This window comes from Streptomyces sp. MNU76 (assembly GCF_020982545.1).
GTDB lineage: Bacteria > Actinomycetota > Actinomycetes > Streptomycetales > Streptomycetaceae > Streptomyces.
Window position 1 is genome coordinate 1 of sequence record NZ_JAJKLK010000014.1, and the last position, 57671, is coordinate 57671.

At 72.1% G+C, this 57671-nt stretch carries 49 protein-coding genes and 5 pseudogenes (1 of these 54 running past the window's edge); 33 read left to right on the forward strand and 21 right to left on the reverse strand.

Features of this window, described 5'->3' with window-relative positions:
- A pseudogene (locus E4N62_RS25515) lies at nt 1-106 on the reverse strand (SAM-dependent methyltransferase); the annotation flags it as partial.
- A 202-nt stretch (nt 107-308) separates the two neighbouring features.
- Nucleotides 309-1322, reverse strand: a complete 1014-nt coding sequence (locus E4N62_RS25520; protein WP_230218237.1) for a hypothetical protein — start codon at nt 1320-1322, stop codon at nt 309-311.
- 370 nt (nt 1323-1692) lie between these two features.
- On the opposite strand from E4N62_RS25520, the pseudogene E4N62_RS25525 reads away from it, so the two are divergent.
- Together E4N62_RS25525 and E4N62_RS25530 are read left to right on the forward strand one after the other, a co-directional pair.
- Nucleotides 1693-3234: pseudogene (locus E4N62_RS25525) on the forward strand (AMP-binding protein).
- Nucleotides 3235-3408: 174 nt separating this feature from the next.
- Nucleotides 3409-3549, forward strand: a pseudogene (locus tag E4N62_RS25530) (SDR family oxidoreductase); the annotation flags it as partial.
- 160 nt (nt 3550-3709) lie between these two features.
- On the opposite strand, the gene E4N62_RS25535 reads toward E4N62_RS25530, so the two are convergent.
- The 7 genes from E4N62_RS25535 to E4N62_RS25565 all read right to left on the reverse strand — a co-directional run bounded on the left by E4N62_RS25535 (nt 3710) and on the right by E4N62_RS25565 (nt 13852).
- Complete coding sequence (locus E4N62_RS25535; protein ID WP_230218239.1) at nt 3710-4567, reverse strand: family 3 encapsulin nanocompartment shell protein; 858 nt, start codon at nt 4565-4567, stop codon at nt 3710-3712.
- A gap of 61 nt (nt 4568-4628) precedes the next feature.
- Nucleotides 4629-5333 carry a sulfotransferase family protein gene (locus tag E4N62_RS25540; protein ID WP_230218241.1) on the reverse strand — a complete coding sequence of 235 codons (705 nt, stop codon included), beginning with the start codon at nt 5331-5333 and terminating at the stop codon, nt 4629-4631.
- Nucleotides 5334-5392: 59 nt separating this feature from the next.
- The gene (locus E4N62_RS25545; RefSeq protein ID WP_230218243.1) at nt 5393-6394 is read right to left on the reverse strand and encodes an aldo/keto reductase; all 1002 of its coding nucleotides are present in this window, start codon (nt 6392-6394) and stop codon (nt 5393-5395) included.
- Nucleotides 6391-9480 carry a thioester reductase domain-containing protein gene (locus tag E4N62_RS25550; RefSeq protein ID WP_230218245.1) on the reverse strand — a complete coding sequence of 1030 codons (3090 nt, stop codon included), beginning with the start codon at nt 9478-9480 and terminating at the stop codon, nt 6391-6393. The genes E4N62_RS25545 and E4N62_RS25550 overlap by 4 nt, the downstream gene beginning before the upstream one ends.
- Before the next feature lie 57 nt (nt 9481-9537).
- On the reverse strand, nt 9538-10863 hold the full coding sequence (locus E4N62_RS25555; RefSeq protein WP_230218247.1) for an FAD-binding oxidoreductase: 1326 nt from the start codon (nt 10861-10863) through the stop codon (nt 9538-9540).
- Complete coding sequence (locus E4N62_RS25560) at nt 10860-12299, reverse strand: MFS transporter (protein WP_230218249.1); 1440 nt, start codon at nt 12297-12299, stop codon at nt 10860-10862. The genes E4N62_RS25555 and E4N62_RS25560 overlap by 4 nt, the downstream gene beginning before the upstream one ends.
- Complete coding sequence (locus E4N62_RS25565) at nt 12296-13852, reverse strand: AMP-binding protein (protein ID WP_230218258.1); 1557 nt, start codon at nt 13850-13852, stop codon at nt 12296-12298. Before E4N62_RS25565 ends, E4N62_RS25560 begins: the two co-directional genes overlap by 4 nt.
- A gap of 477 nt (nt 13853-14329) precedes the next feature.
- Here E4N62_RS25565 and E4N62_RS25570 point away from each other — a divergent pair, with 477 nt between their 5' ends.
- Nucleotides 14330-15127 (forward strand): RimK family alpha-L-glutamate ligase, encoded by a 798-nt coding sequence (locus tag E4N62_RS25570; RefSeq protein ID WP_230218260.1) that lies wholly within the window; start codon nt 14330-14332, stop codon nt 15125-15127.
- Between the two features lie 89 nt (nt 15128-15216).
- Nucleotides 15217-16314: an aldo/keto reductase gene (locus E4N62_RS25575; protein WP_230218271.1), complete on the forward strand. Its 1098-nt coding sequence runs from the start codon at nt 15217-15219 to the stop codon at nt 16312-16314.
- A 46-nt stretch (nt 16315-16360) separates the two neighbouring features.
- On the opposite strand, the gene E4N62_RS25580 is transcribed toward E4N62_RS25575, so the two are convergent.
- The 7 genes and pseudogenes from E4N62_RS25580 to E4N62_RS25610 all read right to left on the reverse strand — a co-directional run bounded on the left by E4N62_RS25580 (nt 16361) and on the right by E4N62_RS25610 (nt 25451).
- Nucleotides 16361-17287 carry a GNAT family N-acetyltransferase gene (locus E4N62_RS25580; RefSeq protein ID WP_230218273.1) on the reverse strand — a complete coding sequence of 309 codons (927 nt, stop codon included), beginning with the start codon at nt 17285-17287 and terminating at the stop codon, nt 16361-16363.
- Between the two features lie 12 nt (nt 17288-17299).
- Nucleotides 17300-18172, reverse strand: coding sequence for a DUF6202 family protein (locus E4N62_RS25585; protein ID WP_230218289.1), 873 nt, complete (start codon nt 18170-18172; stop codon nt 17300-17302).
- A gap of 62 nt (nt 18173-18234) precedes the next feature.
- The gene (locus E4N62_RS25590; RefSeq protein WP_230218299.1) at nt 18235-19353 is read right to left on the reverse strand and encodes a DUF6421 family protein; all 1119 of its coding nucleotides are present in this window, start codon (nt 19351-19353) and stop codon (nt 18235-18237) included.
- A gap of 93 nt (nt 19354-19446) precedes the next feature.
- Nucleotides 19447-20130 carry a thioesterase II family protein gene (locus tag E4N62_RS25595; protein WP_230218482.1) on the reverse strand — a complete coding sequence of 228 codons (684 nt, stop codon included), beginning with the start codon at nt 20128-20130 and terminating at the stop codon, nt 19447-19449.
- Nucleotides 20131-20183: 53 nt separating this feature from the next.
- Nucleotides 20184-20657: an acyl carrier protein gene (locus E4N62_RS48855; protein ID WP_308185626.1), complete on the reverse strand. Its 474-nt coding sequence runs from the start codon at nt 20655-20657 to the stop codon at nt 20184-20186.
- Between the two features lie 13 nt (nt 20658-20670).
- Nucleotides 20671-22038 (reverse strand): annotated as a pseudogene (locus E4N62_RS25605) (amino acid adenylation domain-containing protein); the annotation flags it as partial.
- A gap of 176 nt (nt 22039-22214) precedes the next feature.
- Nucleotides 22215-25451, reverse strand: a complete 3237-nt coding sequence (locus E4N62_RS25610; RefSeq protein WP_230218301.1) for a type I polyketide synthase — start codon at nt 25449-25451, stop codon at nt 22215-22217.
- A 183-nt stretch (nt 25452-25634) separates the two neighbouring features.
- On the opposite strand from E4N62_RS25610, the gene E4N62_RS25615 reads away from it, so the two are divergent.
- Together E4N62_RS25615 and E4N62_RS25620 are read left to right on the forward strand one after the other, a co-directional pair.
- Nucleotides 25635-28799: a non-ribosomal peptide synthetase gene (locus E4N62_RS25615; RefSeq protein ID WP_230218310.1), complete on the forward strand. Its 3165-nt coding sequence runs from the start codon at nt 25635-25637 to the stop codon at nt 28797-28799.
- Entirely contained in the window at nt 28799-29986 is a 1188-nt protein-coding gene (locus E4N62_RS25620; protein ID WP_230218327.1) for a cytochrome P450, read from the forward strand. The genes E4N62_RS25615 and E4N62_RS25620 overlap by 1 nt, the downstream gene beginning before the upstream one ends.
- 2 nt (nt 29987-29988) lie before the next feature.
- Here E4N62_RS25620 and E4N62_RS25625 read toward each other — a convergent pair whose 3' ends face one another.
- Nucleotides 29989-31233 (reverse strand): MFS transporter, encoded by a 1245-nt coding sequence (locus E4N62_RS25625; protein ID WP_230218329.1) that lies wholly within the window; start codon nt 31231-31233, stop codon nt 29989-29991.
- Nucleotides 31234-31524: 291 nt separating this feature from the next.
- Here E4N62_RS25625 and E4N62_RS49660 point away from each other — a divergent pair, with 291 nt between their 5' ends.
- Both E4N62_RS49660 and E4N62_RS25630 read left to right on the forward strand, forming a co-directional pair.
- On the forward strand, nt 31525-31656 hold the full coding sequence (locus E4N62_RS49660; RefSeq protein ID WP_374117062.1) for a hypothetical protein: 132 nt from the start codon (nt 31525-31527) through the stop codon (nt 31654-31656).
- Nucleotides 31657-31662: 6 nt separating this feature from the next.
- A complete protein-coding gene (locus E4N62_RS25630; protein ID WP_374117065.1) occupies nt 31663-32463 on the forward strand; it encodes an ADP-ribosylglycohydrolase family protein in 801 nt (266 codons plus the stop codon).
- Nucleotides 32464-32488: 25 nt separating this feature from the next.
- Here the strand turns inward: E4N62_RS25630 and E4N62_RS25635 are convergent, their stop codons facing one another.
- Complete coding sequence (locus E4N62_RS25635; RefSeq protein ID WP_230218331.1) at nt 32489-32950, reverse strand: pyridoxamine 5'-phosphate oxidase family protein; 462 nt, start codon at nt 32948-32950, stop codon at nt 32489-32491.
- Nucleotides 32951-33196: 246 nt separating this feature from the next.
- Here E4N62_RS25635 and E4N62_RS25640 point away from each other — a divergent pair, with 246 nt between their 5' ends.
- The gene (locus E4N62_RS25640) at nt 33197-34864 is read left to right on the forward strand and encodes a serine/threonine-protein kinase (protein ID WP_230218333.1); all 1668 of its coding nucleotides are present in this window, start codon (nt 33197-33199) and stop codon (nt 34862-34864) included.
- Entirely contained in the window at nt 34861-35865 is a 1005-nt protein-coding gene (locus E4N62_RS25645; protein WP_230218335.1) for a hypothetical protein, read from the forward strand. Before E4N62_RS25640 ends, E4N62_RS25645 begins: the two co-directional genes overlap by 4 nt.
- 27 nt (nt 35866-35892) lie before the next feature.
- On the opposite strand, the gene E4N62_RS25650 is transcribed toward E4N62_RS25645, so the two are convergent.
- Nucleotides 35893-36162: a hypothetical protein gene (locus E4N62_RS25650; RefSeq protein ID WP_230218337.1), complete on the reverse strand. Its 270-nt coding sequence runs from the start codon at nt 36160-36162 to the stop codon at nt 35893-35895.
- Nucleotides 36163-36195: 33 nt separating this feature from the next.
- On the opposite strand from E4N62_RS25650, the gene E4N62_RS25655 reads away from it, so the two are divergent.
- From E4N62_RS25655 to hypE, 23 genes and pseudogenes are all read left to right on the forward strand, one after another.
- Nucleotides 36196-36375, forward strand: a complete 180-nt coding sequence (locus tag E4N62_RS25655; protein ID WP_374117063.1) for a hypothetical protein — start codon at nt 36196-36198, stop codon at nt 36373-36375.
- A 225-nt stretch (nt 36376-36600) separates the two neighbouring features.
- Nucleotides 36601-37566 (forward strand): D-2-hydroxyacid dehydrogenase family protein, encoded by a 966-nt coding sequence (locus E4N62_RS25660; RefSeq protein WP_230218339.1) that lies wholly within the window; start codon nt 36601-36603, stop codon nt 37564-37566.
- Between the two features lie 168 nt (nt 37567-37734).
- A complete protein-coding gene (locus tag E4N62_RS25665) occupies nt 37735-38424 on the forward strand; it encodes a M24 family metallopeptidase (protein ID WP_230218341.1) in 690 nt (229 codons plus the stop codon).
- 114 nt (nt 38425-38538) lie between these two features.
- Complete coding sequence (locus E4N62_RS25670) at nt 38539-38988, forward strand: spore-associated protein (protein ID WP_230218343.1); 450 nt, start codon at nt 38539-38541, stop codon at nt 38986-38988.
- Nucleotides 38989-39158: 170 nt separating this feature from the next.
- Nucleotides 39159-40127, forward strand: a complete 969-nt coding sequence (locus tag E4N62_RS25675; protein ID WP_230218345.1) for a TIGR01777 family oxidoreductase — start codon at nt 39159-39161, stop codon at nt 40125-40127.
- A gap of 142 nt (nt 40128-40269) precedes the next feature.
- The gene (locus E4N62_RS25680; RefSeq protein WP_230218347.1) at nt 40270-40887 is read left to right on the forward strand and encodes a TOPRIM nucleotidyl transferase/hydrolase domain-containing protein; all 618 of its coding nucleotides are present in this window, start codon (nt 40270-40272) and stop codon (nt 40885-40887) included.
- A gap of 117 nt (nt 40888-41004) precedes the next feature.
- On the forward strand, nt 41005-41331 hold the full coding sequence (locus tag E4N62_RS25685) for a DUF6400 family protein (RefSeq protein ID WP_230218349.1): 327 nt from the start codon (nt 41005-41007) through the stop codon (nt 41329-41331).
- Entirely contained in the window at nt 41318-41575 is a 258-nt protein-coding gene (locus E4N62_RS25690; protein ID WP_230218358.1) for a hypothetical protein, read from the forward strand. Before E4N62_RS25685 ends, E4N62_RS25690 begins: the two co-directional genes overlap by 14 nt.
- A gap of 174 nt (nt 41576-41749) precedes the next feature.
- Complete coding sequence (locus E4N62_RS25695; RefSeq protein ID WP_230218484.1) at nt 41750-43567, forward strand: enoyl-CoA hydratase-related protein; 1818 nt, start codon at nt 41750-41752, stop codon at nt 43565-43567.
- A gap of 64 nt (nt 43568-43631) precedes the next feature.
- Complete coding sequence (locus tag E4N62_RS25700) at nt 43632-44720, forward strand: hydrogenase expression protein HypE (RefSeq protein WP_230218360.1); 1089 nt, start codon at nt 43632-43634, stop codon at nt 44718-44720.
- 83 nt (nt 44721-44803) lie between these two features.
- Complete coding sequence (locus tag E4N62_RS25705) at nt 44804-46588, forward strand: nickel-dependent hydrogenase large subunit (RefSeq protein WP_230218369.1); 1785 nt, start codon at nt 44804-44806, stop codon at nt 46586-46588.
- Nucleotides 46585-47112, forward strand: a complete 528-nt coding sequence (locus E4N62_RS25710; protein WP_230218371.1) for a hypothetical protein — start codon at nt 46585-46587, stop codon at nt 47110-47112. The genes E4N62_RS25705 and E4N62_RS25710 overlap by 4 nt, the downstream gene beginning before the upstream one ends.
- Nucleotides 47109-47765, forward strand: coding sequence for a DUF5947 family protein (locus E4N62_RS25715; RefSeq protein WP_230218373.1), 657 nt, complete (start codon nt 47109-47111; stop codon nt 47763-47765). Before E4N62_RS25710 ends, E4N62_RS25715 begins: the two co-directional genes overlap by 4 nt.
- A complete protein-coding gene (locus tag E4N62_RS25720) occupies nt 47762-48454 on the forward strand; it encodes a DUF6084 family protein (RefSeq protein WP_230218375.1) in 693 nt (230 codons plus the stop codon). Before E4N62_RS25715 ends, E4N62_RS25720 begins: the two co-directional genes overlap by 4 nt.
- Nucleotides 48451-49923, forward strand: a complete 1473-nt coding sequence (locus E4N62_RS25725; RefSeq protein WP_230218377.1) for a hypothetical protein — start codon at nt 48451-48453, stop codon at nt 49921-49923. Before E4N62_RS25720 ends, E4N62_RS25725 begins: the two co-directional genes overlap by 4 nt.
- Nucleotides 49920-50465 (forward strand): hydrogenase maturation protease, encoded by a 546-nt coding sequence (locus E4N62_RS25730; RefSeq protein WP_230218379.1) that lies wholly within the window; start codon nt 49920-49922, stop codon nt 50463-50465. The genes E4N62_RS25725 and E4N62_RS25730 overlap by 4 nt, the downstream gene beginning before the upstream one ends.
- Before the next feature lie 10 nt (nt 50466-50475).
- Nucleotides 50476-50580 (forward strand): hypothetical protein, encoded by a 105-nt coding sequence (locus E4N62_RS49665; protein WP_371271399.1) that lies wholly within the window; start codon nt 50476-50478, stop codon nt 50578-50580.
- A gap of 145 nt (nt 50581-50725) precedes the next feature.
- The gene (locus E4N62_RS25735; RefSeq protein ID WP_230218381.1) at nt 50726-51124 is read left to right on the forward strand and encodes a hydrogenase maturation nickel metallochaperone HypA; all 399 of its coding nucleotides are present in this window, start codon (nt 50726-50728) and stop codon (nt 51122-51124) included.
- A gap of 4 nt (nt 51125-51128) precedes the next feature.
- Nucleotides 51129-51743 (forward strand): annotated as a pseudogene (hypB, locus tag E4N62_RS25740) (hydrogenase nickel incorporation protein HypB); the annotation flags it as partial.
- A gap of 219 nt (nt 51744-51962) precedes the next feature.
- Nucleotides 51963-54380, forward strand: a complete 2418-nt coding sequence (gene hypF, locus E4N62_RS25745) for a carbamoyltransferase HypF (protein ID WP_230218485.1) — start codon at nt 51963-51965, stop codon at nt 54378-54380.
- Between the two features lie 31 nt (nt 54381-54411).
- Nucleotides 54412-54762: a HypC/HybG/HupF family hydrogenase formation chaperone gene (locus E4N62_RS25750; protein WP_230218383.1), complete on the forward strand. Its 351-nt coding sequence runs from the start codon at nt 54412-54414 to the stop codon at nt 54760-54762.
- Nucleotides 54759-55886: a hydrogenase formation protein HypD gene (gene hypD, locus E4N62_RS25755; protein WP_230218385.1), complete on the forward strand. Its 1128-nt coding sequence runs from the start codon at nt 54759-54761 to the stop codon at nt 55884-55886. The genes E4N62_RS25750 and hypD overlap by 4 nt, the downstream gene beginning before the upstream one ends.
- On the forward strand, nt 55879-56961 hold the full coding sequence (gene hypE / locus E4N62_RS25760; RefSeq protein WP_268269845.1) for a hydrogenase expression/formation protein HypE: 1083 nt from the start codon (nt 55879-55881) through the stop codon (nt 56959-56961). The genes hypD and hypE overlap by 8 nt, the downstream gene beginning before the upstream one ends.
- Nucleotides 56962-57025: 64 nt before the next feature.
- On the opposite strand, the gene E4N62_RS25765 is transcribed toward hypE, so the two are convergent.
- Nucleotides 57026-57391, reverse strand: coding sequence for a hypothetical protein (locus E4N62_RS25765; RefSeq protein ID WP_230218387.1), 366 nt, complete (start codon nt 57389-57391; stop codon nt 57026-57028).
- A gap of 113 nt (nt 57392-57504) precedes the next feature.
- Nucleotides 57505-57671 carry the 3' end of a hypothetical protein gene (locus E4N62_RS25770; RefSeq protein WP_230218390.1) on the reverse strand. It continues 169 nt past the right edge of the window, so 167 of the gene's 336 nt are visible here — the last part of the coding sequence; its start codon lies off the right edge, out of view — the gene reads right to left on this strand; its stop codon occupies nt 57505-57507.

Here is a 57671-nt window from a genome sequence, read left to right on the forward strand (position 1 = left end):
AGGCGAGGGCGCCGTAGTCGATCCGCTCGCTCTCGCCCGCCTGGTCCGGGCGGAAGACGGCCTCGCCGTAGCGTCCGCCGTCGGGCGAGTCGTCGAACGCGGTCATGAGCGAACCCCTTCGCACGAGGGACAGGTGCCGGGCGGCTCCCACGAGGTCGCCGCCCACCCGATCGTCCCCGGCGCGCGCCCCACCGGCCCGAGGCGCGCCGCACCACCGGACCTTCCTACCCGGTCGCCGACCGCCGGTCCCTCCTACCCCGTCGCCAACCTCCGGCGCGCCGCGTCGGCGTGGTCCGATCCCGCGTCGCTCAGCCCTCGAGGCGTTCGCTGTACGCCTCGGTCGGCGGATACGGGGCGGACCGTGTCATGCCGACCGACCAGAACGACCTGGTGCCCGGAACGGACGTCACGTCATTGAGGTACGGCGCCGGTGCCGGGCCCGCCGGGCCCCGGGCGAGGGACCAGGTGTCCCCGTCCCGCCGCAGATACGTACTGCGGCTCTGGTCCGAGAAGTTCCAGCCCGATATCCACGCGGGGCGCCCCCGGACGTCGCCGGCGATCCCGGTGAGCGACCCGAGGGTGAAGCCGGCCTCCAGCCGGGTCCAGGCCGTGCCGTCCCAGTGGCTCAGGGCGGGGTTGCCGGGGCGGCCGATGGGGCCGCCGACACCGGCCTCGGTGCCCACGGCCCACACGTCGTCCGGAGCGGCGCAGTGCACGTCGGCGATGCCGAGCCGGAGGCCCGCGATCGGGGGGAGAACCGTCCACTCCCCGTTCCAGCGGGCCACGAGCCCCGACCAGCCACCTCCGTTCGACCGGTCTCCGCAGACCCACACCTCGCCCGGCCGACGGACGACGACCCGGTAGAGGTTCACGCCGGCGACGGGCAGCGGGTCCAGCCAGCGCCACCTCCGTCCCTCGCCGAGCAGCAGACGGGCGGCGCCGTCCCGTACGCCGCAGACCCACACGCGCCGGTCGCGGCCGACCGCCACCGCGCTGATCCTGACGTCCGGTTCACCCCTGCCGGGGAAGTCGGCCTCGCGCCACGTGGTCCTGTCCCAGCGCAGCAGGGGGCTGCCGTCACCGGTGGGATGGGCCACGGCCCACGCCGCGGACGGGCGGACACCGGCGACGTCGACAATCCTCGTGTGCGAGAGGTGCGACAGGTCGGCCTTCGACCAGGCACCGCCCTTCCACACCATGGTCAGGGCCCGTTGCTGGGCCTGCGGGGCCAGGTTCTCCTCGCCCACGGCCCAGGCCAGTCGCGGTCCCGCGGCGGCGATCCGCCGCAGCTGCGCGGCGGGCACGCTGCCGGGTGCGGGCACCGCCTGCCACTCCCGCGGACGGAGTGCCGGCGCATCGGCCCGGGACGAGGCCCCGCCGAGTGCCGTCCCCGAGAGGACACCGATGCTTCCTGCCACAAATCGCCTACGTCTCACTGCGGGGTCCCTCCGGGCGGATCGGTCGGACAGGAGGAACCACCGTGAACCAGCGCACCCCAGAGTTCTAGCCACCCACATGACAATTCGCGCGGACCCGCCTTACCCGATCGGGTGACCGACCAGTGGCGTACGTGCTCGGTGGGGGAGTAACAACTCCTACGAGGCACCAGACATGAGGCACCAGACATGAGGCACGACGCACGGCATGAGGCGTGGCGTGCGTGGCGTGCGGACCGGGCGAGCGGGGAGACAGATGCGTGTTCCGATGACGGTGGCCGACTTCCTGGAGCGGGCGGAGGCGGGGTTCGCCGACAGTCCCGGGGTGATCGACGAGCCGAGTCAGCCCGCGGTGCCGGTGGCGCCGTCGACGTACGGACGACTGGGTGAGCGGGTGCGGGCCTGGCGGGCGGGACTGGACGCGCTCGGCGTGGGGGAGGGCGAGCGGGTGGCGGTGGTCAGTCACAACTCGGCCCGTCTGCTGGAGCTGCTGTTCGCGGTGCCGATGAGCGGACGGATCTGTGTGCCGGTCAACTTCCGTCTGAAGGCGGAGGAGATCGAGTACGTGGTTCGCCAGAGCGGTGCCTCGGTGCTGCTGGTCGATCCCGAGGTGCGGGACACGGTCGCCGACGTCAAGGTGGCGCACCGGTTCACGCTGGGGGAGCAGACGGACACCGAGCTGATGCGGTTCGGGGTGGAGCCGAGGCCCTGGTCGAACCCTGACGAGGACGCCACCGCGACGATCAACTACACCTCCGGAACGACCGCGCGTCCCAAGGGAGTTCAGCTCACGCACCGCAACATCTGGGTCAACGGACTGACCTTCGGGCTGCACACACGGGCCTGGGAGCGGGACGTGTATCTGCACACGCTGCCGATGTTCCACTGCAACGGGTGGGGAATGCCGTTCGTGATGGCCGGGCTCGGCGCCCAGCAGGTGGTGCTGCGCAAGGTCGACGGCGCCGAGATCCTGCGCCGGGTGGACGAGCACGGGGTGACGCTGATGTGCGGCGCGCCGGCGGTGTGGAACGCGGTCCTCGACGCGGCGACCGGCTGGGAAGGGCCGGTGCCGGGGCGCGACCGGGTGCGGATCGTGTGTGCGGGAGCGCCGCCGCCGAGCCGGATGATCCAGCGGGTGGAGGAGGAACTGGGTTGGGAGTTCACCCAGATCTACGGCCTGACGGAGACCTCACCCCTGCTGACGTTCAACCGAACGCGGCCCGAGGACGATGCCCTGGGAGGTGAGCAGCGGGCGCGCAAGCTGTCGCGGGCGGGTCTTCCGGCGCTCGGTGTGAAGCTCGACGTGGCGGACTCCGGTGAGGTGTTGGCGCGCTCGAACGTGGTCCTCGACGGGTACTGGGAGAAACCGGAGGAGACCGCCGCCGTGCTGGAGGGCGGCTGGTTCCACACGGGCGACGGCGGGACCCTGGACCCCGCCGACGGACATCTGACGATCTCGGACCGGAAGAAGGACGTCATCATCACCGGCGGCGAGAACGTGTCGTCGATCGAGGTGGAGGACACGATCTTCAGCCACCCGGGGGTCGCCGAGGTCGCCGTCATCGGGGTGCCGGACACGAAGTGGGGCGAGACGGTCTAGGCGCTGGTCGTACGGGCCCAGGGAGCGGCCGTGACCGAGGCCGAGATCATCGCGTACTGCAAGGAGCGGCTCGCCGGGTACAAAGCCCCGACGAGTGTGGAGTTCCGCGAGGCCATCCCGCGCACGGCGACCGGCAAGGTCCAGAAGTTCAAGCTGCGGGAGCCGTACTGGGCCGGGCGGGCCCGAGAGGTCAACTGACCTGCCGGCAGCTGCCGGCTGCGACACGGCGACGGTGTACGGCGACGACAAAGGACCGTCTCGCCGTACACCACGGGTGCGTCAGAGGGACGCCGCGGCGCACTGGACGAGCTGCCGGCCGGTGATCGCGCCGCCCTCCGGACCGAGGAGGAAGGCGGCCAGGGACGGGGCCGCGTGGTCCTCGTCGGCAGCCGCACCGCGACCGGAGTTCCCGGCAAGAGCCAGTACGCGGCGACCAAGGCCGCGCTGCCCGCGCTGGCGCGTTCCTGTGCCGCCGAGCTGGCCCACCGCGCGATCACCGTCAACGTGATCACGCCCGGTCCGACCGACACGCCGATGGGCAGGGCCACGGACGACGCTGCGGCCAAGGCGACCGCCGTGCCGGGCGAGGCGACCGGTCAGGGCAAGATCACGGTCGAGGCGGCAGCCCCCTCGTCGGTGCCCCGCGCGCCCAGGCACGGCCCGGTGAGCTCGCTCAGGCCCGCACCGCGTGGAAGAAGTGGGTCGGCTGCTGTACGGCCACACTCTCGTGAACCTCGGCGCAGACGGCCGTGCCCGGTCGCTCGAAGAGGCCGGGCGGCGGCTCCGCGACCTTGATCACCGAGCGGCCGGACTCCAGCAGACGCGCGGCCATCGCGAAGTCACCGACCAGCGCGGAGCCGGGAGCGACATGGCGGTGGCGGCAGATCATCACCTTCTCGCGGGCGAGGTCGGCCAGCAGGCTGCCGGAGCCCACCCACTCCCTGTAGTAGTCCTGGGGGTTGATCATCAGGGCGTGGCCGGTGCCGCCCTGCTGCTCTATCTCGTTGAAGGCGGCGAGGACCCCGGCGGTGTAGGAGCCGGTGTACGGCAGGGTGGCGACATCCGGGTGCTCTACGACGTCCAGGGTCAGGGCGCGGTTCTCCGCGGTGCCGAGCCGGACCATGAGCCGGTGGTCGACGAACTGGGCCAGCGCGTCGGGCTGTTCGCCGAGGGCTTCGGGGATCTGCACCCACGCCGTGATCGGCCGCACTCCGTAGGTGGCCGCCTCGAACCGGTACGCGCTCTCCCGCAACCCGCCGGACGCGTGCGGCGCGTCCGGCCGGGTCTCGAACCACGACCGGACCGTCTCGCTCGTGACGCGCTGCTTCTTGAACAGGTTGCGGGCGGTCAGCCGCGGTCGGTCCTTCCCGGGCTGGAAGGAGTCGGTGATGGTGTACTCGAACCGGACCTCGGCCTTCTCCGGGTCCTCGGCGAAGGCCCGCGCGAACCGCTCGCCCGGGGAGGCGGTTGCCGTCGCACCGGCGGGGGGCGTCGTAGCAGTGGGGGTCGTCGTATCAGCGGTCGTCGTCATCCGGGTGTTCGTCCTCGGGGTCGGTGGAGCCGATGTCGGTGGGCGGTGTCCGGTGGGCACGTCAGAGCGCGTGCTCGACCAGGCGCTCGTAGTACGGGAGATGGTGCTCGTAGTAGCCGCGCAGCCGTGCGTCGTTCTCGACCGTGGCGGCGTACTCCTTCTCCGGAGCCCGGAACCCCGCACTGGCGATGGCGTCGAGGTGCCAGCGACGGTTCTGGTGCCACTCGGAGCGTTCACCGGGCCGCCAGTTCAGCGCCTCGGGCAGGAACGGCAGACCCACCCGGTCGCAGTACGCCGAGACGACCCGCGCCGGGTCGGCGAGGAGTTGTTCGGCGGTGATGACCACCGGGCGCCGGCCGGTGATCTTCCACGCCAGTTCGAACAGGGCGTACTGGTGCTCGTAACCGATCTCCCGGCAGGCCAGCTCGGGCTTGATCGCGTGGTGCGAGGCGATCGTGCGGGCCGGATGGCGGACGATGAAGGTGTGCTCGAAGTCGGCGATCCGCTCCGGACGGTCGAAGAGATGCTGGTGGTGGTACTCCAGGGTGTCCTTGAAGAACACCGGTCGGCGGGCGCCGAGTCGGGCGAGGTGGGCCAGCAGCTCACCGGGGTCGCGCAGGGTCGCCGTACCGCCGTCCGGGTCGGGGACGGACACTTCGCCGTGGTCGGTGAGCAGGACCAGCGGCTCGTGCACGACGGTCACGTCACCGCGCTCGATCATCATGCGGAGGAACGCCGTGGAGACCGCTCTCGGGTGCGCCCACATCGCGATGACCGTGGGGCGCGACGCGGGGCGAGGGGCCTGGCTCGGGGGTGGGGCCCCGGTCACATCGACCACTCCGTCGGCTGCCGGTCCCAGCGGTGTGCGCGCAGCTCCGCCAGCAGAGCCGGGTCGAGCGGCGGAGCGCCGGAGACGGCGAGGTTGGCGCGCGCGTGCTCGGGTGTGCGCATGCCGGGGATGACCGTGCTCACGGCGGGGTGGTGCAGGATGAAGCGGAGCGCGAGTTCGGGCAGGGTGACGCCCTCGGGCAGGATCTTCTTGAGGAGTTCGGCGCGTTCCACGGTCGGGCCGAGGTTCTCCGGGCCGAAGTAGACGGCGCGCCAGTCCTCTTCGGGGAACGTCGTGTCCCGGGTGAGCCGGCCGGTGAGACCGCCCTCGTCGAAGGGGACACGGGCGATGATGCCGATGTCGTCGCGCAGCGCCCGTTCGAACAGTTCGTCCTCCGGGGCCTGGTCGAAGATGTTGTAGATGACCTGGACGACGTCGACGAGCCCGGTGTCGATCGCGCGCAGGCAGTTGGCCGGCTCCCAGCGGTTGACGCTGAGGCCGAAGCCCTCGATGACACCCTCCGCCTTGAGGTCGGAGATCACCCGCTGCCAGCGTTCGTCGTCGCTCCAGCGGTCCTCCCAGACGTGGAACTGGAGCAGGTCGATGCGGTCGGTGCCGAGGTTCTCCAGACTGCGGTGGACGTACTCCCGAATGTGGTCGGACGGGAAGACGTCGTCGAGGGTGTCCTGCGGGCGGGGCGGCCATTCACGGTTGAGCGGCGGGACCTTGGTGGCGACGCGGAGGCGACGGTCGGGGTGCCGGCGCAGCAGGGCGCCGAGCATCCGCTCGCTCACGCCCCGGCCGTAGACCCAGGCGGTGTCGAAGAAGGTGCAGCCCTCCTCCACCGCCAGGTCCAGACAGTGGGGTGCCGTGTCGTAGTCCCAGCCGGTGAAACCGCCGGGGCCGCCGCCGATGCCCCACATGCCGTAGCCGATCTCGCTGATCCGCCAGCCGAGCCGGCCCATGGTGCGCTGGTGCATGTCGTCCTCTCGTGTCACTGGGTGAGGGTGGTGCGATAGGCCGCGAGGGCCGCCTCCAGCGGACGTTCCCGCAGGCCGTGGCGGGCGTCGAGCGCCGTGCAGGACGCACGGGTGAACAGGCCGGGGTTGTCGGTCAGCAGCCGCCGGAAGTCCGGTGTGCCGTCGGGCCCTGATGCCGGCAGCAGGGTCAGCACGGCGTCCAGCACGGCCGCCGGGGAACCCGCGTCCTCGGCTGCGGCGGCCCGCAGTGCCGCCATGAACTCCCGTACGGGAACGGTCCGTTCGCCCTCCGTGAGTGCGATCGCGGCGAAGTCCGCACCGTCGTCGCGGAACACATGGTGGACCGCGCCCCCGGCCGGCTCGGCGAGCCCGGCGACCAGCCGCGCGGCCGTCTCGTCGACGGGTGTGTAGTCCGAGCGCATCGGCACGTCGGGCCGCAGGCCCAGCCGACGGAACGCCGACAGCAGCAGATGGGTGAGCGCCTTGGGGTTCGGTACGCCGTTGTCGGCGGCCGGCATGATCTCGCCGAGCCGGTAGAGGGTGACCGGCGCGCCGAGTCGCCGTGCCGCGAGGACCAGGCGCTCCGCGACCCACTTCGAACGGCTGTAGCCGCTCGTGGGCGTCGCCGCTCGCGCGGGATCGAAGTCCTCGCCGAGACGGCCCCGCGCACGCTCCCGCGCACGGGCCGCCTCCCGGTCGAGCACACCGAGGGTCGACACGTGATGCAACGCCTTGACCCGTCCGGACAGCGCGAACCGCAGCACCTCGGCCGTGCCGGTCACGTTGGCGGGGCGATGGGCCCGGTAGTCCAGCAGGAAGTTGACGAGCGCGCCGATGTGCAGGACCGCGTCGCACCGGACGGCGTACGCCTCCCAGGTCTCGTGCGTCCAGCCGAACCGGTGCCGGGCGAGGTCGCCGCGCCGGGCGTCGAGCCGCCCGGCCAGGGACTCCTCCCACAGCCCCTGCGCACGCAGGGCTCCGACGAGCCGGTGCCGGGCGTGCGCGTCGTCACGGGCCCGCACCACGCACACCACCCGGGCCCCTGTGGTCGTCAGCAGCCGGTGCACGGCCCTGGCCCCCACGAAGCCCGTGGCCCCAGTAACCAGCACGGTGCGCGGCGGCGCGGCCGGGCGGGCGCCGCCGGCCCGGCGGGCCAGAGCGGCCAGTTCCTCCGGCAGCGCGGCGTCGCGCTCCATCAGCGTGGCCTCGTCCCCGGCGGAGGGGGCGGTGGTGGTGGCACCGTCGCCGAGCACCGCCGCGGCGAGCGCCGCCGGGGTGCGGTGCGCGTAGAGGTCGGAGATGCCGACGCGCACACCGAGCGTGTGCCGGATGCGCAGGGCCGTGGTCAGCGCGGTGAGGGAGTCCCCGCCGTGGTCGAGGAAATCGTCACGGACGCCGAAGCCGGGCCGGTCGAGCACCGCCCCCATGACCTCGGCGACGCGTTCGGCACGGGTGAGCCCGGCGCCGTCGCCGACACCCGTCGTCGTGGCCGGGTCCGTCTCCGCGCCGGTGCCGCTTCCCGTGCCTGTCGTCCCCATGCCTGTCGTCCCCGTGCCGGAGCCGAGTTTCTCCTCGACGATCGTCCGCAGCGCCCGCAGGTCGACCTTGCCGTTGTCGGTGAGCGGCAGCGCCTGGAGGACGAAGCAGTGCCGGGGCACCTGGACGCGCGGCAACACGGAGGCCAGGTGTCGGCGCAGGGCGGTCGGGGTCGTGCCGTCCTCGGCCGCCACGGCGACCACCAGCCGGGTGCGGCCGGACCGCCGCAGGGTCAGCGCCTTGGCCTGGATGACACCGGGACAGGACTCGGCGGTCGTCTCGATCTCCCGGAGCTCGATCCGTACACCGTCGACCTGGGCCTGCCGGTCCCGGCGGCCGACGAACCGCAGCAGCCCCGAGTCGTCGAACCGGCCGAGGTCGCCGGTGCGGTACAGCCGCTCGCCGGGAACGCCGGGGCAGGGGTTGGGCACGAACGCCCTCGCGGTGAGCTCCGGGGCGCCGAGGTACCCGGCACCCAGACACGCGCCCCCGATGAGGATCTCCCCGACGCCCTCGGCGTCCGCGCCGTCGATGAGGGCGTAGCAGTTGTCGATGGGCCGCCCGAGCGGGATGTGGTCGCCCTCCGTGCCGTCGACACGGTGGAAGACCATCCCGATGCTCGCCTCGGACGGCCCGTACCCGTTGGTGATTCCGAGCCCCGGCACCAGGTCCCTGAGCCGGTGCACGGCGTGCGGGATGATCTCCTCGCCGCCGACCACGAGATGGCGCAGCGAGCCGACCCGGGCGACATGCGTCGGCTCGGCCTCCAGCAGGGCGACCAGCATGCCGAGGATCGCCGGGACGAAGTCGGTGACGGTCACCCCGTACCGGGCGATGGTGTCCACGGTCCGTTCCAGATCGAGGAACTCGCCCTGCTCGGGGATGATCGTGCGGCCGCCCGTCGTCAGCGGCCACAGCAGCTGCCAGATCGCGGAGTCGAAGGTGTGCCGACTGTTCTGCAGCACCACCTCGTCGCCGGTGGCGGCGAAGTAGCGGGACATGAAGCGGAACCGGTTGGTCAGTCCGCCGTGCAGATTGACGGCGCACTTCGGGACGCCGGTGGTGCCGGAGGTGAAGACGCCGTACACCGGACGACCGGGACCGGGCCGTACTCCGGGGCGCTCGGTGCTCGGGACGACGGTCCGGTGGGAGACGACTCGGGACCTTCCGTCCGTGGGGACGAGCGACCCCGTGGTCAGGGACAGCGGAGGGTCGAGCACCTTCAGGACGGCGCGCAGCCGCTCCTCCGGCCAGGCCGGGTCACAGAGGACGAACACCGCGCCCAGTTTCATCAGGGCGACCATGCACAGCGGGAGTTCGACACTGTTGCCGATCATCAGCGGGACGAGATCGCCCTCGCGCACACCCGCCCGGGTCAGCTCCGCGGCCAGCCCGTTGGCGAGCGCGTCGAACTCCGCGTACGTCAGGGCCGTCTCGGTCTCGCCCCGGTGGACGAGGGCGGTACGGCCCGGGGTGCGGTCGGCCTGTTCCTCGATGAGGGTCGCCACCGGACGGTACGGTCCGTGGTCGACCTCCGCGCCGGCGACCTGCCAGTTCGTTTCCGACATATCCTCCGAGCTCTCTGCTGATGCTGATGTGGGTGGGGGCGCCAGAGAGATGGCTGTTCACGACCGGCCGGCGCGGGCGGGGGTGGTGCCCGCGACGGCCCCGGTGAGCCCGGGTGGCGGCTCGGTCCCGGCGATGAGCGCGGCGAGCAGGGCGCCCGCCGCGGGGGCTGTCTGGATCCCGTAGCCGCCGAGTCCGGCGAGCCAGCAGAAGCCGGGCACCTGCGGATCGGGGCCGATCACGGGGGTGTCGTCGGGCGCCGAGCTGCGCAGTCCGGCCCAGGCGCGGCGGACGTGACGGACCGGCAGGTCCACCACCGCTCGGAACCGGTCGATCGCCAGCGCCACGTCACGCTCGTCGGGCCGTACGTCACCGGGCGGGACGGGCGTGGCATCGGCGGGCGAGACCAGGAGCCCGCCGGACTCGGGGCGGGCGTAGAACGTGTCCGCCACGTCGGCGATCATCGGCCAGCGGGCGATGTCGGCCGCCGCCGTGCCCGCAGGGCCTCCGTTCCTGGGCGCCCCGTCCGCCGGAACCTGATCCGTCGGGACCCGAACCGCCGGAGCCCGATCCGTCGGGACCCGATCCGTCGGGACCCGATCCGCCCAGACCCGATCTGCTGAGACCCGATCCGCCAGGCCCCGATCCGCAGGGCCCCGTTTCGCCAGGATCCGATCCGTCGGGAGGGAGACGAGCGCCGCTGTACGGCGGTACGCCACCAGACCCTGGGTGGGGACACCGGCCGACTGCGCCACCTGGTCGGCCCAGGCGCCCGCCGCGTCCACCACCACCGGCGCGGAGAACTCCCCGGCCGACGTCGCCGCGTGCCACCGCCCCCCGCGCCGGGTCAGGACGTGCACCCGCGCGCCGGTCACGACGGTCCCGCCGGTGGCCTTGAGACCCCGCAGAAAGCCCTGGAGGACGGCGTCCGTGTCGATGTCGCGGGCACCCGGCTTGTACAGCGCGCGGTCGAAGGCGCTCGGCCGCAGCGCCGGGCACAGGGCGAGCGCCTGCTCGCGGTCCACCTCGACGACCGGCTGCGGGGCGCCCGCGCCGGAGGCCTTCGCGGCCTCGAACTCCCGGCCGGTGCCCGGGGCCCCGAGGGCCAGGACACCGCGCGGTCGCAGCAGCTCGGCGACGGGCGAGAAGCCCGCCGGGGGAGTCTCGTAGAAGGCGCGGGAGGCCCGGGTCAACTCCCTTACGACGGCGTTCCCGTAGTACTCGGAGAAGAGCGCCGCCGACCGGCCGGTGGCATGCGTGCCCGGAGCGTTCTCCGCCTCCAGCAGCGTCACCCGGACGCCGGACCGGCCCAGGAAGTAGCCGGCCGAGGCACCCGCGACCCCTCCGCCCACGACCAGGACGTCCGGCTCCCGCACGGCGCTCACCGGCCCTTCCGGGGCAGGGTGAGGGCCGCCACGCACAGCGCCAACAGGGTGAGGCCACCCGCCACGGCGAACCCCCGGGCGACCCCCGTGGACAGGCCCGCCGCCGTCCCGTCGGACGCGGCGGCACCGGACGACCATGCCACCGCGCCCAGCACGGCGAGACCGGTCGCACCGCCGATCTGGCGGGCCATGTTGACCAGTCCGGACGCCGCGCCCGAGTCCTCGTCGGCGACCTTCGCGAGCGCGGTCAGGGTCAGCGGCACCCCGGTCACGCCCAGCCCCGCGTAGGTCAGCACGGTCGGCACGAGCATTCCGGTGGTGTAGCCGCCGGAGTCGCCGATCCTCGCCAGCCACAAAATCCCCGCGGTGGCCACCAGCAGACCGCCGCAGACCACCGCACGGGTGCCGAAGAGCGCCAGGAGCGGGGAACCGGCCTTGGCCCCCAGGATCAACAGACAGGTCAGCGGGAGGTAGACCAGCGCGGTGCGCAGCGGGCTGTAGTCCCAGACCTGTTGGAGGAAGAGGGTCAGGAAGAAGAAGATGCCGAACACGGCTGTGCTGATGAGCGCCGTCACGGCGTAGCTGCCCAGCCGGGTGCGGTCGGCGAACAGCCGCAGCGGGACGAGGGGTTGGGCGCTGCGCCGCTCGACGAGAACGAACACGGGCAGCAGGACGGCCGCCGCGCCGAGCGCCGCCAGCACCGCCGGCGAGGACCAGTTGCCGCCGCCGGAGGCGCCGTCGATCAGTCCGAAGCACAGCAGCAGCGCGGCCAGGGTGCCGGTGACCGCCCCGAGGACGTCGAAGGCGCCGCGGGTGCGCGGGGTTTCGCGCAGCACCCCGGCGCCGACGGCGAGGATCGCCACGCCGAGCGGGACGTTCACGAACATCACCCAGCGCCAGGACAGGTGGACGGTGATGAGCCCGCCCGCCAGCAGTCCCACACCGCCGCCCGCCGTGGCCACCGCCGTGTACCAGCCGACGGCCCGGTTGCGCCCCGGGCCCTCGGGAAAGGTCACCGCGATCAGCGACAGGGCGGCGGGCGAGGCCGCGGCGGCGCCCACCCCCTGCGCGGTGCGGCAGACGGTCAGCAGCCATGCCTCGGTGGCGAATCCGCCGAGCAGCGAGGCGACGGTGAAGACCGCCACGCCGGTCATGAACACGCGCCGCCTGCCGAGGATGTCCCCCGCCCGGCCGCCCAGCATCAGCAGGCCGCCGAAGGCGATCGAGTACGAGGCCACGACCCACTCCAGGTCCGAGCCCTCCAGCCGCAACGACCTCTGGATGTCGGGCAGCGCCACGTTGACGATGGTCGCGTCCAGCAGGAACATCAGCTGCGCCGAGGAGATCACCGCGAGCGCGACCGACCGCCGCCTGCCGACGTGGCCCTCCGCGGGGAACTTCGAGGCGTCGGCGGCGGTCCGCGCGGACGCCGTCATCGGCGGGCGGCGTATTCGATCTCGAGACGTTCGCGCAGCGGGTGCCGCAGCACCTTGCCCAGTGAGTTCTTGGGCAGTTCCCAGACGAACTGCACCCGGTCGGGCCAGAGCACCTGCGCCATCCGCTCCTGCGCGAGATGGCCGTGCAGGGTCGCCAGGGTGGGCGGTTCGCCCTCCGGCACGACGACGGCGCAGACCAACTCGCCGCCGGGGATCCGCGGATCGGGACAGCCGACGAGCGCGACCTCCTTGACGGCCGGGTGCCGGGTCAGCACGGCCTCGACCTCCAGGGTGGAGACCTTCTGGCCACTGCCCCGGGTGATCTGGTCGACGCTGCGGCCGACGATACGGATGCCGCCGCGGCCGTCGTCACGGGCCAGGTCGCTGGTGTCGAACCAGCCGTCCTCGTCGAGGCACGCCTCGTAGACCTCGCGCCGGCCCAGGTAGCCGAGGCACTGGGAGGCCCCGCGCACCAGGAGTCGGCCGGAGTCGCCGCCGTCCTGGACGGCGATCCGCAGTTCCATCCACGGCTCGGCGCGGCCGTCGCTGTGGCCCGCCCAGCCCTCCGGGTCGTCGTCCCGGGTCACGGTGACGGCCCCGTTCTCGGTCATGCCCCACAGGGCGCGCACCGGGATGTCGAAGACCTCGCGGACCTGGGCGATCAACCCCGGGTCGATGGGGGCGGAGCCGGACACGATCTGTACGACGCTGGAGGTGTCGCGGGGCTCCTTGCGCTGGGCCTCCAACAGGTCCACGAGGTACGCCGGGGAGGCGTAGGCCCAGGTGACACGGTGGGCGGCGACGATGTCGAGCAGCAGTTCCATGTCCCGGTTGGCCTCCTGCATCACACAGGTGCCGTGCAGGAGCAGCGGCATGTAGCAGGCGTAGGTCAGCCCGGCCATGTGTGTGGCGAAGTTGGGGATGGAGATGACGTCGTCCCGGGTGAGCCGGTGCGGCTCGGACACCGCGAGCACCGCCGCGTGCAGGGTGTTCTGGCTGTGCACGACACCCTTCATGCGGCCGGTGGTGCCGGAGGTGTAGAGCAGCAGAGCCGGATCGTCGGGGCCAGAACTGCGCGTCGTGTCGACGTGGTGCCGTTCCTCCCAGGGTGTGCGGACGAAGAACTCGTCGAAGTCGACCGCGCCGGTGGCGGCGGCGTCGCCCACCACGACCCGGTGGGCGACGGTCGGGGGAGCGGCCTCGGCGAGCCGGGCGCCGTAGTCGATGTCGTTGAAGCGGTCGACGGTGACACAGATCCGTGCGGCACTCTCCTGGAGCACCTGGGCCAGTTCCCGCACGTCCAGCGCGGGGATCACCGGGCAGGCGACGGCCCCCACCCGGTGGCAGGCCAGGTACAGGGGGGTGAGGACCCAGCGGTTCGGGAGGTAGAGCGCGACCACGTCGCCCGTGCCGACGCCGAGTTCGGTGAGCGCGGCGGCGAACCGCTCCACCAGCTCGGCCAGTTCGGCGTAGCTCACCTCCCGGGTGAGGTACCGGCCCTCGTAGGCGATGACGGCGGGATGCTCCGGTCTGGTACGAACAGCTTCGGCCAAGTCGGCCAGAAACGTTTCCTCTCGCCACCAGCCGGCCGCCCGATATTTCGCGGCCGTCTCCGGTCCGGGAATTACCAGCGTGTCCCATTTTCCCACTGAAGCGCCCCCGCTCTTCGTACTTCGAGATTGATACCTGCAGCACGAATCCGATGGCAGAGCCTAGAGGATGAGGGAAGGCTGCGGTAGGCGGAACGGGGAAATCCGATTCTGTTTATCAAACACACGGCGTCATCACCGTTCGCGCAAAAGCGCGCAGTGTCCAGGATTGCGGCGATCCGTGTTCAACGCGGCCCGGAGATAAAGCACTTGACAGACGGCGGCGGCGAGGGTGAGGCTGCGACGGCGTCCGCTCTGTCCACGGCAATGCGCGAGAGCACTGGAGGCACGGTGAAGATAGGCCTGCTCGGCTGGGACTATTCGGGAATCGATCCCGATGGCATAAGCCTGGTGGAGTACGGTCGGGAGCGCGGGCATGAAATGTCGTTCTTCACGCTCGAGGAGCTCGCCTATCGCCCCGGCCCGTCCGGCGTGACGCTCACCCTGGGAGGAGAGCCCGCGGAGGCCTTCGACGCCGTCATCAACCGCTCCAAGCTGTACGGGGACGACTGGCAGGACCGTGTCGAGCGGCTGACCATGCTCAGCAACGTCCCCGGGCTGCGGCTTTTCGACCCGGCGGACGTGTGGGTGACGGGATACAGCAAGTTCCTGATGGCCCAACGGCTGGCCGCGGCCGGCCTGCCCGTACCGCCCACCCGCTCGGCGACCTCCCTCGCGGACGTCGAGGCGGCCTGTGAGGAGTGGGGCGCGGTCATCCTCAAGCCCTCCTTCGGCTACCGCGGCACCGACGTGGAGCGCGTCGCCGACTTCGCGGCCGACAAGGCCGTCGCCGAGGAACTGCTCTCCCGCTACCCGACCCTGGTCTGCCAGCGCTTCTACCCGACGTCCGGCGGCGAGTACCGGATCACGGTCGCGGGGGAGGCCACCCCGATCAACATGCTCAAGCTGCCGGCACCGGGCTCCTGGCGCTGCAAGACCATGGAAGGCGCCTCCTTCGAGCGGTTCGAGGCCCCCGACGACCTCGTCGACCTGTCGCTGCGCGCCACCCGGGCCATGGGCATCACCCTTGCCGGCCTGGACATCCTGCCCGCCCCGGACGGCTATGTCGTCCTGGAGGTCAATCCGGTCCCGGGCTACCTCTCCATGCTGGGCAGGGAACAGCACCGCCAGGTGCTCGGCGGTGTCTTCGACTGGGTCGAGACGAAGACCTCCACCTGAATCCGGGCCCGCACCGCTCCCAAGGCCGCCCCTTCCGCCCCGCCACCTGCCGCCCGTCGGCTCCGTACCCGCCAGCACTCAGGAGAGCCATGCGCTACACCACCTTCGGCCGCAACACCGGGCTGCGCGTGTCGGAGTTCGCCCTCGGCACGGCCAACTTCGGTACGGGCGTCGGCGCGCACCCCGAGGCCGCCGGGCTGATGTGGGCCCGTCGGGGCGACGGCGCCGGACGGGAGGACGCGCGCAAGATCTTCGACCGGTTCGCCGAGGCCGGCGGCACCCTCATCGACACCGCCGACTGCTACCAGTTCGGTGAGTCGGAGAAGCTGCTGGGCGAGTTCCTCGCCGCCGACCGCGACCACTTCGTCCTGTCGTCGAAGTACACCAACAGCGACTCCGTCCGGCCGGGCGTCTCCGACACCGGCAACAGCCGCAAGAACATGATCCGTTCGGTCGAGTCCAGCCTGCGGCGCCTGCGGACCGACCACATCGACCTGTACTGGGCCCACTTCCCCGACACGCTCACACCGACCGAGGAGATTCTCACCGCCGTCGACCAGCTGGTGCGCAGCGGCAAGATCCTTTACGCCGGTCTCTCCAACTTCCCCGCCTGGCGCGTCTCCCGCGCCGTGACGATCGCGGAACTGCGCGGCTGGGCCCCCGTCATCGGCATCCAGACCGAGTACAACCTGGTCAACCGCACCGGCGAGCGTGAACTGCTGCCCATGGCCGAGGCGCTCGGTCTGGGCGCGGCCCTGTGGTCACCCCTGGGCGGTGGCCTCCTCACCGGCAAGTACCGGCGTACGGCGGCCGGCTGGGTGAGCGACCAGAACCGCCGTCACCCGCGCAACGACACCGACCCGATCGAGGCGGTCGTGAACACCGTCCTCGCCGTGGCGGAGGAGACGGGACTCTCCGCGTCGCAGGTGGCGCTGGCCTGGCTGCGCGACCGTGCGGCACGGTCGACCACCGCGTTCGTGCCGGTGATCGGCCCGCGAGACGTGAATCAGCTGGAGGAGTACCTCAGGTCGCTCGACGTCACCCTCACGGACGAGCACCTGGACCGGCTGGACACGGTCAGCGCCGTGGAGCTGGGCAGCCCGCACGAGATCGGCCGTCTCGTGCGGGACTCCCTGATCGGCGGGGACCCCGACCGGATGAGCACACCGGTCGTGCCCGTGGCTTGAACTCCGGTAGCCCCCGCCGGGCTCGGGCCACGGGGGCGACCGGAGTTCAGTCCGGCCACGCCGGCCGGTGGTGGACGGTTCCCGGTTCCAGGAACGGCGCCGTGTAGAGCTCGGCCTCTGCCGGTTCCATCGGCTTCTCGCTGATCAGGTGTGCCGCGAGGCGCCGCCCGGCGTACCCGAGGACGAGCGTCGGATCGCTGAGTGCCGTCAGCCGCAGGACGAGATCGGCCTCGTCGGAGGCCTGGGGGTCGGCGCACTCGTGCGAGGGGACCGCGCGGAATCCCAGAGCGGTCTTGAAACGGAGCAGCCCCGGCTGCGTCAGATGCCCCATGAGATTCGGCTCGTTGCCCAGCGTCGCCCGCCCGTAGCCCCTGGCGCGCGCCGCCCGCAGCACGGAGAAGTAGAGGACGCGGGGCAGGCTGGAGCGCCGGTACGCCGCGCTCACCGCGGAGAACCGGAGCACCAGCGTGTCCACCGCCGGGCATTCGAGGGCCAGACAGCCGCCGACCAGCTCCTCCCCGTCGTACGCGAAGACCCCGAAGAACTTCCGTGGCCCGTGCAGGACGGCGTCCCGGTGGTCGAGCGCGAACGGGACGCCGAACCGCATGTCGGCCACCCGCTCCCGGTAGAGCGCGAGGAACCGGTCGAGGGTGGCCGGTGTCACCGGGTCCTCGACCGTCTCGCGCACACCGGCCGCGACCGCCTGGCGCTGGGCGCGCCGGACGGTCTGGCGTGACGAGCGGTCGAGACGCGCGAGGAAGGCGTCCTCGTCCGCGCCCAGCTCGGCCACCCAGGTGAGCAGGGACGGTTTGCGGATGAACCCCCGGCGCGTGAGGTCGTCCCAGGCCTCGGCCGGGGGGTTGGGCAGCCGGACGACGTCGATGGGCTGATCCGTCCTGGTCCAGGGTTCCTCGGCCAGTTCCGAGGGTTCGATCAGGGCGAGCGCCAGGCCGTAGCGGTCCACGATCTCCATGCGCCGGGCGGGTCAGGCACCCGCGGCCACGGAGTCCGTGACCCCGGGGGACCCGGCGGACGCCGACGCGGTGTCGGTCAGACAGTCGGCGAAGCACGCGAGGGCCCGGGACCAGTTCTCGGAGTACTCCCTGACCAGCGTGAGGAACTCGGCGGCCTGCGCCGTGTCCGTGACCACCCAGGTCATGCCGGTCTCGTCGTCGCTGACCTGTGCCGCGTGCACCGTCTCCGCCTTGATGTGGGAATCGATCCAGGCGAACTGCTCGGTCTCACCGAAGACCCGCTCCCCGTCCACCCAGACCTTCGCGTACAGCCGGCGGAAGGCCACGGCGATGTCCAGCGCTATGGTCTCCACCACCCGCAGTTGGATCGCCGCCCCGAGCGGGGAGCGTGCGAGCCGTTCCATGTTGGCCAGCAACTCACTGATACCGTCCGGTAGTTGGGACGCCGCCCGCAGCTCGTCCGCGCCCAGCCTGGCCGCCAGCGGGGCGACGATGGTGTCGTCCCACCACACGTAGTGGATGCCAGCCGGACCCTGCGGGGCCACGGCCCGGAACTCCGGCGCGGCGTTGTCCAGGTCGTCGCCGATCACCCGGTAGACGGTCTGGAAGGCGCCGAGGATGTCGTGCGTCGGCGCGTCCTGCGCCGAGAAGACCCGGGCCATCTCGCCCATGCCGGCGATGGTGCTGAACATGAAGCTCTTCGTCATCGACCGCCACCACACGCCCAGGGTGAGCGCGGCGCGCGGGGAGACGGATTCGGCGGCGCGCGCGTTCCCGAAGAACGCGTGGTCCGCCCGTCGCAGTCCCGCCCGGTCGATTTCCTGGTCCACCCGCTCGTCGAGTTCGGTCCGGTCGGCGAGGGAGAACTCGGTTGCAGCAGTCACGATCGCTCCAGAGAAGTATGAGGACGACGAGGTTCGCTGAACAGGCCGATGTGCGGCCGAGGTCATACGCCGAGTCGCTCTTTCACATCGGCGAAGAACGGGACGTAGCGGTAGTCGCGGGCCACCGGGTCGTAATCCGTGTAGCGGTTGGTGAATTCCAGCAGGCGCCGGCGGACCGCTTCGACGGGTTCCTCGTGGATCCTGCGCTCGATGTCCTGGATCGCGCCGAGGAAGCGGGCCAGCACGAGGGGGATGTCGGGACTCAGCTCGATCCTTCCGCCGGCCACCCGGACGCCCTCGTGCTCGCTGAGGTACCCGAAGAGCAACTGGGAGGCCACGGCGTCGTAGTTGGGCCGCGGGATGCCTTCGACGGCGTAGCGCAGCAGGCGTTCGGCGAGGATGTACTCGTAGGCGGTCCGCGCCTGCTCGGCCGGCAGGGCGGGGTCGTTCAGCAGGACCAGCATGGCGGAGACGTCCACGCGCAGCTCTTCGAGTCCCGCGAGGGGCTTGTACTTCTTCGCCGACAGGAACGCGGGGATCGGCATGTCGCCCTGCCGGTGGTGGTATTCGTGCAGCCGCACCCACCACGACGAGGCCTGTTCCACCTGTTTGTCCGTCGCTCCCTGGATGAGCGGGAAACTCCCCGCGGCCATCACCGCGTCGATCATTTTCCGGGTGATGCGGTTGTGCCGTTCGACGAACTTGTCGATGAAGTAGAAGATGAGGTCGTCCGGGTCCTGGATCCCGTCGAAGTGGTTCTCGGGGAAGAGCGCCACCACCACGCGCGAACGGAATCCGTCGGACTGCCCGGTGACGGTGACCGGAGCGGTGGGACTGGCGTACCGCTCCGCCAGGTGCGGATCGGTGGGCAGCATCTCGTACGTGAGGTAGTCGAGGGACAGCGACGGAAAGTACGAGGCGTCGAACAACGAGAAGATGTGGTTGTCCCGACGGCTGTTGATGTGTTCCTTCGTGGCCCGCAGTCTGGAACCGGGAGCGAACGTACGCAGATCCTCCAGAAGAGCCTGGACCACCGGCTGCCGCCGTAGATGAGTGGATCCTTCGAGTCGACGGGCCAACTCCTTCTGGGTGTCCGCCTCACGGAACGCGGAGCGACTGCCGAACTCCCCCCGTAATTTATTGACTTCCGCGAACACCGAGCCCATGTCGATGTCGATCAACAAATGCTCCTCCCCGTCAACTCCGGTGCACGCTACCACGCCCGGATGTTCGAATCTTTGCGTTTTCGGAATGGCCGCAATCGGTGCCGCAATTCAGCGGGAGCCGTGCCGTGGAGCGGCCGAGAGAATGGCGCGCAGAACCGCGTACGGCGGGTCGGCGATGAGGTAGAAGTGATCGCCCGGGACCCCGACCTCCCGCACGGGCGACGTGCTGAGCGCGCTCCACGGGCGGCGGTCCGCGTCGTCGTCCCGGTCGCCGACGAGGGTGGTGACCGGACATGTGAGCAACGGCTCGGGAGGCATCACGTAGTCGTGGAACATACGGCCGTCGGCGATCAGGTAGGGCAGGACCACCTCCTGGAAGATCGGGTCGGCCGCCATCTCCGCGTCGGTGCCACCCATCCTGACCAGGTCGTCGAGCAGTCGGTCCGGGTCCTCCTCGGCGACGAGCCCGGTGGGCAGCGGAGCGTCGCGCGACCCCGAAGCGAACAGGTGCGCGATGTGGATGTTCCGGCGTTGCAGCGCACGTGCGGTCTCCAGGGCTATGGGCGCGCCCAGGCTGTGCCCGAAGAACGCGAGGGGGCGGTCGGCGAGCGGTACGAGCGCGTCGGCGATGTCTCCGGCGAGCCGTAGGAGGTCGTTCGGAGGCTCCTCGTCGAACCGGTCGGCGCGCCCCGGGTACTGGACGGCGTGCACCTCCACCTCGGACAGCGCCCCGCTCCAGTCGCGGTAGAACGATGCCGACCCGCCGGCGTGCGGGAAGCACACCAGACGCATCCGCGCTTCCGGCCGTGCGGTGTCGCACGTCAGCCAACGAGAGGTACCCCCGGTCACCGGCTGACCCCCTTCCGGGCGCGCTGCTGCCGAAGCCTGGCGGTACGGGCCCGGCGGGCGGCCTCGGCCGAGGAGCCGGCCGGCGCGTCCTTCCCCTGCTCGCGGTCGGCGCGGATGAGCGCGACCTGTGCTCTCACGGTGGTCTCCTGGAACAGGGCGACGATCGACGGACGCAGTCCGCAGTGCCGCTCCAGCGCGTCCTGGAGCTTGAACATGGCCAGCGAATGACCGCCGAGATCGAAGAAGTTGACGTCCGAGGGCACCGTGGGCCTGCCGAGCACCTCCGCCCACGCGGCGGTCACCTGGGCGGTGAGCGGGTCGTCGGTGAGGTGCGCGGCCGGGCCGGGCCGGTGGGGACTCGGCGGTGGGCGGCTCGATGGCGGGCGGCTCCGAGGCGAGCGTTCGCAGCAGCGTGCGGTCGAGCTTGCCGTTGCGGTTGCGCGGCAGCTCCGGCAGTACCCGCAGCTCACCGGGGACCATCACGGAGGGCAACTCCGCCGCGAGGGCGCGCCGCAGCGCGACCGGATCCACGCCCTCCTGCGAGGCGACGAAGCCGACCAGGCCCGTGCCTCCCGCGTCGGGCAGCACCACCGCCTCCTGGACGCCGCCCAGCCTGCGGAGCGCCGACTCGACCGCGCCGGGCTCCACCCGGTGCCCCCGGACCTTGACCTGGTCGTCCTTGCGGCCGACGAAGTCCAGCCCGTGGTCGGAGTTCCGGCGCACGATGTCACCCGTGCGGTACATGCGCGCGCCCGGCTCGTCGGCGAAGGGGTCGTCGAGGAAGACCGCCGCCGTGGCCTCGGGCCTGTCGAAATAGCCACGGGCCACCCCCGGCCCGCCGATGAACAACTCGCCTTCCGCGCCCGGGCCCACGGGCCGGAGCTCGTCGTCGAGCACATGGAGCCTGGCTCCCGGGATCGGTCCGCCGATGTCGACCGGTGCGACGCCGGTGAAGCGGCGGAACGTGGCCCACACGGTCGTCTCCGTCGGGCCGTACTCGTTGACGAGGTCCACCCCGTGGGGATGGACCGCGAAGTGCCGGTCGACCAGTGGCTGCGGCAGGGTCTCGCCCGCAACGATCACCCGCCGAAGGGACGCCAGCCGGCCCGGATCGGTGCGCCGGGCGGCGTCGAGCAGCAGCCCGTACAGCGCGGGCACGCACAGGAGGCGGTCCACCCGGTGACGGCCGACGAGGGAGACCAGTCGCTCGGGGTCGCGCAGTTCCTCCTCGGACGCGACGACCAGGCAGCCTCCCGCCTGGAGCGTCCCCCATATCCCGGCGACCGACGAATCGAAGGCCAGCGGTGAGACCAGGAGGAAGGTCGGGCTGCCCGGATGAACCATGAGCCGCGCCCGGGTCGAGGCGGCGAGGTTCCGGTGCTCCACGACGACGCCCTTGGGCTCACCCGTGCTGCCCGAGGTGTAGATGAGATAGGCCGGGTCCCTCGGACCGACCTCGGCGGCGAAGGCGGCTGGGTCCCCTCCGGGCTCCGGGTCGGGGACGTCCGGGACGGTGATGACGGGAACGGGGGAGACGGTGGTCGTCCGCAGCTCCGTGCGTGCCGTGGCCACGACGGCCTTCACCCGGGCGTCGTCGAGGATCGTGGCGAGACGGGCGTCCGGCTGCGCCGGGTCGACCGGCACGTAGGCGGCTCCCGCGCCGAGCACGCCGAGCACGGACGCGATCATCGTCACCGAGGGCTCGGCGACGAGGGCGACCCGGTCGCCGGAGCCCACCCCGGCAGCGGCCAGCCGGTGGGACAACTGTCGCGACCAGGCGACCAGTTCGCCGTACGTGACCTCGATGTCACCGCAGCGCACGGCGACCTCCGTCGGCCGGTCGGAGGCCACCTTGGCAACCGCCTCGTGCGCGGAAACGAACGGGACGTCCGGCAGTGGTTCGCCGATTTCTTTCCTGTGGTGCGATGACGACAACTGAGAAACTCCCCCGTGCAATAAGCGGAATTTGGTGATCCGTGTTGCGGGGCGGTCGAATTGTGTCCGGTCGCCCGTGGTTGGGAATGCGTTCAGCGGGTGGATTCGTCCTGGATTCGGTGAACCACCGCGATATGGCCGTCCAGCGTTCTTCGGGCCAGCATCTCGCGTACGGGGACACGGATCTCGAACTCCGTGTTCACCCTCCGGATGAGCCGGGTGATCAGCAGGGAGTCACCGCCTTCCTTGAAGAAGTCGGCGTCCGCCGGGAAGTCGTCCCGGCCGAGCAGTTCCGCCCAGATCCGGGTCACTCCCTCGGTCGCGTCGACGGGCGCCGGGTGCTCACCGGCCGGTGGGTGCGGTGCTCCGGTCGGTGGTACCTGGGTCGCGGCGGCCGGTGGTTCCTGTGTCGCGGTCGATGGTTGCGGCATCGCGCCGCGGGGCGGCTCCTCGGCCGAGGCGAGTGCCTCCGGGGCCACCGTGCGCGGGCCCCGGAAGGGATAGCCGGGCAGCCGGGCCCTGCGGCCCGCGCCGGTCAGCCCGTCCACCGCGACCGGCTGGCCCCTTGCCCACAGCGCGCCCACACCGGCGAGTACCGTCGACGCCGGTGTGTCCCTGGCCCGGTCCAGGGCGACCACGGGGAGTCCGGCGGCCTCGGCCGACGGCGACAGGGGGCGTCCCGGACCGATCTCCACGGCCACGGCGTCCGGGATGTGCTGGGCCAGCGCGTCGAGGGCCGCGCCGAACAGCACGGGCCGTCCGACCTGCGTGACGAACGTGTCGGACGGCAGGACCGTACCGGCCGCGACGACCCGGCCCGACTCGTTGAGCGCGATCGGCAGGGCGGACGGTCGCAGTGCGATCCGCGACATCGCCCGGCTGAGCGCGGGCAACGCGGGCTCGATCAGACGGGAGTGGCCGGCGTGGGAGTAGCGCAGACGCCGTACGAAGCAGGTGTCGCCGATCCGTCGCAGATACTCGTCGACCTGCTCGGCCGGGCCTCCCAGTACACAGGAGTCCGGTCCGTTGACCGCGGCCACGTCGAGGCCGAGGCCCCACTCCTCGGCGAGCGCGAGGGCCTGCTTCACGTCCGCCCCGATGGCCACCATCGCGCCCTCGGGGCAGTCCTGCATGGCCCGGCCCCGCTCCGTGATGAACGCGGCCGCGTCCTCCAGCCCGAGGACGCCGGCGACCGCGGCGGCGGTGATCTCGCCGGAACTGTGGCCGCACACCGCGGCGGGCCGGACCCCCAGCTCCCCGAGCGCGGTCGCCACCGCGTGGCCGACGGCGAAGAGGGCCGGCTGTGCCAGCGCGGGCCGGTTCAGCTCGTCGGCGGGGAAGTCCGGGTCGCGGACGGCCTGCCGGATCCTCGCGGCCAGCGGGGAGGCGAAAACGTCGAGGCACCGGTCGAGCGCCGGGCCGAAACCGGGGAGGGCGGTGAAGGGCGCGACCATTCCCGGGCGTTGGGTACCGCCACCGGGAAAGAGGAGGATCACCGGGGCGGGGCCGCCGGTCATGGGCACGGTGCCCCGGGAGGTGCCGATCCGGGCGGCGAGGCGCTCGGCGACCTCGGCACTCGTGCGACCCGTGACGGCCAGCCGCTCGCCCAGGGCCGGGCGCCCGTTGACCAGCGTGCCGCAGACCTCACCGAGATCCGGATCGTGCTTTCGGAGATGAACTGCCAGCCCGTCCACCATCCGGTCGAGCGCCTCGGAATCACCCGCCGACAACAACACGAGCCGCTCACGCGGTCCCCCCGGTCCCGGTGCGGGGGAGGGGACGGCCGGCCGGGGCGGTGTCCGGGCCGCCTCGGAAGCGGCGGTTCCGTGCGACCCGAGGGCCTGTGCAGGGGCCGCCGCGAGGACCTTCGCGCGGGCCTCCCCGCGGGCCCACTCGTGGGAGGCCACGACCCTGGGACCGGCTGTTCCGCGCGCGGCCGCCGCGTCGGGGCCGCCCGGCACCAGCACCAGCCCGGCCCCCTCGGCGGCCGACTCGCGCGGGGTGCCGATCCCCGGGGCGGTCGGCTCGCGCGGCGGTGCTTGTTCGATCACGACATGGGCGTTGGTGCCGCCGATGCCGAACGCGCTCACCCCGGCGCGTCGCGGGCCCTCGCCGGGCCACGGGACGGCCTCCGTGGGGATGTACAGGGGGCAGCCCTCGGTCTCCAGCAGGGGGTTGGCCTCGGTGAACCCCGCGACGGGCGGAATCACGCCGCTGCGCACCACAAGCAGGGCCCTGATCAGCGCGGCGACTCCCGCGGCGGCGTCGAGGTGGCCGACGCTCGCCTTCAGCGCGCCCACCGCCACGTTGCCCGGCCGGGCCCCGCCCTCGCGCAGCGCGGCGTCGGCCGCCGTCCACTCGATCGGGTCCCCGATCCGGGTGCCCGTGGCATGGGCCTCCAGGAAGCCGATGGAGCCGCCGTCGACCTCTGCCGTGTCCAGGGCCGCGCCGATCACCCGCCGCTGCCCCGCAGAGGAGGGCGCGTAGTATCCGGCCTTCGCGTGACCGTCGTTGTTGATCGCGCTGCCCAGGATGACACCGTACGGTTCGGGGTCGTCGTCGGTGACGTCCGACAGCCGGCGCAGCACCACCGCGCCCGCGCCCGACCCGGCGATCACCCCGTCCGCGTACCGGTCGAACGGACGGCAGACCCCCGTCGCGGACAGCACACCCCCCGGCTGGTGCAGATGGCCCGCCTGGGGGTAGCCGAACCCGGCCCCCACCACCAGGGCCTGGTCGCAGTCCCCGCCGAGCAGCGCCTGCACCGCCAGGTGCACGGCCACGAGGGAGGAGGAGCACGCCGTCTGCACGGCGAAGGCGGGCCCGGTCAGGCCGAGCCGGTAGGCCACGCGGCCGGCCATGAAGTCCGGCTCGGTCCCATGGATCACGTCGTCCAGCAGGCCGGGATCGAGATGGCCGCCGCGGACCATCGCGCGCATGTAGCCGCTGCCGGTCATCGACGCGTAGACGCTGGTCACCAGGGTGTCGTCGCGGGGCGGAACCCCGGCGTCCGCGAGGGCGTTGTGCGCGATCTCCAGCATCCAGCGATGCTGGGGGTCCATCAGCTCCGCCTCGCGACCGCGGATCCGGAAGAAGTCGTGGTCGAAGCGGTCCCAGTCGTCGAGATGGCCGCGTACGGGCACATAGTCCGGGTCGTTGGCCAACGCGGTTGGTACTCCGGCCGCGAGCAACTCCTCGCGCGTGTATCTCCGGCTGTGCACAAGGCCCCGGAGTTGCGCGTCCCACCACTCGTCCATTTCCCGGGGACCCGGTAGCCGTGCCGCCATACCGATGACCGCGACGTCCAGGGAACGATCCCGACTCGTCACAACGTCCCCCATCATGCCGTTGGAAATCGGATATTCCATCAGATGCTGCGCCGATGCCGTGTCGCCTCGTGATCATATTCATGATGCAGGCAGTCTCAACCCTATTTTGGGAAAAGGAGGTTGGCAGGAAACGATCAGACATGGCAACGTCGGACGCCGCTGATTGCGAAGGGGGTCGACGAGTTGCAGTCGAGGGAATCGCCGGGGGAAGGGCTGCACGATGTCTTCGCCGCGTGGGCGGCCGTTCAGCCGCGCCGCACGGCGCTCATTGCGGGAAACACCCGGGTCTCCTACGGGGAATTGGACGCCCGTGCCGAGCGATGTGCCGACCGGCTCGCCGCCGCCGGTGTCGCGCCGGGGCATCTCGTGCCGATCCTGATGCCGCGCTCCGTGGACCTGGTCGTCGCCCTGCTCGCCGTCCTCAAATGCGGCGCCGCCTGCGCGTTGCTCGATCCCGACTGGCCGGCCACCCGTCTCGACGCCGTGGTCGACCGGCTCCGCCCGCCCCTCGTGGTCGCCCGACCGGGCACGGCGGTGCGGTTCTCCGCACCGCCGTGGTCCCCGTCCGACGACAGCCCGGAGCAGAGTCACGCCCGCCGCGCCGCCGTGACGGTGCGGGACAGCGACGCGTGCTGTGTGTTCTTCACGTCCGGCACCACGGGACGGCCCAAGGCGGTGGTGAGTTCGCACCGCGCCACGGCGCGGCTCTTCCGGCCCGGCACCTTCGCCCGCTTCGACCGGGACACGGTCGTCCCCCTCGCGGCGGCGCCGCCGTGGGACGCGTTCTCCCTCGAACTCTGGGCCGCGCTCCACAACGGCGGAGCCTGTGTCCTGATCGACGAGCCGTTCCTGACGGCCGAGACCCTGCGGGCGCTGGTCACCGACCGCGGAGTGAACACGGTGTGGCTGACCAGCAGCCTGTTCAACCTGATCGTCGACGAGGACCTCTCCGCGCTGAGCGGTCTGTCCCAGCTGATGATCGGCGGTGAACGCCTGTCCGCCCGCCACGTCGGCCGCTTCCTCGACCGGTTCCCCGGCACGGCCCTCATCAACGGCTACGGCCCGGTCGAGAGCACGGTGTTCACCACCACCCACCGCGTCACCGTCGCGGACACCGCCCGTCCGGGCGGCATCCCGCTCGGCCGGCCGGTGCCCGGCACCTCCGTCTTCGTCCTGCGGGGCGACCGGCCCTGCGCTCCCGGGGAGCCGGGGGAGATCTGCGTCGCGGGCGACGGCCTGGCCCACGGCTACCTGGGTGAACCGGCCCTCACGGCAGAGAAGTTCACGGACGTCGACATCCTCGGTGAACCGGTCCGCCTGTACCGCACCGGGGACCTGGGAGTCCTCGACGAGAACGGGATCATGGAGTTCCGCGGGCGGCTCGACCGGCAGGTCAAGGTCCGGGGCACCCGCGTCGAACCGAGCGAGGTGGAGCGGCAGATCGTCGACCTGGTCCCTTCCGTCGCCGACTGCCGGGTGGTCCCCCGCCGGAACGAACTCGACGGCGCCTTCGACCTGGTCGCCTTCTGCGTACCGCACCGGCCCGCCGGCACACCGCCGGAAGCCTCGACACGCGTAGGCGCGGAAGGGCCTACGGGCACACCTCCCGACGTCTCCGAGAACGCGCCGACGCACGCCCTCGCGGACGCGCCGACGCACGTCCCCAGGGAAGTGACCGCGCACGTCCTCGCGGAAGTGTCGGCGGTGCTCGCCCGACATCTGCCCGCGCACCAACGTCCCGCCGCCGTAGTCGTCGTTGACGCCTTCCCGTTGACCGGCACCGGCAAGCTGGACGACAAGGCCCTGCTCGCGAGCCTGCCCGACACGCCGGACGAAACCCACCACGGCCCCGTCGACGACCCGCGCGTCCGCCTCGTGTGCCAGGCGTTCGCCGCGGTACTGGGCCGACGGTCCGTACCACCGCACACCCCGTTCTTCGAACTCGGCGGCTCCTCGCTCCAGGCCGCCCGCGCCTGCACCCGGATCGGAAGACGCATGGGTCGCCCGGTTCCCCTGTCGAGCCTGTACGAGAACCCGTCGGCCGAACGCCTCGGCACCTGGCTGCGGTCGACGCCGGCCTCCGACGCGGTCGCGCCACCGCCGCACGGTGAGATCCCGCCGACCCCCATGGAACTGGTCTTCCTCATGCGCCATCTGACGGCGCCCCAGGACCTGTCCCAGTACTGCCTGATGACGTGGCACCTCGACGACCGGCTCGACCCGGACGCCCTGGAGGCGGCCGTCGCCGCCGTCCACGCGCGCCACCAGAGCCTGCGGACCGCCTTCCGTGTGGACCCCCGGCCGCGTGCCGAGGTCACCGACGTCCCCGCCCCGCCCCTGGAACTGCTGGACGCCCAGCCGACCCTCGACGAGGCGGTCGTCGCGCTGCGGGCGCTCTTCGCGGAGCCCCTCGAACCGCGGGACGCCGATCTGTGGCGCACCGCGCTGGTCCCGGTGACCGACCGCGGCGGCTGGCTCTTCGGGGTCCTGGTCCACCACATCGTCTTCGACGGACGGTCGGAGTCCGTCCTGGCACGCGACCTGTCGGACGCCTACGCCGGACGAGAGCCGGGCCCCGTCCCGCCCACCCTCGCCGAACGGACGGCACTGACGGCGGCGGCCACCGCTGTGACCGACCCGGCGGCGCGTACGGCTCGGGCACGGCAGGAGTTCCGGGACGTGCCCGAGCTCCGCTGGCCCGAACCGCCCGGCCCTGGCGAGAGCGGCACGCGCCACCTCGACAGGTCCGTACCCGGCCCCCTCGCGGCAGGTCTCGACGCGCGGGGCACGGCGCTCGGAGCGAGCAGGTTCGTGGTGCTGCTGTCGGCCTGGGCCCATACGCTGGCCGAGATCTGCGGGCAGCGGGACTTCGCGGTGGGCGTCCCCGTCGCCGAACGCACCCTCCCCGCGCTGGACCGCGCTGTCGGCTGCCTGATCGACATGGTGCCGGTGCGCCTGCGCGGCGCGGCCGCGGCCGGCGGCGACGACGGCATACGGGAGACCGGCCGGCTGGTCCACCAGGCCTTCGGCCGGGGCGTCGTCCCCTTCACGGCCGTCGCCGAGAGCGCCACGACGACCCCGGGGCGACCGCCGGTGTTCCAGACCCTCTTCGCCCTCCAGGACAACCCGCCACCCCGACTCGACCTCCCCGGCGTCGTCTCCACGTATCTGCGCCAGCCGTACCCGGCCCTGCCGCTGGAGCTGCATCTGGAGGTGTGGCCGGACGAGGACGGCGCCCTCGACATGGTCCTGTCCCACCGACGCGAAGCCGTCGCCGACGTCACCGCCCGGAAGCTGCTCGACGGCTTCCACGACCGTCTGACCTGCATCGCGGCCGGAGCCCTCTGATGACCGTGGTGACCTGCGACCCCGCCGGTGTCGTCGACCCGGAGCTGCACGCCTCCGGCGAGGTGCACGAGGTGTGGCGTCGGATGAGACGGCACGCACCGGTCCACTGGCACGAACCGGGCCACCTGCCGGGCTTCTGGTCGCTCACCCGGTACGCGCACATCCGGGACGTGTACCAGAACCCGGCCGTCTTCAGCTCCGCCAGGGGCGTCCTGCTACGGCCGACCGAGCTGGGTGAGGACCCCGGCAGCGGCCTCACCATGGCCCTCACCGACCCGCCCCGGCACCGCGCCCTGCGCGGGCAGCTGGCCGACCGCTTCAGTGAGCGGTGCGCCCGCTCACTGGCGGACGAGCTGCGCGCCGAGATCCGCGCGGTGGTGACGCGCGCGGTCGAGTCGCGCACCTGCGACGTCGTCCACGACATCGGCGCCCGGCTCTCCGGCCTCAACATCGGCAGACTCCTCGGCGTGCCGCCGCAGGACCGGGAGCGGTTGCTGACCTGGACCACGGAGGCGTTCGCATCCGGCAGGCCGCTCACCAGCCACCTCCCCCTCATGCGGTACTTCATCGATCTGATGTACGCGCGGATGGAGGAGCCCGCCGACGACGCGATGAGCAGGTTCGTCACCGAGGAGGTGCAGGGCGAGCTGTCGACCGAGACCGAGATCCTGCTGGGTGTCGAGAACCTCGTCGGAGCGTCGGAGAACGCCGGTCTGTCGATGGCCGCCGGGATCCTCGCCCTCGCCGCGCATCCACGGCAGTGGGAACGGCTGGTGCGGGAGAGGGACGACGAACTCGTCAGGACCGCCGCGGAGGAGGTGCTGCGATGGACCAGCAGCGCCACGCACAGCATGCGGACGGCCACGGTGGACACGGTCCTCGGGGGCCGGCGGATCGCCGCCGGCGACCGTGTCGTGCTCTGGATCCCGTCCGCCAACCGGGACGAGTCGGTGTTCCCGGACCCGGACCGTTTCGACCTCGGCAGGCAGCCCAACCGTCATCTGGCCCTGGGCGCGGGCGAACACGTCTGCATCGGCAGCACCATGGCGCGCCATCAGACCCGGATGCTCCTGGAGACGCTCGTGGAGCGGGTCGCTGTCGTCGAACTCGTCGGGGACGCGGAGCCGCTGCGTTCGATCACGGTCAACGGCCCCGCTCACGCCACCGTGCGCCTGATCGCCCGCTGAGGTCACACGGGCCCGGCCGCCGACGCGTTCTCCGCGGGGCCGGGCTCCGTCCGGCGGGCGCGCTGCCGGTGTTCCGCCCAGCGGACGGCGAACGGCGCGGCCAGGCCGGTCAGGGCGAACAGGACCCCGACGACGTACCACCCGGGGCGGCCCCAGGTGATGCAGAGCGAGATGATCAGGGCCGGTCCGAGGGCGTCGGCCAGCCCCGCGCCCAGGCCGAACACGCCCAGGTACTGCCCCGTGGCGTGTCGCGGGGCGAGGGCGAAGGACACCTCGAAGCCCGCGGCGGAGTACCACAGTTCGCCGATCGTGTGGATCACCGCGGCCGTGAGGAGCAGGGCCGCGGCGGCCCACGCCGGTACGCCCGCCGCCAGCGAGATCAGCGAGCAGGACACGAGGAAAGCCACGCCGGCCCTGCGGTAGGCGTCGCCGCCGGCGGCGGGGGAGACGACGCTGCGGCCGGCCCGCACCTGGAACGCGATGACGATGACGGTGCTGGTGAGGATGGTGCCCGAGATCAGCCAGTGCGGCGCCGTGGTGGCGCCGACCAGCCAGAGCGGGATGCCCACGGTGAGCACCTTGAACTGCACGGCCATCACACCGTCCAGGGCGGTGAGCAGCAGATAGGGGCGATCGCGCAGCGCGGTCCAGCGGGGCCCGTCGACGGCGGGCAGCGGCGCGACCGGCGGGAGGAGGACCAGGACCGCCGCCGAGAACACGAACGCGACCGCGTTGCCGACGACCATCAACTGGTAGGCGGTGAGCGTACCCACCTGCACCACCCAGCCCGCCAGCACGGCGCCGAGGGAGATGCCGAGGTTGGTCACCGCGCGCAGATAGGCACGGAACTCCTGCGGCCGGTCCCCTCCGTAGTGCCTGATGAGCGGGGAGCGGGCGGCTGTCCCCGCCGTCTTCGCCCCCGCCGCCGCGCAGACCGCGAGCACGAACGGCCAGAAGCTGTCCGCCAGTACGAAACCGGCCGTGGCCGCGGCCTGCACCGTGAGGGTGACCGCGAACACGCCGCGCGCCCCGAACCGGTCCGCCAGATGACCGACCGTGACACCCAGGGTCATTGCGACCAGACCCGCCAGCCCGAGACCGAGCCCCACCTGGTCCACCGGAAGGCGCACCGCCTGCGTGAAGTACAGGACGCCGGCGGTCAGATAGAGGCCGCTGCCGATGGTGTGGACGAAGTTCGAGGCCGCGAGCACGCGTTGCGGCCGGGTGTCCGGGATCAGGCGGGGCACGGCACGACTCCACATCGCGGTCGGCGAGTACGGGCCCGGCAAGCTTTGTTGTGCAGTACCTGCCAAAGCAAGAGCGCCGTGCCGCCCGGCCGAACCACGCCGCGCACGCCGCGCACGGCGCGCACGGCACGGAAACCCGCTCGCGAGCTCGTCGTCCGCCGCCGACGACAATGCGGACCGACGACGTTGCCGGCCGACGGCATTGCTCTGGCCGACGACATTGCCGGCCGACCACGATGCTCCGGCCGACGGCATTGCTCTGGCCACTCCACCGTTGACAGGAGCGTTCCGATGACCAGCCCGCAGCACGCCCACGCCGGCCTGGACGGCCTCGTGATGGGTGACGCGTTCGGCGACAGCTGGTTCACGCGCTCCGACGAGAACGCCGAGGAGCTGCGGGCCGCACGCGCGCCCCGTCCGTGACCCTGGCTGTGGACGGACGACTCCGCCATGGCCTTCGTCCTGTTCGCCCACCTGACGGCCCACGGCGAGATCCGCCCGGACGCCCTGGCGGAGGAGTTCGCCGCCGAGTACGACCGGGACCCCGGGCGCAAGTACGGGCCGTCGATGCACGGTGTGCTGCGGGGCATCCGGGAGGGCGGTGACTGGCGGGCCGTCACCAGCGCACGGTTCGGCGGGCAGGGCTCCTACGGAAACGGCGCCGCCATGCGTGTCGCGCCGCTCGGCGCGTGGTTCCGCGACGACCTGCCCGCCGCACGCGACCAGGCCACGCTGTCCGCGCTGACCACGCACGCGCACCCCGAGGCCGTGGCGGGCGCCGTCGCCGTGGCGGTCGCGGCGGCGCTGGCGGCCGCCGGCGCGGGCCAGGGCGCCCCGTCGCGCCCGGAGTTCCTGCGGGAGGTCGCCGACCATGTGCCGGACGGTGACGTCCGCTCCCGGCTCCTGGTGGCCGCAACCTTCCCCGAGCGCACGTCGGTCCGTCACGCGGCGACCGTCCTGGGCTCCGGGACACTCATCTCGGCCCCGGACACGGTCCCGTTCGCCCTGTGGTCCGCCGCGGGCCACCTGGACGACCTGACCGGGGCACTGTGGCAGACCGTCGCCGGGTGGGGCGACCGCGACACCACCTGCGCCATCGCGGGCGTCGTCGTCGCGTCCCGCACCGGCACGGCAGGCGTCCCGACGTCCTGGCACGACGCCCGCGAGCCCATCCCCACCTGGAGCCGCTGGAATCTTCCGGCGGCGATGACGACAGGGTCCCGCCCCTGACGGCTGCGGCCTGTGCCGACAGCCGTCAGGCCAGCCACACCCCGTCGCGCATGATGACCCTCCCGCGGAGTTCCGGCTCGCCGCGCCAGGCGCGTACGGTCTCCGGGACCACGCGGACGTACACGAACGCCCCCTCTTCCACGCGCGGATCCCACCCGAACTTGTCGGTGAACGCCCGCGCCGCGGCTTCGGGCACCTCCTCGTCGGGGAAGCACTCCGCCCGTCCCTGGAGGAGCACCACGTCGAAGGTGTCCGGCAGCGACAGGCGTACGCGCGGCTCCTCCCGCACGTTCCGCACGGTCACGGAAACGGCGCCGGTGCACATCCACACCGCCTGCCCGTCCCACGAGAACCACAGCGGCACCTGGTGCGGCCCGTGGTCGGGGCGAGCCGTCGACACCCACACGTCCCGCTCGGTGACGAGGCGGTCCAGCGTGTCACGCACACGCTCCGCGGCCGGGCGGCGAACGACTCCCGTGGTCTCCATGAGGGCAGACCCTAGCCAGGCGCAGGCCGGCACGCCTGAGGCGCGGGACCTACGCCCAGCGACCGACGAACCCTCCTCCCAGCCCCGTCGGCCACTACGACCGTCTGCTTCGGGCCGAGGCCGCCGCCCGCACGGCAGAGGGTGGCGCACCGCAACCGCAGTGGCTGAAAATGTGTCTCTCATCGCGCGGCGCGGCGATTCGCCGGGGGGCGGGGCTTCGACGCACGGCGGCCTTGGGGGGCTGGAATGAACACATGGACATTGCCCGGATACAGCGAGTCGGTCGAACTCGGATCCGGGGCGAGCGGGCGGGTGGTCCTCGCCGTGCACGAGGAGACCGGCGTGCCGGTGGCCGTCAAGTACCTCAGCGAGTCGCTGCGAGGCCGCCCGGGCTTCGTACGCGACTTCCGTACCGAGGCGCGCCTCCTCGGCGGGCTGGAGAGCCCCTTCGTCACCGAGCTGTACGAGTACGTCGAGGGCCCGGACGGCGCCGCCATCGTGATGGAGCTGGTGGACGGCGTCTCGTTGCGCGCCGTGCTGAAGCGGGAGGCCCCGCTCGGCCCGGAGGCCGCGCTCGTCATCCTCAAGGGATCACTGCTCGGACTGGCGGACGCGCACCGCGTCGGCGTCGTCCACCGCGATTACAAGCCGGAGAACGTCCTGGTCGCGCCGGACGGATCCTCCAAACTGGTCGACTTCGGCATCGCGGTGGACGCGGGAACCAGCCAAGGCGTGGCGGGAACCCCCTCCTACATGGCCCCGGAACAGTGGACCGGATCGCCCGCCTCGCCCGCCGCCGACGTGTACGCGGCCGCCGCCACCTTCTTCGAATGCCTGACCGGCCACAAGCCGTACCGCGGCGACAACCTCGCGGCGCTCGCGTTGCAGCACGTCGACGCACCCGTCCCCGCCGACGAGGTGCCGGAGGCGGTGCGTGAGCTGGTGCGCCGGGGGCTGGCGAAGGATCCGGAGGATCGGCCCGCGCAGGCCGAGGCGTTCGTCAGGGAACTGGAGGCCGCCGCCCTCGCGGGCTACGGGCCCGAGTGGGAGGAACGCGGCCGTGGGCGGCTCGCCGCGCTGGTGGCCCTGCTGCCGTTGCTGTTGCCCTCGGCCCGCAGCACCCCTCGAACCACCACCGACACCGCCCGTACGGTCCTGTACCAGGAACCGGGCCGCGGCGGCGCCCAGGCATGGCTGCCGGGCCGGTCCGGCACGCTGGTCTCCGGTGCCGCGCTGCTCCTGGGAGCCGTGCTCACCTTCGGACTCCAGCACATCCCCGGAGACGGCACCGGTCAGGTGGCCCAGGCCCTTGCCACCACCAGCGCCGAAGGGAGTACGGACACGGCGGCGCCGCCCCCGACGGACTCCGCCTCCCCGTCCCCGACGCCCTCCGACTCGGCCGATCAGTCGCCGTCACCCACCCTGTCGCCCTCGGACGACGCGTCCACCCCCACCGACGAACCCTCGTCCTCCGCCACCACGGACGCGACCACGGAGACGACCGAGCCCGGCACGGCGACCACCACCCCGGCGCCGACGACGACCTCCCCGGCGCCGACGACGACCTCCCCGACCCCGGTGAAGGACCCCGCCGTCAAGGATGTGGCGGTGTCGGGCTTCCGGCAGACGGGTCCGGCGACCGCCACGGCGACCATCGGCGTCGTCACGGACGGCACCGGACCGATCTCCCTCACCGTCTCGTGGTTCGTGGGCGAGGCGAGCGGACAGTACGGCACCCAGGACGGCGCGTCCCAGACCTTCCGACGCAGCGGCGCCACCCAGTACACGCTCACCGTCGACCACGCCTTCCGGGGCACGGGTTGCTACTGGGCGGTGCAGGCCACGACCACCCCGACCGCTGCGGACGGCGGCGCCTCGCAGCAGCTCCTGACCAGACGGTGTGTCATCGGATGAACATGCAGAATGACGACAGCGTGCCCGCGCCGGCGGCGGAGGCCGACGAGCCCACGGTGATGCTGCCCGATGCGGTGACGCTGGTGGAGGGCATCGACGACGCCGTCACGCAGGTGCCGGAGCGCCAGGATGCCGACGAGTACACCCAGGTTCTCCCGGCCGCCGGTGAGTCCGCCCCCACCGTGGACCTCGGCCCGGCATCCACTGTGCGACTGGGCCCCGCCGCCACCGTGCACCTGGGCCCCGCCGCCACCGTGCACCTCGGCCCCGTCGAGGACCGCGTCCCCGATGCCGCTGCTGCCGTCGATGCCGAAGCCGATGCGGACGCCGTCGACGCCGGGTACGCCGCCGAGTACAGCGCCACCGTGCTGGCCAGCCACTGGATCCAGCGACCCGAGACCGACGACACCCTCGCCGAGGCGACGCTCGCCGAGACGACCGTCGCCGACAAGACCGTCGAACAGCCCTCCACAGCCGCAGCGAACGGGTCCACGCCGCCCGACCGCGTCGACGGTACGCTGCTGCGTTTCGGCCCCGGCGTGACCAACGTCGTCGCACAGCGAACCCACCGCACGCTCCCCGCCCTGCAGCCGACCCCCGTGCCCCGGCGCCGACGGCTGCGCCGGCACGCCCTGCCCGTGCTGGTGCTCCTCTGCGTCCTCGCGTTCCTCGCCTGGCAACGGCTCGGGCCGCCCCTCCGGGTCGACGCGGTGACGGTCACGGCCCGGCCCACGGTCCTGCGGTGCGACAGCACCGCCGACATCGTCGCCGTCGTCGCGACGAACGGCCGTCCGGGCACGTTCTCCTACCGCTGGATCCGCAGCGACGGGACCCGCTCGGGCGTCCTGGAAGAGGTGGTGGTCCGGGGGCAGCGTCAGGCGCGCCTGCATCTGCGGTGGACCTTCCAGGGCGAGGGACACCGCACGGCCAGGGCCGAACTGCGCATCCTCACCGCGGGCCCGCACACGGCCACCACCCGCTTCACCTACGACTGTTCCTGAGACGGACCCCGCCGGCCGTGTGATGCGTCAGTCGCAGCTGGAGGCGCTCTGGATCATGACGCCGGTCACGGTGAAATAGGAGGGGTACTGGCGTCCCGTGCTCGGCTCGATGCATTCGTAGCCGGTCACGCCGTTGCGGAGGTACCTGAGCATCACCCGGTCGTCGTTGCGGGTGTTGAACACATAGGCCGAGCCCCGGCTCCTCGATCCCAGGTTCTGGTAGTAGTCGGTGACGTCCTGGTACGCGGCGGTCGGCGACTGCGACTCCCAGTCGGCGGCGGTGAGGTAGAAGCACACGCGAGGGTACGCGCAACCCTTGTAGGAGTCGGCGTGAGCTTGGGGCGCCGCGAAGTGGCCGCCATCGCCACCGGCCTCGCCCTGGCCGGCCACGGCCGCATCGCCGCCGACAGCTTCCTGCCCTCCCTGCGCGCCCACCGGCTGGTGTATGGAGTGGCCACAGTGATACTCGGCGCGGTGACGGCGGGCGTCGTCCTGCTCATCCGGAACTGAGCCCGCCCTCGACACCTCTCGCCCAGGGCGGGCATGTGCCCCGACGGGCCGCCGCTTCGTACGAGGCGGCGGCCCCTGTCGTTCCCGCCGGCCACGGGGAGCAACGGCTCTCCGGCCCACCTGCCGCCCGGTGGTCACCTCTCGGTCGCCCCGCCACGGCGCGCGCTCCGACTGCCGCACGCACCCGCGCCCTTGGAGGGGAACCGCGAAAGGCAGACTGTCCGCATGACCCTCCACTGCATCGTGCTGGACGACTACCAGGACGCCGCCCTGACCCTGGCGGACTGGAGCCCCCTCGACGGCCACGTCGAGGTGCGCGCGCTCCGTGAGCACATCGCCGACCGGGACCGGCTCGTGGCCGAGCTCGCCGACTGCGAGATCGTCGTGGCCATGCGGGAACGCACCCCTTTCGACGCCGACCTCCTGCGCCGACTGCCCCGGCTCCGCCTGCTGATCACCACGGGCATGCGCAACGCCTCCATCGACCTGGCGGCGGCGCGGGCCCAGGGCGTGACCGTCTGCGGGACGGCGAGCAGCCCCACCCCGCCCGTCGAACTGACCTGGGCGCTTCTGCTCGGCCTCGCCCGGCAGGTCACCGTCGAGAACCGTGCCCTGCGCGAGGGCGGCCCCTGGCAGTCCACCATCGGCCAGGACCTGCACGGCCGCACCCTCGGCCTGCTCGGACTCGGCAAGATCGGCACCCGGGTGGCCCGCATCGCCACCGCCTTCGGCATGGAGGTCCTGGCCTGGAGCGAGAACCTCACCGCCGAGGGGGCGGCCGAGGCGAGCGCGAGACTCGCCGCGGGCAAGATGGATCTCCTGGGCCGCAGCGACTTCGTCTCCGTCCACCTCGTCCTGTCCGACCGCACCCGGGGCCTGCTGGGGGAGCCGGAACTGCGTGCCATGCGCCCGCACGCCCACCTCGTCAACACCTCCCGCGCCGCCATCGTCGACCGGACGGCACTGCTGCGCGCCCTGCGCGAGGGCTGGATCGCCGGCGCCGGCCTCGACGTCTTCGACAGCGAGCCCCTCCCCGCGGACGACCCCTTCCGCACCCTCCCCAACGTCCTCGCCACCCCGCACCTCGGCTATGTCACCGAGCGCAACTACCGCACCTTCTACTCGGAAGCGGTGGAGGACATCACCGCCTTCCTCGCCGACGCCCCCGTCCGGCAGCTGGCGGGCGCGTAGCCACCGGCACGTCAAGGCTCACGGAACGTCAACATCATGGGAGATCAGGGCGGTTCGCCTGCCTCATGACCGTCCGGACACATCCTGGATACGCTTCCGGCAGCTCACCCCGAGGCCGCTCGGTGCAACCCCGTTGCCGACGGCGATCTCTCTCACTACGGTCGGCCCATGGCGGACGACGAACCCACGCGCGCGGCACGGCTGCTGGACGCCCAGGCGAAAGCCGTACGGCTCTTCGCGGAGGTGGAGGAGCGCGGTCTCGTCGCCCCCGGCGAGGGCGAACGCGCGGTCAGCGACCGGATCCGGGACCTGGCGAACGAACTGTTCGGCACCACCCGGCACTGGCACAAGAGGATCGTGCGCTCCGGCCCGAACACACTGAAGCCCTACCGGGAGAACCCGCCGGACCGGGTGATCACCGCGGACGACGTCGTGTTCGCCGACTTCGGTCCCGTCTTCGAGGAGTACGAGGCCGACTTCGGCCGGACCTTCGTCCTCGGCGACGACGCCGTCAAGCACCGCCTCCGCGACGACCTGCCCCGCGTCTTCGCGGCGGGCCGGGCGTTCTTCGAGGCCGACCCGGACATCACCGGAGCGCGGCTGTACGCCGAGGTGGACAGGCTCGCCGCGGAGGCCGGATGGCGGCTGGGCGGCTGGCACGCCGGCCACCTGGTCGGCGAGTTCCCGCACGAGTGGATCGACGGCGCGGACGTGGAGTCGTACATCACCCCCGCCAACACCACACCGCTGCGCCGCACCGACAAGGCCGGGCGCCGCTGCCACTGGATCCTGGAGATCCATCTCATCGACCCCGCACGCGAGTTCGGCGGCTTTCACGAAGAATTACTCACCCTCTGACCGGGCCTTTCGTCCCCTTCGCGAACCTCGATGGCGGACCGGGGCAACCATCCGTGCCACTCGCGGGTCACATCCAGTGAGAGCAAAGCGCTCTCATGGCAACAAGGGGGAAATATGCGAAAGGTACGCAATGTCGTGACGGTGGGGGCGTTAGCCGCTCTGGCGGTGGGCGCCTCGACCGCGTTCGCCACGACGGCCTCCGCCGCGCCGAACGTCACCCCGCAGGGTGTCTGCGGCAAGGCCTACAAGACGGTGAACTCGGCGCCCGTCGGTTCGCTGGGCACCGTCTACCTGACCTACAACTCCTCGAACGGCGAGAACTGCGTCGCGACCATCCGCAAGAACCCGGGCACGCTCAAGCCCATGTCCACGTGGATCTACGTCCCCGCCACCGACGAGTACGCGGGCGACGCAGGCGACTACTCCTCGTACGCGGGGCCGGCCTACGTCTACGGCAAGGGCTTCTGCGTGAGCTGGGGCGGCAGCATCGACAACGTGTACGTGTCGGTGGAGAACTCCAACTGCGGTTCCCTGAAGGAGACGCGGGTCACCGAGATCCGCTGATCCGGCCGACGTGCTGACTCGACCGGTCAGCTGATCAGCCTGTCACCGAGCCGTGAGTTCCCGAACCGGCCGCCTCTCCTGAGGCGCACCTGGCGCGGGGACTCACGGCGCATTGTTGAACACGTTCAAAAAGAGCTACCCTGAGATCGAACCGATCGAAGGGGGTTCAGATGAAGGTGGTGCTGCCCGGGGGAACCGGACAGGTCGGTGCCATTCTCGACCGTGCGCTGACAGCGGCCGGTCACGAGGTCACCGTCGTCACCCGGCGCCCCACGCGGGCCCACGACATCGGCTGGGACGGGGCCGCGCTCGGCCCCTGGGCCAAGGCGATCGACGGCTGCGACGTCGTGATCAACCTGGCCGGACGCAGCGTCTCCTGCCGCTACACCCCTGAGAACCTGCGGGCCATGATGGACTCCCGGGTGGATTCGACGCGGGTCGTCGGCGAGGCGATCGCCGCCGCCGGGCAGCCACCGCGCGTCTGGCTCCAGATGAGTACGGCGACGGTCTACGCCCACCGCTTCGACGCGCCCCACGACGAGGCGACCGGCACCATCGGCGGCTCCGAGCCCGGGGTGCCCGACTACTGGGCGTACAGCGTCGAGATCGCGAGGAACTGGGAGCGGGCGCAGGCCGAGGCGCCGACCCCCACGACCCGCAAGGTGGCCCTGCGCTCGGCCATGGTGATGAGCCCCGACCGGGGCGGTGTGTTCGACGTGCTCTCACGACTGGTGCGGTTCGGGCTCGGCGGTCCGGTGGCCGGCGGCGCGCAGTACGTCTCCTGGATCCAGGACGAGGACTTCGTGCGGGCCGTGGAGTTCCTGATCGCCCGGGACGACCTCGACGGGCCGGTGAACCTCGCCTCGCCCGATCCCCTTCCGCACCGCACGTTCATGCGGCAGCTGCGCACGGCCTGGAACGTCCCGGTGGGACTGCCGGCGACCCGCTGGATGGCGGAACTGGGCGCGTTCGCCCTGCGCTCGGACACGGAACTGCTGTTCAAGAGCCGCCGCGTCGTGCCGGGCCGGTTGCTCACCGCCGGGTTCTCCTTCGCGCACCCCGACTGGGAGGACGCTGCGGCGTCCCTGGTGCGGCGGGCCCGATCGGAGCGCTCCGCCGTGCCCCTCCGGGAGTCATGACGGGCACGCGGCCGGCCGGTTCTGCTCCCGGTACCTGCTGACCGGACGCCCACGATCCGGGAGCGCATCGGCACGCGTGAAGGCGGACAGGACCCGGAATATCGCGTGCGGTGGCGTCGGTCGGCGTAGCAGACTCCCAGGCATGGTGGACATGCGCATGTTCCGGGACGAGGTCACCCGCTGGGCGGGCGGCGGCACCGGCGGATCGGCGAGGGAACTGACGGAGCCGCTCGGGGTGCACACGGTCGTCCTGCTGGAAGGGCTGAGCGACCTCGCCGCCGTCGAGGCGCTGGCCGAGCGGCGGGGCCGGGACCTGGCCGCCGAGGGGGTCTGCGTCCTGTCGATGGGCGGTGCGATGAGCGTCGGCCGCTATGCCGCACGCCTCGGACCCTCCGGCCTCGGCCTGCGTCTCGTCGGTCTGTGCGACGAGCGCGAGAAGCCGTTCTTCGACCGGGGCCTCGCCCCGGACTCGACTCCGCGCCACGCCGTCTTCGTCTGCTCGGCGGACCTGGAGGACGAGCTCATCCGTGCGCTGGGCCCCGCGCGGGTCGAGGAGATCGTCCACGCCGAGGACGAGTCGCGCCCCTGGCACACCTTCCTGCAGCAGCCCGCACAGCACGGCCGCCCCCGGCACCAGCAGCTGCGGCGCTTCATGAGCACCCGGAAGGGGCGCAAGATACGCTACGGCCGCCTCCTGGTCGAAGCCCTCACCCCCGAGCAGGTACCCGCCCCGCTGAACGATCTCTTCACCTGCCTCTGAGACGGGGGACACCGCGTCCTGCGGACCGGTCAGAGCTCGCCCGCGCGCCCCGGACCTGCTGTGACTTCGCCCACCTGCCCTTGCCCGGGCACGCGGCGCCTACCTACGTTCGGTCGCATGTCCCCCCTTGACCGCGCCCTTCCCGGCGGACCGGACGAGCCCGAGGCGGCCGGCCATCCCACCACGGACGGCCCCGACGCCTCCCCGACGGTCGATCTGGACATCGACCTGACCTCACACGAGATGCTCCGGCGCGCTCATGTCCTGGAGGCCCTCGGCCCTGACTGGGACCCCGTCGCGGCCCTGCGCGACGAGCAGGCGGCGAACCGACTGCTCTACTCCGGCCTCGACGCCGATCAGCGGCGGGTCTACGACGAACTGGTCGCGGCCGGTGTGCTGCCGGGCGCCGGGCCGGGAGACGGGGGCGGTCATGCTGCCGCTTGACCCGCAGGCCGACATCGGGCGCCGCGCCTGGGTGGCCTGCCCGAACTGCGCCGACCACCAGGGATGCGCGACCTGTGAGCAGGGCCGCACCTGCTCCGCACACTGGCGCTATCTGCTCTCCAACGTCGGCAGCCTGCTGCACCTGCAGTGCCCGTCGTGCACCCACATCTGGGCCCACGAGACCCACTTCGGTGCCACCCGCACCCCCTGGGAGCGCATCCGCAGCGGCCTGCGACGCCACTGACCCGCCCCCGCAGCCGAGCCGACGGGCCGGGGCCGGCCCGGTGAGGCCGGACGGCGCAGGGGCGCCCGCTTTCGGATGACCTCACCGTCTGTCGCCGGGGACGGCGGAGGGCCGTGGCCGAGGATCTCGGTCGGCGGTCATCCCTGCCTGCCGTTCGTCCGCCCGGAGGCAGTCGTGCACATCCTGCTCCTAGCCAGCGCTTTCAACAGCCTCACCCAGCGCGCCCACGCCGACCTGCGCGACCGGGGCCACACCGTGGCGGTCGAACTGGCCCTGCCCGACAACCCCTTGCCGCAGGCCGTACGGAGTCACGCACCGGAGCTCGTCGTCGCGCCCATGCTCAGGACGGCGATCCCCGAGGAGGTGTGGTCGGCATACGCCTGCCTCGTCGTCCACCCAGGGCCCGTGGGCGACCGGGGACCGTCCTCCCTGGACTGGGCGATCCACGAGGGCGCCGACCGGTGGGGCGTCACCGTCCTCCAGGCCGACGCGGAGATGGACGCCGGTGACGTGTGGGCCTGCGTGCCCTGCCGGGTTCCTCCGGTGGCCAAGAGCGAGCTGTACCGGGGCGAGATCGCCGACGCAGCCATCGAGGCCGTGCTGCTCGCGGTGGAGCGCTTCGCCGACGGCACGTACGTACCGCTCAAGCAGGCCGGGTCGGGCACCGCCGACGCCCACGAGCGTGCCGCTGCAGGTGCAGCCGCACCCTCCGGCCCCCGCGCCCGTCCCTACCTCGACCAGAGCGTCCGCCGCATCGACTGGGACGAGGACTCCACCCGGGACGTCCTGCGCAAGCTGCGGGCGGCGGACTCGCAGCCCGGCGTCCTGGACGTGCTGCTCGGCGGGGAGTGGTACCTGCACGGCGGCCACGCCGAGGGAGTACTGCGCGGGTGCCCGGGGGAACTCCTGGCCACGCGCGCCGGAGCGATCTGCCGGGCCACCAGGGACGGCGCCGTGTGGATCCCCGAGCTGCGGCCCCGGCGGGTGCCCGGACAGCCGCCCACCTTCAAGCTGCCCGCCGTACGGGCCCTCGGCGACCGGCTGCCGCCGCTGCCCGAGGACGCCCTGCCCCGCCTGCCCGAGAACCCGGACCGGACCTGGTCGGACATCCGCTACCAGGAGGAGGGGAACGTCGGGCACCTCTCGTTCTCCTTCCCCGGCGGCGCCATGAGCACCGAGCGGTGCCGCCGCCTCCTCGACGCCTACCGGGAGGCGTGCGCACGGCCCACGACGGTGCTGGTGCTGGGCGGACAGCGGGACTTCTTCTCCAACGGCATCCACCTGGGCGTCATCGACGCCGCCGACGACCCGGCCGCCGAGTCCTGGGCGAACATCAACGCCATCGACGACCTGGTCGAGGCGGTCCTGACGACGACCGACCGGCTGGTGGTCGCGGCGATCGGGGGCAACGCCGCTGCCGGAGGCGTGATGCTCGCCCTGGCGGCCGACGAGGTGTGGTGCCGCTCGGGCGCCGTACTGAACCCGCACTACCGGCTGATGGGCCTGTACGGCTCGGAGTACTGGACCCTCACCCTGCCGCGCCGCGTGGGAGCCGCGACGGCCGGACGGCTCATGGACGAGGCCCTGCCGGTGAGCTCGGCGAGCGCACTGCGGCTCGGGCTCGTCGACCGGATCGTCGACCGGGACCCCGACGCCTTCGCGGGCGAGGTCGCGGGCCTGGCGGCACGGCTGGCCTCCCTTCCGGCGACGGCAGCACGGATCTCCGCGAAGAAGACCGAGCTGGACCGGCTGGAGAGCACGACCCCCCTGGCCGGCTTCCGGGAGCGGGAGCTCGCCCTGATGCGCCGGACCTTCGACGACCCGGACGCCCCGTACCACGCGCTGCGCCGTTCCTTCGTCCGCAAGGAACGGCCCTCGCACACCCCGCCGCACCTGGCGGCGGCCCGGGTTGCGCGAACCGCCCCGATGCCCGCCGCCGCCGACGTCACCGGAACGGCCCCCGATGTCGTCGCATCGCGGTTCGACGGCTGATACGAAGAAGAGCGAACGGCCGACTTACAGGCTTTCATCCCTTACCTCCCCAGGAGGCGGTCCCATGACTGAGGCGACGCCGGGCACGCTCGATGCCGCAGACGCGGGCGCTGCGCCCGCCGACGAAACGCCCACGATCCACATCCTCTGGATCAACGCGGGCCTGAGCTGCGACGGTGACTCGGTCGCGCTGACGGCGGCCATGCAGCCCAGCATCGAGGAGATCGTGCTCGGTGCACTGCCAGGGCTGCCGAAGATCGCCGTGCACTGGCCGCTCATCGACTTCGAGTGCGGCCCGATCGGCGGCTCGGACACGTTCATCGAGTGGTTCTTCAAGGGGGAGCGGGGCGAGATCGACCCGTTCGTCCTGGTCGTCGAGGGCTCCATCCCCAACGAGGCGATCAAGCCCGAGGGCTACTGGTGCGGCTTCGGCGACAACCCGGAGACCGGTCAGCCGATCACCACCAGCGAGTGGATCGACCGGCTCGCCCCGAAGGCGCTGGCGGTCGTCGCCATCGGCACCTGCGCCACCTACGGCGGCATCCACGCCATGGCCGGCAACCCGACCGGCGCGATGGGGGTGCCGGACTACCTCGGCTGGGACTGGAAGTCCCACGCCGGTATCCCCATCGTGTGCGTCCCGGGCTGCCCCATCCAGCCCGACAACTTCTCCGAGACGCTCACCTACCTGCTCTACCAGGCCGCCGGCTCCGCGCCGATGATCCCGCTGGACGACAAGCTGCGTCCCACCTGGCTGTTCGGGGCCACCGTCCACGAGGGCTGCGACCGCGCGGGCTACTACGAACAGGGCCAGTTCGCCCTGTCGTACGACTCGCCCACCTGCCTGGTCAAGCTCGGCTGCTGGGGCCCGGTCGTCAAGTGCAACGTGCCCAAGCGCGGCTGGATGAACGGCATCGGCGGCTGCCCCAACGTCGGCGGCATCTGCATCGCCTGCACGATGCCCGGGTTCCCCGACAAGTTCATGCCGTTCATGGACGAACCCCCCGGCGCCAAGTTGTCCAGCGGCGCCAGCGGGGCGTACGGCGCCGTGGTCCGCAAACTGCGGTCGATCACCGCAAGGACCGTGGACAAGGAGCCCAAGTGGCGCCGTACCGGCGAGAAGATCACCACCGGCTACCGGCCCCCGTGGTGAGCGACTCCCAGGAGTAGCCGGTTCCTCTCCCCACACCCCACCCCAACTCCCGCGCAGTGACGCAACGAAGGGCACCCACCCAGATGGCACCGAAGACGAAGACGGCCGGCGACGGCAGTGGCCTGGTGGAGATGGCCTGGGACCCGATCACCCGGATCGTGGGCTCCCTGGGCATCCACACGAAGATCGACTTCAAGCAGAAGCGGGTCGCCGAGTGCTACAGCACATCGTCGGTCTTCCGTGGCTACAGCGTCTTCATGCGCGGCAAGGACCCCCGCGACGCCCACTTCATCACCAGCCGCATCTGCGGGATCTGCGGCGACAACCACGCCACCTGCTCCGTGTACGCCCAGAACATGGCGTACGGCGTGAAGCCCCCGCACCTCGGCGAGTGGATCATCAACCTCGGCGAGTCGGCGGAGTACATGTTCGACCACAACATCTTCCAGGAGAACCTGGTCGGGGTCGACTACTGCGAAAAAATGGTCAAGGAGACCAACCCAGGTGTCCTCGAACTCGCCGAGCGCACCGAGGCTCCGCACGCCGCCGAGCACGGCTACCGCACGATCGCCGACATCATGCGCTCGCTCAACCCCCTGGAGGGCGAGTTCTACCGCGAGGCGCTCCAGGTCAGCCGCTACACGCGCGAGATGTTCTGCCTGATGGAGGGCCGCCATGTGCACCCCTCCACGCTGTACCCGGGCGGCGTCGGCACCATCGCCTCCGTCCAGCTCTTCACGGACTACATGAGCCGCCTCATGCGCTACGTCGAGTTCATGAAGCGTGTCGTGCCCCTGCACGACGACCTGTTCGACTTCTTCTACGAGGCCCTGCCCGGCTACGAGGAGGTCGGCCGCCGCCGTGTCATGCTCGGCTGCTGGGGCGCGCTCAACGACCCCGAGTACTGCGACTTCACCTACGCCAACATGACCGACTGGGGACGGAAGATGTTCGTCACCCCCGGTGTCGTCGTGGACGGCAAACTGGTCACCAACGACCTCACCGAGATCAACCTCGGCATCCGCATCCTGCTGGGCAGCTCCTACTACGAGGACTGGCAGGGCCAGGAGCAGTTCGTCACCCACGACCCGCTCGGCAACCCGGTCGACCCGCGCCACCCGTGGAACCAGCACACCATCCCGGCCCCGCAGAAGCGGAACTTCGACGACAAGTACAGCTGGGTCATGTCCCCGCGCTGGTTCGACGGCAAGGACCACCTCGCCCTGGACACCGGCGGCGGCCCCATCGCCCGCCTGTGGTCCACCGCCCTGTCCGGGCTCGTCGACATCGGCTACATCAAGGCCACCGGCCACAGCGTGGTCATCAACCTGCCCCGCACCATGACCAAGCCGGAGACCACCTTCGAGTGGCGGATCCCGAAGTGGTCCAACGCCCTCGAACGCAACCGCGCCCGCACCTACTTCCAGGCCTACGCCGCCGCCGTCGCCCTGCACTGCGCGGAGAAGGGCCTGGCGGAGGTCCGTGCCGGACGCACCCAGACCTGGGAGAAGTTCGAGGTCCCCGACCAGGGCATCGGCGTCGGCTTCACCGAGGCCGTCCGCGGCGTCCTCTCCCACCACATGGTCATCCGCGACGGCAAGATCGCCAACTACCACCCGTACCCGCCGACGCCCTGGAACGCGAGCACCAGGGACACCTTCGGCACACCCGGCCCGTACGAGGACGCCGTGCAGAACACGCCCATCTTCGAGGAGAACACCCCGGAGAACTTCAAGGGCATCGACATCATGCGCGCCGTCCGCAGCTTCGACCCCTGTCTGCCCTGCGGCGTCCACATGTACGTCGGCGACGGCAGGACCGTGAAGTCGATGCATGTGCCCACCGGCCTGAGCGGACTGGGCGGATGAGCGCGCCGACGGCGACGGCGCCGGTGAACGCGGAGCAGACCGGACGCAGGGTCGAGGAGGTGCTCGACCGCCTCGCCGAGAGCGGCGACCCGGCCGTCACCGCGGCCGCCGAGGAACTCGTCCGCTCCCTCATGGACTTCTACGGGGCCGGCCTGGCCCGCATCCTCCATCTGCTGTCCTCCGCGCCGGGCGACCCGTCGGTACGGCTGCTAGGCGACGAACTCGTCGCGAGCCTCCTGGTCCTGCACGACCTGCACCCCGAGGACCGCGACACCCGTATCGCCCGCGCCCTCGACACCGTCCGTGAGCACACCCTGGACGTCATGGACCTCGACGAGCCGACCGGCACGCTCCGGGTGCGCGCCCGGGCGTCCGGCGGCTGCGGCTCCGCCGCCGACGCCCGGCAGGCGGCGGAGACGGCACTCGCCTGCTTCGCGCCCGAGGTCAGGGCCGTCCACGTGGAGACCGCCCCGGTGGAACCCCCGCTCCTGCAGATCGGCTCGGCACCGACGGGGGCCCGATGACCGCGACGACCGCGCCCACGCCGAACGCCGGTCCCGGTGCGGGCCTGCGGCGGTTCGTCACCGAGCGTCCACCGCGCCAGGAGCGGTGCGAACTGTGCGCGGTGGTGGTGCCCGAGGACCACCGCCACCTGGTCGACACCGAAAAGCGCGCCCTTGTCTGCGCCTGCGGCGCCTGCGCCCTGCTGATGGAACAACCGGGCGCCGCCGCGGGCCGCTTCCGCGCCGTCCCCGCCCGCTACCTCACCGACCCCGCACATCAGTTGGACGACACGGCCTGGGAGGCGTTGCAGATCCCGGTCGGCGTCGCCTTCCTCTTCCGCAACGCGGCGCTGGACCGGCTGGTCGCCCTCTACCCGAGCCCGGCCGGAGCCACCGAGAGCGAACTGGAACCGGCGACCTGGGAGGCGGTCCTCGGCGGCAGCCGCCTCGCCGGACTCCTCGAACCCGACGTGGAGGCACTGCTGCTGCACCGCACCGACGGCCGCGGCGAGTGCCACCTCGTCCCGATCGACATCTGTTACGAACTCGTCGGCCGCATGCGCCTGCTGTGGCAGGGCTTCGACGGCGGAGCCGAGGCCCGCGCCACCCTGGACACCTTCTTCGCGGACGTCGCACGACGCGCCCGGCCCGTGGACGAGGCGGTGCGCCCATGACGGAGTTCTCCTTCGCCTGCACCGGCGTCCGCGCCGACCGGTACGCCGCCGGACCCACGCTCGTCTTCCGGCTGCGCGTCACCGCCGCCGACAACGCCCACGTGCACGCCGTCGCACTGCGCTGCCAGATCCGCATCGAACCGGCCCACCGGACGTACGAGCCGGCCGAGGCCGACGGGCTGACCGACCTCTTCGGCGAGCGCTCACGCTGGGGCAGCTCCCTCCAACCGGTGCAGTTCGCCCAGGTCGCGCTCATGGTGCCCAGCTTCACCGGGGAGACCGACGTCGACCTCGTCGTGCCCTGCACCTACGACATGGACATCGCCGCCAGCCGCTATCTCACCGCCCTCACCGACGGCGAGGTCCCGCTGCTGATGCTGTTCTCCGGCACGGCGTTCACCGGCACCGGCGGCTTCCGGGTCGAACCCGTCCCGTGGGACCGCGAGGCCGCCTTCCGCATGCCGGTCGCCACCTGGCGGGAGATGGTCGAACAGCACTTCCCCGGCTGCGGCTGGATCCGGCTGCCCCGCGACACCATGGACGCCCTCCTCGCCTACCGCTCCCGGCACGCGCTGTCCTCCTGGGAGGCGACCCTCACGTCCCTGCTCGACGACAGCCGCGCCGCCGACGCGCCCGCGAGGGACCCGCTGCGCGCCCTCACCGGCACCACCGGAAGGAGCGACACATGACCCTCACCGCGTTCGCCGCCGAGACCGAGGAACGGTTCGCCCTCGCCCGGCAGGTGGCCGACGCCGTCCTCTTCGAGGGCTACGTGCTCTACCCCTACCGTGCCTCGGCGGCCAAGAACCGGCTGCGCTGGCAGTTCGGGGTGCTCGTGCCGCCCGCCTGGGGCGCCGAGTGCGACGAACACGACTTCCAGCACACCGAATGCCTGATGGAGCCGAAGGCGGGCGCGACCCTCTCGGTGGAGGTGCGCTTCCTGCACGCCCGGCGGCGCACGGTGCAGCGGGCACGCCCGGACGGCGGCTTCGACACAGTCCCCGAACTCGACCTCGACGACCGGGTGCTGGTGCCCTGGGACGAGGGCGTCGAGGAACGCGTCGAGGTGATCGCGCCGGTGGACGCGCTCCTCGGCGACGGCGTCACCCACCCCTTCCACCTCCCGGCACGGGAGGACACCGCACCGGTCCTGGACGCGGCCGGCCGCACCGTCGGCCGACTCCTCCGGCGCCGCGAGGAGATCCACGGGACGGTACGGCTGTCCGCCCGCGAACTCGACGGCCCCTACCGGGTGTTGCGCCTGACTGCCGTCGTCGAGAACACCAGCGGCTGGACCCCGCCCGAGGGACACGGCGCGGACCGGGACGCCGCGCTGCCGCACTCCCTGGTGGCCACCCACCTGCTCATGGCTCTCAGCGCCGGATCGTTCCTGTCGATGACCGATCCCCCCGAGTGGGCCAAGGACGCGGTCGCCACCTGCCGCAACCTGCACACCTGGCCCGTGCTCGCCGGGGAACCCGGCCGCGCCGACCTCGTGCTGTCCTCACCGATCATCCTGGACGACCACCCGGCCATCGCCCCGGAGAGCCCCGGCGCGCTCTACGACGCCACCGAGATCGACGAGATCCTCGCACTGCGCACCGCCGCCCTCACCGACGAGGAGAAGCGGGAGGCCCGGGGCACCGACGAACGCGCCGCCGCCGTCATCGAGTTGGCCGACTCGATGCCACCCGAGGTCCTGGAACGGCTGCACGGTGCGGTACGGAGCCTGCGCGAGGTCACCGGCCCGGACCCCGCCGCCCCGGGCCCCGGCTCGACGGCCCTCGGCCCCGGTTTCGGCGCCGGTGGCGACGGCTTCCCCGACGAGCACGGGGTGCCGCGGCCGGACACGCCCTGGTGGGACCCCGCGAGCGACGCGGGCTTCGACCCGACGCGGGACCGCGTGGTCGTCGACGGCCGGTCGCTGGGCAAGGGCAGCCGTGTCGAACTACGCCCGGGGCTGCGCCGCACCGACGCCCAGGACATCTTCCTGCGTGGCCGTACCGCCGAGGTCGAGGCGGTGCTCCACGACGTCGACGGCGGGGTGCACCTCGCGGTGACGGTCGAGGGCGACCCGGGCGCCGACATCCGGCGCGAGCAGGGACGGTACCTGTACTTCCAGCCCGACGAGGTCACCCCGCTGGAGGACGACGCATGAGTCCCTCCCCAGCGCCGGGGCCCAGGACCCTGGTCGCCGGTATCGGCAACATCTTCCTCGGCGACGACGGCTTCGGCGTGGAGACCGCCCGCCGCCTCGCCGAGCGTGACCTGCCCGGGCACACCGAGGTCGTGGACATCGGTGTACGGGGGGTGCACCTCGCCTACCAGCTCCTGGACGGTTACGACACCCTCGTCCTCGTCGACGCCACGGCACGCGGCGAGACCCCCGGCACGCTGTACGTCATCGAGCACGACGACACGGCGCCGGACCCGTCGCCGGGCACCCCCGCCCTCGACGGCCACCGGATGACCCCCGACACCGTCCTGGCGCTGCTGCGCACCCTCTGCGCCGGGACCGGCGGCGAGCCACCGCGCAGGGTCCTGGTCGTCGGATGCGAACCGGCCTCGGTGGACGAGCGCATCGGACTGAGCACACCGGTGTCCGCCGCCGTGCCGGAGGCCGTCCGGCTGATCGAAGAGCTGCTGCGGAACGGCGAGCCGTCCGTGGCGCGGGCCTCAACCGCTGAGGCTCCGACATGAGGAGAGACGTATGAAGAAGATCGTCATCGGAGGAGCGGCGATGGCCGCCCTGGTCGCCGTCGCCGCCGAGGTCCTGCCGGACCTCAGGCGCTACCTGCGCATCCGACGGATGTGAGACACGGCCGTCGGCGAGTGAGCCCTACGGTTGCGTCGAACGGCGTACCCGCCGTGCCGTGACGGCGCGGCGGGCCGCGGGACCCGCGTGCGCACACCTGTAATGAACCCCGGCGCAAGGCAAGCGGCGGAAGGACCACAGACCCATGCACGAGATGTCCGTCGCGCTGGCCGTCGTCGACCAGGTCGCGGAGGCCGCCGACCGGGCCGGAGACGTCACGGCGGTGCGTGCGGTTCGGCTCCAGGTGGGAGAACTGGCCGGTGTCGTCCCCGACTCCCTCGCCTTCTGCTTCGAACTGGCCTGTGCCGGGACCCTGTTGGACGGTGCCGAACTGGTCACCGAGGCGGTGCCGGGGTGGGCCCGCTGCACTCCCTGCGCCCACGAGTGGGCCGTCGGCATGCCGCCCCGGCTCACCTGTCCCGCGTGCGGCGGTACGCGAACCGAGCTGCTGGCGGGCCGCGAACTGCAGATCGTCGACGTGCGCTGGGAGGACGGCGGCCCCGCGCGTCCGTCCTCCCGCGAACCGATCTCCGAGGAGAGCTGAAACCATGTGCCGTGTCGCCGACCTGCGCCAGGCCGTACTCGCGAAGAACGACGCGAGCGCCCACGAACTGCGTGCCGCCCTCACGGCCCGGGGCACCGCGGTAGTCAACCTGCTGTCCAGCCCGGGCAGCGGCAAGACCGCGCTGCTGGAACAGGAACTGCTGCGGGCACGCGAGCGGTCGATCCCCGTGGCGGCGCTGAGCGCCGATCTCGCCACCGAGAACGACGCGATCCGCCTGGCGCGTTCGGGTGTGCCGGTCAAGCAGGTGCTCACCGACGGGCTGTGCCATCTGGAGGCCGGCATGCTCGCCGGGCATCTGGACGGCTGGCTGCCCGACGACGTCCGGCTGCTGTTCGTGGAGAACGTCGGCAACCTCGTCTGCCCCGCCTCCTACGACCTGGGCGAGACACTCCGGGTCGTCCTCGCCGCCGTCACGGAGGGCGAGGACAAGCCGCTCAAGTACCCCACCGCCTTCGGTCTGGCCCAGCTGGTCGTGGTCACCAAGACGGACCTCGCGGAGGCCGCCGAGTTCAACGAGGTCGCGTTCCGCAAGAACCTGGAACAGGTCAACCCCGGCGTCGAGGTGATCCTGACCTCGGCCCGCCGCGGGTGGGGCGTCGGCGCGCTGCTCGACCGGGCGCTGGCCACCGCGGACGGCTCACCCGCACACGCGCCGGTCATGTCCCGGCAGCCCCACCACCACGGGCACAAAGACAGCCACAGCCATGGCCACAGCCGCAGCCACGACCACACTCATGGTCACAGCCACAGCCACAGCCACACGCATGGCCCCACCCCCACGCACCCGGAGGCCCCGAAGCCATGGCCCACCCCAGTCGTGAGCGCTCCGCAGGCCCAGGCCGTCGTCACCGAGGTCACCCGGCTGCGGCGCCGCGTCACCGTCCGGGGAGTTGTCCAGGGGGTCGGCTTCCGGCCCTACCTCTACAGCCTCGCCACCGACCTCGCCCTGGCCGGCCACGTGACCAACACCCCTGAGGGTGTGGTCGTGGAGGTCGAGGGTACGGCCTCGGCCGTGGCCCGGTTCTGCGACCGGATCGCCGCCGAGGCGCCTCCGCTGGCGCGCGTCGACTCCGTCGACCACCGCGAGGTGCCTCCCGTCGGCGGCACGACGTTCACCATCCTCGCCTCCCACTCCGGCGGACCGGCCCGCACCCTGGTCTCCCCGGACTCCGCCACCTGCGCCGACTGCCTCACCGAACTGGCTGACGCCACGAACCGTCGGTACCGCCACCCGTTCGTCAACTGCACCCACTGCGGCCCGCGCTTCACGATCGTCACCGGCGTCCCCTACGACCGGGCCCACACCACCATGGCCGGCTTCGCGATGTGCCTCGACTGCGCCCGCGAGTACGGGGATCCGGCCGACCGGCGCTTCCACGCACAGCCGGTCGCCTGCCCGGCCTGCGGTCCGCGGCTGCGGCTGCTCGTCGCCGGCGAGGGCGGACCGAGCAGCGCCGACGGCGGGGACCCGGTCGTCGAGGCGCGCACCCTGCTGGCGCGGGGCGCGATCCTCGCCGTGAAGGGCCTGGGCGGCTACCACCTGGCGTGCGACGCCACCAACCAGGCGGCCGTCGACCTGCTGCGACGCCGCAAGGCACGCGGCGACAAACCGTTCGCCGTCATGACCGGGGCGACGGACGACATCCGGCACCTCGTGCGGCTCGGCCCCGAGGAGCAGCACCTGCTGGAGAGCCGGGCCAGGCCGGTGGTCCTGCTGAGGCGGCGGCCACGACCGTCGTACGCCGTCGACGCCGTGCGGCCCGCCGAGGCCGTCGCGCCCGGCAGTCCCGACCTCGGCGTGATGCTGCCGTACACCCCCCTGCACCATCTGCTGCTCGGCCTGCCCGGCGACGCGGACGGCCCTCGGCTGCTCGTCATGACCAGCGGCAACGTGTCCGGGGAACCGATCGTCACGGACGACACCGAGGCACTGGAGCGGCTCGCGCACCTGACCGACGCCTGGCTCACCCACGACCGGCCGATCCACGTCCCCTGCGACGACTCCGTGGTCAGGGTCTGCGACGGCGAACCGCTCGTGCTCCGCCGCTCCCGCGGCTACGCGCCGCTGCCGCTCACCCTCCCCCTGCCCGTACGGCCGACCCTCGCCGTGGGCGGCGACCTGAAGAACGCCTTCTGCCTGGGCTCGGGCCGCCAAGCCTGGCTGTCGGCCCACATCGGTGACATGGACGACCTCGGCACCCAACTCGCCTTCGAGCACGCGACGGCGCAGCTGGAGTCGCTCACGGGGGTGCGGCCCCGGACACTGGCGTCCGACCGGCACCCCGGCTATCGCTCGGCCCGCTGGGCCGAACGGAACGCGGCCGGCCGGCCCGTCGTCCGCGTCCAGCACCATCACGCGCACATCGCCGCAGCGATGGCCGAGCACGGGCTCGACGGCACCCGGCCGGTCATCGGCGTCGCCTTCGACGGCACGGGCCACGGCGACGACGGCGCCGTGTGGGGCGGGGAGTTCCTGCTCGCCGACTACGACCGCTTCACCCGGTTCGGGCACCTCGCCTACGTCCCGCTGCCCGGCGGCGACGCGGCCGTACGGCTGCCGTACCGCATGGCGCTGGCCCATCTACGGGCGGCCGGGATCGGCTGGGCCGACGACCTCGCCTGCACCGCGGCCTGCCCGCCCGACGAACTGCCGCTGCTGGAACGGCAGTTGGAGTGCTCCCTGAACTGTGTCCCCACGTCCAGCATCGGCCGGCTCTTCGACGCGGTGTCCTCCCTCGCCGGGGTCTGCCACCGCGCCGGCTACGAGGCGCAGGCCGCCGTCGAGTGGGAGGCGGCCGCCCTGCTCGCACCGCCCGAGGACACCACGGCGTACGCCTTCGCCCTCCACGACCCGGAGAACGGCGAGGGCGGCGAGAACGGCGCGGACGGCGAGGCCGGCGCCGTACGGGCCGATCCGGCGCCCGTGCTCGCGGCGATCGTCGACGACCTGCGCGCGGGCGTCGACACGGCCCTGATCGCGGCACGCTTCCACCGGGGCGTGGCCGCTCTGGTGCACGGCATGTGCCGGCGGGCGCGGGAGCGGCACGGGCTGGACGCGGTCGCCCTCACGGGAGGCGTGTTCGCCAACACGCTGCTCTCCTCGGCCTGCGCCCGCGCCCTGCGCGGGGACGGCTTCACGGTCCTGCGGCACCGACTGGTTCCGCCGGGCGACGGCGGGCTGGCACTGGGCCAGCTGATGGTGGCCGCCCGGACCGCTTCCACTCCCACCGACTGAGCGACGCGCGACCCACAGCGAGGAGAGGTTCATGTGCCTGGCGGTACCCGGCAGAGTGCTGGACATCGAGGAACGGGACGGTACCCGGATGGCCTCCGTCGACTTCGGCGGAGTGGTCAAGGATGTGTGCCTGGAGTATCTGCCCGACCTGCGGGTCGGTGAGTACGCCATCGTCCACGTCGGCTTCGCCCTGCAACGGCTGGACGAGGAGTCGGCGCGGCAGACGCTCGAGCTCTTCGCCGAACTCGGCATGTTGCAGGAGGAGTTCGGCGATGCGTGGGAGATGGCAGCGGCGGAGGCGGGCGTGGAGCCGATGGGAGTGGCTCCGGTGGCAGAGACGCCGGTGGCAGAGGTGGCGGTGGAAGAGGTGCGTGATCGGTGAAGTACATCGACGAGTTCCAGGACCCGGAGCTGGCGCAACGGCTCCTCGACGACATCCGTGCCACGGTGACCAGGCCGTGGGCCCTGATGGAGGTGTGCGGAGGGCAGACGCACAGCATCATCCGGCACGGCATCGACCAACTCCTGCCCGACGACATCGAGTTGATCCACGGCCCCGGTTGTCCCGTGTGCGTGACCCCGCTGGAGGTCATCGACAAGGCGCTGGAGATCGCCTCACGGCCGGAGGTGATCTTCTGTTCCTTCGGCGACATGCTCCGGGTGCCGGGTACCGGCCGGGACCTCTTCCAGGTCCGGGGCGAGGGCGGCGACGTACGGGTGGTCTACTCGCCGCTCGACGCGCTGCGGATCGCCCAGCGGAACCCCGACCGCGAGGTGGTGTTCTTCGGTATCGGCTTCGAGACCACCGCGCCGCCCAACGCCATGACGGTCCATCAGGCCCGGAAGCTGGGCGTCAAGAACTTCAGCATGCTGGTGTCCCACGTCCGCGTACCGCCCGCCATCGAGGCGATCATGTCCTCGCCGAGCTGCCGGGTGCAGGGCTTCCTCGCGGCCGGCCACGTCTGCAGTGTGATGGGCGTGGGGGAGTACCCGGAGCTCGCGGAACGGTTCCGCGTCCCCATCGTCGTGACGGGCTTCGAGCCGCTGGACATCCTCGAAGGCGTACGCCGGGCCGTCCGTCAGCTGGAACGTGGCGAGCACACCGTCGACAACGCCTACGCCCGCGCCGTCCGCCCGGAGGGCAACCGGGCCGCGCGGGCCATGCTGGAGGACGTCTTCGAGGTCACCGACCGGGCCTGGCGCGGCATCGGGGTGATCCCCGACAGCGGCTGGCGGCTGTCGCCGAAGTACCGCGACCACGACGCCGAGCACCGCTTCGCGGTCGGCGGGATCCGGACGGTCGAGCCCGCCGAGTGCCGCAGCGGAGAAGTCCTCCAGGGGCTGCTCAAGCCGCACGAGTGCGAAGCGTTCGGCACCCTGTGCACACCGCGTACGCCGCTGGGGGCCACGATGGTCTCCAGCGAGGGAGCCTGCGCCGCGTACTACCTCTACCGGCGGCTGGACATGCCCGCCGCCAAGGCCCGGGAGGCGAGCCCCGTTGTCTGACACCACCGATCTCCCCGCCCCCGCCACCCTCGACATCGAGGCGTGGACATGCCCGGCCCCCGTACGCGACAGGCCCCGGGTCGTCATGGGCCACGGCGGCGGGGGAGCGCTCTCCGCCGAACTCGTGGAGCAGATCTTCGCACCGGCCTACGGCGGTGATGTGCTCTCCCAGATGGGCGACGCGGCCGTTCTCGCGCTGGGCGGGGCCCGGCTGGCGTTCTCCACCGACTCCTACGTGGTGCGGCCGCTGTTCTTCCCCGGCGGCAGCATCGGCGACCTCGCGGTGAACGGCACCGTCAACGACCTCGCGATGCGCGGCGCCCGTGCCGCCTACCTCTCCTGCGGATTCATTCTGGAGGAGGGCGTCGAACTGGACGTGGTCACCAGGGTCGCCCAGGCGCTCGGCGCGGCCGCGCGCGCCGCCGGGGTGGAGGTGGCCACCGGCGACACCAAGGTGGTGGAGGCCGGCCACGGCGACGGGGTCTTCATCAACACGGCCGGCATCGGTCTCGTCCCGGCCGGCGTCGATCTACGGCCCCAGCGGGTCGTCCCCGGCGATGTCGTGATCGTCAGCGGTGCCATCGGGGTCCACGGGGTGGCGATCATGAGCGTGCGGGAAGGGCTGGAGTTCGGCGTCGAGATCGAGAGCGACTGCGCGGCCCTCGGCGGTCTGGTCGACGCGATGCTCGCCGTCACCCCGGATCTGCACGTCCTGCGCGATCCCACCCGAGGCGGCCTGGCGGCGGCCCTCAACGAGATCGCGGCGGCCTCCGGCACGGGGGTCGTCATCCGGGAACGCGACGTCCCGGTGCCGTCGGCCGCGGCCAACGCCTGTGCCATTCTCGGCCTGGACCCCTTCTACATCGCCAATGAGGGCAAGCTCGTGGCCTTCGTCCCGCGCGAGCACGCCGACGCGGTACTGGAGGCGATGCGCGCCCACCCCCTGGGCGCCGACTCCGTGATCATCGGCGAGGCCGTCGAGGACCATCCCGGCATGGTCGTCGCCAGGACCGGCCTCGGCGGCACCCGGGTGGTCGACCTGCCGATCGGCGAACAACTGCCGAGGATCTGCTGACGCAGGCCCGCGGTCCCCGCGGGCTCCGCTCGACACCCCCCACCCCCTGCGGCGGCGGCGCGGTCTACGGGTCCTGCGGGTCCACGCCGGTCTTCGCGGCGGCGTCCTTGGTGCCGCTGGGACGCTGGGAGCGGCCCTTGCGGCCGGTGTCGCGGCGGCCCTCCTCGTCGGCGTCGCCGTACTCCTCGCCACGCGCCCCGTGACTCCTCGCCGTGTCACCCGGGACGGATTTCGTCTCCGCGGCGGACTTCTTCCGTCCTCGGCCCGCCGCTTCCGCGTGCTCGGCCGTACGGAAGGAGCGCGGGGCGCTCGGGTTGTCCTGCTGACGGGTCTCGTCCACATCGGGCGACCAGCCGTGCTGCTCGGTGCCCCGGTGACGGCTCGGGCCCTTGCCGTGCGGCGGTTCGGACGAACGTGGTTTCTTCGACATGGTCCGACCTGTCTGTTCGTGGGCGACGGGGGCGGCGCTCATGCGTCACCGCGATGTATCGATTGTCCCTCCTTGTCGTGGTTGGAGCACATCGAGCCCCGTGACGGCTGGGGTCAGGGGGTGAAGACCTCGTCGAGGCGGTCGATGGCACCGTCGTCGCCGAGGTGGTACGTGAAGACGAGGCCCGAGTTCGGGTGGGCCTCCAGCCAGTCCGGGTACTCCTGGACGCCGATGGGCTGGTTCGTGGTGCTTTCCATGATGGGCGTGGTCACGGTGATGT

Bases quoted from the DNA above. Each gene is read 5' to 3' on its own strand.
- E4N62_RS25535 (WP_230218239.1), bottom strand. From the start codon at position 4,567: ATGACGACGACCGCTGATACGACGACCCCCACTGCTACGACGCCCCCC.
- E4N62_RS25540 (WP_230218241.1), bottom strand. From the start codon at position 5,333: ATGTGGGCGCACCCGAGAGCGGTCTCCACGGCGTTCCTCCGCATGATG.
- E4N62_RS25550 (WP_230218245.1), bottom strand. From the start codon at position 9,480: ATGTCGGAAACGAACTGGCAGGTCGCCGGCGCGGAGGTCGACCACGGA.
- E4N62_RS25560 (WP_230218249.1), bottom strand. From the start codon at position 12,299: ATGACGGCGTCCGCGCGGACCGCCGCCGACGCCTCGAAGTTCCCCGCG.
- E4N62_RS25570 (WP_230218260.1), top strand. From the start codon at position 14,330: ATGTCGTTCTTCACGCTCGAGGAGCTCGCCTATCGCCCCGGCCCGTCC.
- E4N62_RS25575 (WP_230218271.1), top strand. From the start codon at position 15,217: ATGCGCTACACCACCTTCGGCCGCAACACCGGGCTGCGCGTGTCGGAG.
- E4N62_RS25580 (WP_230218273.1), bottom strand. From the start codon at position 17,287: ATGGAGATCGTGGACCGCTACGGCCTGGCGCTCGCCCTGATCGAACCC.
- E4N62_RS25595 (WP_230218482.1), bottom strand. From the start codon at position 20,130: ATGCGTCTGGTGTGCTTCCCGCACGCCGGCGGGTCGGCATCGTTCTAC.
- E4N62_RS25620 (WP_230218327.1), top strand. From the start codon at position 28,799: ATGACCGTGGTGACCTGCGACCCCGCCGGTGTCGTCGACCCGGAGCTG.
- E4N62_RS49660 (WP_374117062.1), top strand. From the start codon at position 31,525: ATGACCAGCCCGCAGCACGCCCACGCCGGCCTGGACGGCCTCGTGATG.
- E4N62_RS25635 (WP_230218331.1), bottom strand. From the start codon at position 32,950: ATGGAGACCACGGGAGTCGTTCGCCGCCCGGCCGCGGAGCGTGTGCGT.
- E4N62_RS25640 (WP_230218333.1), top strand. From the start codon at position 33,197: ATGAACACATGGACATTGCCCGGATACAGCGAGTCGGTCGAACTCGGA.
- E4N62_RS25645 (WP_230218335.1), top strand. From the start codon at position 34,861: ATGAACATGCAGAATGACGACAGCGTGCCCGCGCCGGCGGCGGAGGCC.
- E4N62_RS25660 (WP_230218339.1), top strand. From the start codon at position 36,601: ATGACCCTCCACTGCATCGTGCTGGACGACTACCAGGACGCCGCCCTG.
- E4N62_RS25665 (WP_230218341.1), top strand. From the start codon at position 37,735: ATGGCGGACGACGAACCCACGCGCGCGGCACGGCTGCTGGACGCCCAG.
- E4N62_RS25670 (WP_230218343.1), top strand. From the start codon at position 38,539: ATGCGAAAGGTACGCAATGTCGTGACGGTGGGGGCGTTAGCCGCTCTG.
- E4N62_RS25675 (WP_230218345.1), top strand. From the start codon at position 39,159: ATGAAGGTGGTGCTGCCCGGGGGAACCGGACAGGTCGGTGCCATTCTC.
- E4N62_RS25680 (WP_230218347.1), top strand. From the start codon at position 40,270: ATGGTGGACATGCGCATGTTCCGGGACGAGGTCACCCGCTGGGCGGGC.
- E4N62_RS25685 (WP_230218349.1), top strand. From the start codon at position 41,005: ATGTCCCCCCTTGACCGCGCCCTTCCCGGCGGACCGGACGAGCCCGAG.
- E4N62_RS25690 (WP_230218358.1), top strand. From the start codon at position 41,318: ATGCTGCCGCTTGACCCGCAGGCCGACATCGGGCGCCGCGCCTGGGTG.
- E4N62_RS25700 (WP_230218360.1), top strand. From the start codon at position 43,632: ATGACTGAGGCGACGCCGGGCACGCTCGATGCCGCAGACGCGGGCGCT.
- E4N62_RS25705 (WP_230218369.1), top strand. From the start codon at position 44,804: ATGGCACCGAAGACGAAGACGGCCGGCGACGGCAGTGGCCTGGTGGAG.
- E4N62_RS25710 (WP_230218371.1), top strand. From the start codon at position 46,585: ATGAGCGCGCCGACGGCGACGGCGCCGGTGAACGCGGAGCAGACCGGA.
- E4N62_RS25715 (WP_230218373.1), top strand. From the start codon at position 47,109: ATGACCGCGACGACCGCGCCCACGCCGAACGCCGGTCCCGGTGCGGGC.
- E4N62_RS25720 (WP_230218375.1), top strand. From the start codon at position 47,762: ATGACGGAGTTCTCCTTCGCCTGCACCGGCGTCCGCGCCGACCGGTAC.
- E4N62_RS25725 (WP_230218377.1), top strand. From the start codon at position 48,451: ATGACCCTCACCGCGTTCGCCGCCGAGACCGAGGAACGGTTCGCCCTC.
- E4N62_RS25730 (WP_230218379.1), top strand. From the start codon at position 49,920: ATGAGTCCCTCCCCAGCGCCGGGGCCCAGGACCCTGGTCGCCGGTATC.
- E4N62_RS49665 (WP_371271399.1), top strand. From the start codon at position 50,476: ATGAAGAAGATCGTCATCGGAGGAGCGGCGATGGCCGCCCTGGTCGCC.
- E4N62_RS25735 (WP_230218381.1), top strand. From the start codon at position 50,726: ATGCACGAGATGTCCGTCGCGCTGGCCGTCGTCGACCAGGTCGCGGAG.
- E4N62_RS25750 (WP_230218383.1), top strand. From the start codon at position 54,412: ATGTGCCTGGCGGTACCCGGCAGAGTGCTGGACATCGAGGAACGGGAC.
- E4N62_RS25765 (WP_230218387.1), bottom strand. From the start codon at position 57,391: ATGTCGAAGAAACCACGTTCGTCCGAACCGCCGCACGGCAAGGGCCCG.